Below are 55,897 nucleotides of genomic sequence, written 5' to 3' on the forward strand. Positions count from 1 at the left end.
GTCAGTGCGGGCGACGGATCAGAAGGCGCGGAAAGCAACGGATGAGAAGTCTGGGGCCGATTCGGCGGACGACGGGTCTCACGGCGGCGGCGACGGTGCTGTGCGTGACGGCGAGCGGGTGCGTGACGGTGCACGGCGAGCTGGAAGTGGTGCCGTCGGCAACCAGGGCTGAGGCCGCACAGGCCCTGAAGGACTTCACCGACGCGTACAACGCGGCGGACAAGGCGTACGACCCGGCCCTCGACGCGGACCGGGTCTCCGGCCCGCTCGGCGCGATCAACCAGGCCGGCCTGAAGGCACGCCGGAAGAACAACCCGGACGGCAACTCCCGTCACACGCCGCTGGAACTGACCGACGCCACCTACCTCATCCCGAAGAAGGCCGGCTGGCCGCGCTGGTTCGTCGCGGACACGGACTCCAACCGCGACGAGGACAACGGGAAGCTCGACACCCGCTGGCTGCTCGTCTTCGTCAAGTCCGGCCCCGACGCGGGGTGGCGGACCTCCTATCTGGCGGTGGTCGCGCCCTCGCGGCTGCCCCGGTTCGCGCAGGACGACGACGGCCTTGCCCGGCCGGTGGCCTCGGACGACGCCGGCCTTGCCGTGGCACCCGAGGACTTGAGCGCCCGGTACACGGAGTACCTCCAGAAGGGCACCCCGGACGTGTTCGCCCCCGGCGACTCCACCTCCGGCTGGCGCGAGGCGCGCCGCACCACCCGGCGTCCCGGCTTCTCGTACCAGTACGTCGACCAGCCGCTGGACACCGGCTCGTTCGCTCCCCTGGGCCTGGAGACGGACGACGGCGGGGCGCTGGTCTTCTTCAGCAGCAAGCACTTCGAACGGCAGACCGCCGCGAAGGGGCTGCGCCCGCCGCTCAACGCGGACGTGGAGGCGCTGCTGACGGGCGAGGTGAAGTCGACCCTCACCAAGGAGCGGGTGTCCGGTCAGTTGGTGTACGTGCCGAAGAAGGGCGCGGGCAACGGCAAGGTGGTCGTGCTGAACCGGTTGCCGGGTCTGACGTCGGCGAAGGGCTCCTGACGGGCCCCGGCGGTACCGAGTCCGGGGCCCGGGAGCCCGGCGGCCGGGCCCGGGAACGCTAACGGCTCAGTGGCCAGGCCACCGAGCCGTGATCGAGTTCGTTCTGGTCCGCCGTGTCCGCGTACTGGGCGCAGGCGTCCGTGAGCGTTCCCAGCAGCGTGAGCGGATCGGGCAGCGGATGCTCCGGCCCGCGCACCCATCGCACGTCCAGCTCCGCGGGGAGCATGGCCGGCGGCAGCAGGACGTAGCTGCCGCGGCAGTGCCAGCGCAGTCCCGGATGCTCGTCCATGGTCTCGGGGTGGCAGTCCAGCTCGCAGGGCCACCACTCGTCCTCGTCCTCGGGGGTGCCCCGGGTGGCGGTGAAGAACAGCATCCGGTCGTCGCCGGACCGGGCGACGGGGCCGACGTCGACGCCCGCGGCGAGCAGTCGCTCCAGGGCCTGCTCCCCCGCGGACAGCGGCACGTCGAGCACGTCGTGGATCATGCCGGTCGCGGTGATGAAGTTGGCCTGCGGCTGGTTGCGGGCCCAGCGCTCGATCTGGGCGCGGTCCGTGGTGGCCTGGGTCTGCCAGGCGAAGGAGACGGGGTGCCGGGCGGGCGTGGGACAGCCGATGCGTTCGCACGAACATCGGTAGCCGACCGGGTGGGCCGCGGGCGCGATCGGCATTCCGGCGTCGGCCACGGCCAGGAGCAGCTCCTCCCGGGCGGTGTCGTCGACCTCGCTCTGCTGCGGTTTGGGTCGGCGGCGGAGCCATTGGGAAATCTTGCTCGCTGAGCCGCGACTACGGCCGAAATCGGCGCCCATCTATCCCCTCACCTCAGTATTGCCTCTGCCCATCGTCCCACCATCCTGCGCCTCAGGTGGCCGGAGTTCCGAAGCGGGGTACGGGAGATGCCACGAGGAACCGGTCGCTACGGCACTTTTTGCTATGAAATGAGGAATATGTCTCAGGGCTCCTCCAGGCCGCGCAGGGCGTGGTCGACGACCGCGTCCACGTAGGCGTGGGTCAGCGGAAGGGTGCGCAGCAGCCAGCGGTGCGTGAGCGGACCGACGAGGAGTTCCAGGGCGATCCGCAGGTCGGCGTCGGCGCGCACCCGGCCGGCCTCCTGGGCGGCGCGCAGCCGCGCCTCGTACAGCCGGAGCCCCGGTTCGAGCAGCTTCTGGACGAACGCGGCACCGAGCTCGGGATCGACGATGCCCTCGGCGGCCAGTGCCCGGGTCGGCGCCTCGAAGGCGGGGTCGGTCAGCTCGTCGACGGTGGCCCGCATGACGGCCTTGAGGTCGGCCGCCAGATCTCCGGTGTCCGGAAAGCCCCGCTCCCCGGCCCCACCGGCCTCGTCGCCTCCGTGGCCCTCTCCGTGTCCCTCGCCCTGCCGCCCGGACCGTTCGCCGAGCGCCACGAACGCCTCCAGGAGCACGGCCGCCTTGGACGGCCACCACCGGTAGATCGTCTGCTTGCCGACGCCCGCCCGCGCGGCGATGGCCTCGATGGTGGTGGCCCGGTAGCCGGCCTCGCCGACCAGGGCGAGCGCCGCTTCGTGGATCGCGCGGCGCGAACGCTCGCTGCGACGGCTGGAGTCGGGGGAACGCTTGTCTGTCATGACGCCCGATCTGACGACGGTACGAGTCGATACGTATCGTCGCATCGCGTCCCCGGCCACCGTGCGGAACCACCCGATCGGATCACTGCGCACCGCCCGCGGAAGGCGGACCATGGGCTCACGCACGCACCCGTGCAACGTACCCGGCAGGCGACCCCTGCGTTTCGTGAGGAGCCTTCATTGCCCACGAACCACCCGGACACCACTCCCCTCCACCGGGGCGCCCCGCGCCACGCCCCCGGTCGTCGGGCCACGCCCCGCCGTTACCTGATGTGCCCTCCGGCGCACTTCCGGGTGACGTACTCCATCAACCCGTGGATGGATCCCGGCAAGCCCGTGGACCTCCGGCTGGCCCAGACCCAGTGGGAGGACCTGCGGGACCGCTACCGCGCTCTCGGGCACACGGTGGAGCTGCTCACGCCCCGCCCCGACCTGCCCGACATGGTCTTCGCCGCCAACGGCGCCACCGTCGTCGACGGCCGGGTGCTGGGGGCGCGGTTCGCGTACCGGGAGCGGTACGAGGAGGCCGCCGCCCACCGCGAGTGGTTCCGTGCGGCCGGCTTCACCGAGATCCACGAGCCGGCGCACGTGAACGAGGGCGAGGGCGACTTCGCGGTCACCGCGTCGTACCTGCTGGCCGGGCGGGGATTCCGGTCCAGTCCGCTGTCGCACGACGAGGCGCAGGAGTTCTTCGGCCGCCCGGTGATCGGTCTCGATCTGGTGGATCCGCGCTACTACCACCTGGACACGGCCCTGTCCGTGCTGGACGAGGCGGGCGACGAGATCATGTACTACCCGGACGCCTTCTCGCCCGGCAGCCGGGCGGTGCTGGCACGCCTCTTCCCCGACGCGCTGATCGCCGAGGAGGCGGACGCCGCGGCGCTCGGCCTGAACGCGGTGAGCGACGGGCTGCACGTGCTGCTGCCGCAGGCCGCGACGGGACTCTTCCAGCCGTTGAGGGAACGCGGCTTCGAGCCGGTGCCGATGGATCTGAGCGAGCTGCTGAAGGGCGGCGGCAGCGTGAAGTGCTGCACTCAGGAGCTGCGCGGATAGCCGCGGGAACCGCGCGGGAGGCGGATGACCGGGGATTCCGGCCGTCCGCCACCCGTCGTCCGCGCACCTCCCGGCCGCCCCTCCGCCGCCCACACTCCCCCGGCCGCCCCGTCCGCCGCCCGTCGTCCGCGCGGTTCTCAGTCGTCCTGTCCGTCGTCCGGTCCGTCCGGCGGCCACGCGTCGCCCCACGCCGCGTCCCGGGCGGCCCGGTACAGGCCGCCGTGCCGCTTGGTGACCGTGGCCCGGCGCAGCGCCTCGTCACGGGTGCACAGGTCCAGCAGCACCTGTCCTTTGCGGATCTGCGGCCTGCGCACGACGCGCGCCGGGGCGGGCGCCGTCTCGAACCGGGTCGCGACGACGTAGCTGAACTTCTCGTCCTCGTACGGCAATGAGCCGCCCTTGACCTGCCGGTGCAGCGAGGAGCGGCTGACCCGGGCCGAGAAGTGGCACCAGTCGGTGCCCGGCGCTATGGGGCAGGCGTCGCTGTGCGGGCAGGGTGCGGCGACCGTCAGCCCGGCGGCGGTCAGCCGGTCCCGGGCCTCGATGATCCGGGCGTACCCGTCGGGGGTGCCCGGCTCGACGACCACGACCGCCCGCGCCGCCGCGGCGGCGGAGTCGACGAGGGCGGCCCGGACCGGCGCCGTCAGCTCGTTGAGCACGTAGGAGACGGTGACGAGGTCGGTGGGGGCGAGTTCGAGGTCAGCGCCGATCCGCTCCCGGCGCCATTCGGCGGCGCGCAGGGCGGGGATGCCGGAGGCGGTGGCCAGCTCACGGCCGAGGTCGAGGGCGGGTTCCGCCCAGTCCAGCACGGTCGTCCGTGCGTCGTCCCAGGTCCCGGCCACCGCCCAGCTCGCCGCTCCGGTGCCGCCGCCGACGTCGGTGTGCGTGGCGGGCGCCCAGTCCGGGGCCGCCGCCCGGAGCGCGTCGAGGGCGGACCGTACCGCCTCGAAGGTGGCGGGCATCCGGTACGCGGCGTAGGCGGCCACATCGGAGCGGTCGCGGAGCACCGGGGCGTGGGTGGGGGTGTTTCCCCGGTAGTTGGCGATGAGCCGGTCGACGGCCTGGGCGGCCTGCTTGGGCGGCAGCCCGTCGAGCAGTCCGGCCAGTGCGGCGCGCAGGGCTTCCGCGGTGGAGAGGGTGGCGTTCACCGGCGAATTGTAGGCGGAGGTGACGAACCGGCCTGGCCCCGCCGTCGTTCGGCCGGGGGCTGGGCCGTGCGGCGTCCGGTGCGTGGGCTCGCGAGACGGAGGATCGTCCTCGTGCCGGACGTACGAGGACGGCTCCGACGACGCGCGAGCGATGGGGGCTCCCCGGCCCGAGCAAAGCCGAGAGCCCGGGGAGGTGCCGGGCGTCGCACGGTGGGCGGCAGTGTGACGGCAGGGCCTACGGTCCGGGAAGACAGGGCCTACGGCCCGGAAACGGCGGAGAACAGCGGTACTCGCGAACTGCCGCGAACGCTACGCGTGTTGCTAGTCTGACGGCCGCGAGGTCGGGATTGCCCATCGAGGGACACCATGAGACAGAAGATCGTGCGCCTGGTTCTGGTCGGCGGAGTGCTCGTGCTTGCCATGCTGCTTCTGCTGGCCACGTGCGGCAGCGGCGGGAAGAAACCCGACAAGGCGGAGAAACAGGTCAAGACGAGCGCGACACCGGTGACGCAGCTCACCGTCCCCTCCGCGTTCGAGACGGAGCACGGCTGGGAGCTGGTCGGTACCTCGCCCGACTACGCGATCTCCCGGGAGACGGGCCGTCTCGCCTACCTCGTGCGGGTCTCGGACACCAAGTTCCAGCTGCGGACCATCGACTCGAAGACCGGGCAGTCCGGCTGGCACGGGGAGAGCTGGCGTCCGCCGTCCCCGCAGCGCTTCCCGAGGCTCCTGACGGCCACCGTGGACGACCGGGAGTACTTCGTGACGTGGTCGTACGGAAAGGTCGGCGAGAACGCGCTGACCCCTGCCGACACGATCGTCTCGATGGACGTCTACGACGCGCAGGACGGCTCCCGGAGGCGCGTCGAGGTGCCGTGGAGCACCGTCCCGACGGTCTCCTCCACCGGCCCCGGCATCCTCATCAGCGACGGCCGGACGAACAGCGCGGTGGTCGACCCGGCGACCGGCCGGGTGTCGCAGGTCACCGCCGCGCGGCTGAAGTATCCGAAGGACTGCCCCACCTGCAAGCAGCTCACGGAGGTGCGCGGGCTGGCACAGAAGGGCCTGCTGGTCAGCGGCTCCAAGGAGTTCTGGGTTCAGGACGGCTGGTTCAGCCGCGATGTCGCGCCCAAGGGCACCGACCGCCGCAGCGGGATCCCCACGTCGGTGATCCGGGGTCTGCTGCTGGCGAAGTGGCAGCTCGCGAAGGGTGCGAAGCGCGCCGCCACGCACGACCTGTGGACGGTGCACGACCTGGAGACGGGCAAGGCGCTCGCCTCGGTGGAGTGCAGCAAGCCCGCGATCAAGCCGGGCCAGTACCCGCAGCTCGTCGCCGCGCCCTCGGCCGGTTCCGTGGTGGCGGGGCCGCTCGCTTTCGACCTGGTGACGCACCGGGGCTTCTGCTTCGAGGGCACGGACGGCTCGAAGCCGCTGACCCTGGTGTCGGTGAACGACGAGGGCATCGCGTACGGCGCGGCGAGCGCGCGCAACGCGGGGGACGTGCTGGCCGGTGGCGGCGCCCCCGTCGCGGTCGCGGTCAGGAGCGGCTCCACCGGCGCCCTGCCGTCGAACGTGCGGGTTCCGGGCGCGGTGACGTCGGACGGTGTGGGACTGTTCCGCTGGACCGACGAGAAGGACCGCCCGCATCTGATCGGCTACCCGGGCACGCGCTGAGCCGTACGGGCCTGCCCCGGCTCCGCCCCGCCCGGATGTCCGTAAGGCCCGTTCCGTACGGTTCCGGGCGGGGCGGAGCCGGTTCCGCGTACCACGTTGTTCGGACAGGTCCGTTCCACAGGAATCCGGGGGCCCGTCCCGGGCCGGGCCGTACGGGTCCGGGCGGGGCACTACGGCCCTGCGCGGGCCGGTGCGCGCCCCACGTGGCCCGGCCGGGTCGGGCTACGACGCCCGCTGCCAGGGGCGGCACATGCCCAGGAAGCAGGCCATCGCGCCCAGCCCGCACACCAGCTGCACGACGGCCATCGGAACGGCCGTGTCCTCGCCCGCGATCCCGACGAGCGGCGAGGCGACCGCGCCGACCAGGAACGACGACGTGCCGAGCAGCGCGGAGGCGGACCCGGCCGCGTGCTTCGTCCGCATCAGCGCCTGCGCGTTGGTGTTCGGCATCGCGAGCCCCATCGCCGACATCAGTACGAAGAGCGCGGTCGCGATCGGGACCAGGCCCACCTTCCCGACGATCCCGGACGTCATGATCAGCAGCGCGGTCGCGGCCAGCACGACGACCGAGAGGCCGAAGGCGAGCGCCTTGTCCAGGCTGACCCGTCCGACCAGCAGCTTGCCGTTGATCTGGCCGACCGCGACCAGGCCGACCGAGTTGATCCCGAAGAGCAGGCTGAACGTCTGCGGCGACGCCCCGTAGATCTCCTGCACGACGAACGGCGAGGCGCTCACGTACGAGAAGAGGGCGGCGAAGGCCAGACTGCCCGCGATCATGTACCCGGCGAAGACCCGGTCGGCGAGCAGCCCGCGCATGGTGCGCAGCGCGTCGCCGAAGCCACCGGTGTGCCGGTCGCCCGGCGGCAGCGTCTCGTGCAGCCACTTCCAGACGACCAGGGTGAGCAGCAGGCCGACGACGGCGAGGACGGCGAAGATGCCCCGCCAGTCGGTGAACCGCAGCACCTGCCCGCCGATCAGCGGGGCGACGACGGGGGCGACGCCCGAGATCAGCATCAGGGTGGAGAAGAACCTGGCCATCTCCACGCCGTCGTACAGGTCGCGCACCACGGCACGGGCGATGACGATGCCCGCCGCGCCGGCCAGCCCCTGGATGAGGCGGAAGCCGATGAGGAGTTCCGCGGTGGGGGCGAAGACGCAGATCACGGTCGCGACGACGTAGACCGTCATGCCGAGGAGCAGCGGCCCGCGCCTCCCCCAGCGGTCGCTCATCGGCCCGACGACGATCTGCCCCAGCGCCATGCCGGCGAGGCAGGCGGTGAGAGTGAGCTGGACGGTCGCGGCGGGGGCGTGCAGCGACTCGGTGACCGCGGGCAGCGCCGGCAGGTACATGTCCATGGAGAGCGGCGGCAGCGCGGTGAGACCGCCGAGCACCAGGGTGACGAGCAATCCGGTGCGGCGGACCGCCTCGGCCGCGACCGGTCTCCCGGAGTGCGCGCCGGGGGTCATGGTCTCGTCGTGGGACCGGCCTCGCCCCCCGACGGCCGGTATGTGCGCGTTGCCCTGCCGGGCTCCGCTCTCCGCCATTGTCATCTCCATGTCGTTGAATCTGCATCTATGCTCTCAGCTCGGCCACACTGGTCGAGACCTTTCAGGGGGAGAGCGGGCATGACGGGCATGGGCGAGGTCGTGCGCCGGGGCGTACTGGCGACGGGCGGTATCGCGGTCCGGGCCCTGTCCTCGAACCGCCTCCGGCCGGACGACGGCGGTACGAAGACAGCCCTCAGGCGGGCGTGAGCCCCTGGTTCCCGACCTCCGTGACGAAGGATCCGGCGGTCGTCACGGGCGCGCCGGGCGTGGTGACGGCCGACACCGTGCGGTAGTCGGCACGCGCCCGCTCGCGGCCCAGGGTGACGAGCGCGTATCCGCGCCTGCCGTTGAAGAACTTCAGATGCGGGTTGGCCCGCATCAGGTTGTCCCAACTGGCGGGTTTGTCCGAGCCGTTCTTGCCGCTGGTGACGGAGGTGGCGACGATCTCGGTGCCGAGGGTGCGGGACGACGGGTCGTCGAAGTCCCTCTTCAGGTCGAAGCCGTAGTTCACGTGCACGTCGCCGGTGAGCACCATCAGGTTCTCGATCCGCGCGGCCTCGGCCCCGTTCAGGATCCGCGCCCGGGAGGCGGGGTAGCCGTCCCACGCGTCCATCGACAGCTTGAAGGCGTCGGTGGGGACGTCCTTGCGCTGGGCCATGACGACCTGTTGCGGGAGGACGTTCCAGGTGGCCTCCGAGGCGCGCCAGCCGTCCAGCAGCCAGCGCTCCTGGGTGGCGCCGGTCATGGTCCGCGAGGGGTCCTCGGACTCGGGTCCGGGCTTCTGCCAGCCGTCGCCGTACGCCTGGTCGCTGCGGTACTGGCGGGTGTCGAGGATGTCGAACTGGGCGAGGGTGCCGAAGTGCAGGCGCCGGTAGAGCCTCATGTCCGGTCCGGTGGGGCGCTGCGGGAGGCGCAGCGGCTGGTTCTCCCAGTACGCGCGGTAGGCCGCGGCGCGGCGCAGCAGGAACTCCTCCGGCGGCACGTCGTTCTCGGGGGTGCCGCCCGCGTAGTTGTTCTCGGTCTCGTGGTCGTCCCAGGTGACGACGAAGGGGTGCGCGGCGTGCGCGGCGCGCAGGTCGGGGTCGGACTTGTAGAGGCCGTACCGCAGCCGGTAGTCCTCCAGCGTGATCGTCTCGCGGTTGAAGTGGGCGGGCAGCGTGCGGTCGGTGTAGTTGCGGGCGCCGCCGGTCGCGGTGACGGCGTACTCGTAGAGGTAGTCGCCGAGGTGGAAGACGGCCGAGACGTCCTCGTCGGCGAGGTGCCCGTACGCGGTGAAGTAGCCGTCGTGGTACGCCTGGCAGGAGACGGCGGCGAGGCGCAGCGAGCTGTTGCGGGCGCCCCGGGCGGGCGCGGTGCGGGTGCGGCCGACGGGACTGGTCCAGCTCCCGGCCCGGAAGCGGTAGTAGAGGACACGGTCGGATTCGAGGCCCTTGACCTCGACGTGGACGCTGTGGTCGAACTCCGGGTGGGCGGTGGCCCTGCCGCGCCGGACGATGCGCGAGAAGCGGGCGTCGCGGGCGAGCTCCCAGCCCACCTGGACCCGGGCCCGGGGCAGTCCGCTGCCGGCCTCGTACGGTCGGGGGGCGAGCCGCGTCCACAGCAGGACCGAGGCGGGCAGCGGGTCGCCGGAGGCGACGCCGAGGGTGAACGGATCCTCCTTGAGCTTCCGCGCGTCCAGTTCGGCGGCGCTCGCGGTGCCCGCGGCCGGCAGGTTGACCGAGAACGCGAGCGCGGCGGCGGCACCCGTGACGGTGAGGAAGCGGCGGCGGCCGAAGTGCCGGGCGGCGTCCCGCATTTCCTGTGGGTGCGATGAGTGCGTCATCTGTCCCTCCCCTGGCTGGTGGTGTGCTCGGCACAGTGCACCGGCCCAGCCCGTCGAGCTGTTGTCGTGCTCGCGTCGTTGGGACGTCCGGCGGATGAGGAACGCGGCGGGAATGGATTCACGGGGCAAAGTGCGCATACGCATCGAGGGGCATGATCTACGCTCAAGCGGCCGCCTGTACGGCTAACCCGTCGCCCCATAGCCGTTCTTGACCAGTCGCGGGATCCCGCGGGCCCGTACGGCGACGGGTTCGCCGTACCGGCCGCACCAGGCGTCGACCCGACCGGTCGGCGGTGAGGCGCGGCCCCCGGGGCGCGAGGGCGTACGCTGCGGCGCCATGGACAACAGCACGCCGAATTCCACGCCTCGCGCCCCGAGGACGGCGGTGGTGACCGGCGCCGGTTCCGGGATCGGCCGCGCGGTGGCCCTCGCGCTGACCGGCGCGGGCTGGTCGGTGGCGCTCGCGGGCCGGCGACCGGACCCGCTCGCCGGGACCGCCGCGCTGGCCGGGGAGGACGCCCGGGTGATCACCGTTCCCGCCGACGTGTCGTGCCCCGAGGACGTGGACGCCCTCTTCTCCTCGGTACGGGAGTGCTTCGGCCGCCTGGATCTGCTCTTCAACAACGCCGGAACCTTCGGGCCGGGAGCGGTCCCGGTCGAGGACCTCTCGGTGGCGGACTGGCGCGCGGTGGTGGACGTGAACGTGACGGGCGCGTTCCTGTGCGCGCAGGCGGCGTACCGGCAGATGAAGGACCAGGACCCGCAGGGCGGCCGGATCATCAACAACGGCTCGGTCTCCGCGCACGTGCCGCGCCCGCACTCGATCGCCTACACCACGACCAAGCACGCCATGACGGGTCTGACGAAGTCGCTCTCGCTGGACGGCCGTCCGTACCGGATCGCGTGCGGGCAGATCGACATCGGCAACGCGGCCACGGACATGACGGAACGGATGCGGAGGGGCACCCTCCAGGCGAACGGCGAACTCGCGGTGGAACCGGTGATGGCGGCCCGGGACGCGGCACGGACGGTGCTCCACATGGCGGAGCTGCCGCTGGAGGCGAACGTGCAGTTCGCGACGGTCATGGCGACCGCGATGCCGTACGTCGGACGCGGCTGACGGAGCGACCGGGCGAGCGCGGCCGACGACGTGGCGGATGGTGATGCCGTCGCGAGCGGCTCCCCGTGCGACCGTGCACCCGGGAAGGCAAGGAGCACCCCAACCACCGGCCGGCTCCGGAGGGTTGTCGCACAAATGTCCTGCCCCCGGGGGAATTCCGGCTTTCCGCCCCGGACGGCCGCCGCGCCGCACTATGATCACAGTTCTTCACCGGAAGCACACATAAGGATCATGGGATGCGCATACGTACCGCGGCACCGCTCGCCCTCGCCGCCGCCACCGCCCTGGCCGGCTCGCTGCTCGCCACGGCCCCGGCCACGGCCGCTTCGCACCAGGGCGGGCTGCACCTCGGGAAGATCCAGTACGACAGCCCCGGCAAGGACACCCGCAGCAACGCCTCACTGAACGCCGAGTGGGTGGACATCCACAACAATGGCAAGTCGAAGCTTCAGCTCAAGGGATACAAGCTGAAGGACAACACCGGGTACACGTACACCTTCGGCAGCTACACCATCGGCGCGGGCAAGACCGTCAAGGTCCACACCGGCAAGGGCAAGAACGGCTCCGGCCACGTCTACTGGAACCGCGGCTCGTACGTCTGGAACAACACCGGCGACAAGGCGCGGCTGATCAAGCCGAACGGCAAGCTCCAGGACTCCTGCTCCTGGTCGAAGACCGGCAAGGGCGTCAAGAACTGCCACTGAGCCGGACGACCGCTGCCCGGGGCCGCCCCGCCGTCGCGCCGGCGGGGAATGCCCCGGGCAGCGGCGCGGTTGATCTGCGGCATGAGCCAGAATTCAGGTGCCGGGGTCCTGCGCTACACCGCTTTCTCCGCCGATCCGGCGGGCGGCAATCCGGCGGGGGTGGTCCTGGACGCATCCGGTCTCGACGACGCGGCGATGCTCGCCCTCGCGGCCGAGTTGGGCTACAGCGAATCCGCCTTCCTCACGGGCACGGGCTCACCGGACGCGCGGCCGTCGGCCGCCCGGGAGTACACGATCCGCTACTTCAGCCCGAAGGCCGAGATCCCGTTCTGCGGCCATGCCACCGTCGCGACGGCCCTCGCACTGGCCGAGCGCGACGGCCCCGGAGATCTGGTGTTCCACACCGTCGCGGGGGCGGTCCCGGTCACCGTCGCCCGGGAAGGCACCGAGCTCCGCGCCACGCTCACCAGCGTCGAGCCGTACATCACGGACATCACACCGGACGACCTGACGGAAGCGCTCGCCGCCCTGCGCTGGCCGGCCGCCGACCTCGACCCGGCCCTGCCGCCCCGGATCTCCTACGCGGGCGCCCGTCATCTGGTGCTGGCCGCCGCGACCCGGGAGCGCCTCTCCGACCTCGACTACGACTTCGCGCGCCTCGAAACCCTGATGCACCGGCTCGACCTGGCCACCCTGCAACTGGTGTGGCGGGCATCGCCCACCGTCTTCCACGTCCGCGACCCGTTCCCGGTCGGAGGCGTGGTCGAGGACCCCGCCACGGGCGCGGCGGCGGCCGCGTTCGGCGCCTATGCCCGCACGCTGGGCCTCGTCCCGGACACCGCCACCCTGACGCTCCACCAGGGGGAGGACATGGGCCGCCCCGGCACGCTCACCGTGGAACTCCGCGCGGGCGACGCCCGGGTCAGGGTCGGCGGGACGGGCACCCGCATCACGGCCTGACGACGCTCCACGAGCCACGACGCCACCACCGTCCGGCCCCGGGCATCGGCCCACGGGCTCGGACACCACGGCCCCAAAGTCCCCGCCTCCGGGCCCCTCCGGTCGTCGACCCCCGCCCTCACCGTCCGGGGGCCGACCGCCGCACGGTTTCCAGGTGCCGCCGGTACCAGGGGGCATGCCGGGCGAACCCGGCCGTGAAGCCCTCTCCGGGCTCCCAGTCGAAGTCCCGGCCGACCCGCTCGTCGACGAACCAGTGGTCCACGACGAGCATGCCGAGATGGTGCAGCGCGTACGGGACGCCGGCGAGCCGCTCTCGGGCCTCCGCCACGTCGATCCCCTCGGCCCCCCAGGGCAGCCGCAGTTCGTCCACGACCGTGGACAGCAGCCGTGAACAGCTCACCGGCTCGGGGTGGTTGACGTGATAGATCCCGGCCGGTTCGTTCGAGGACAGGGCCGCTCCCAGCAGCGCCCGCCCCAGATCCCCCGCCTCGATCATCGAGTGCCGCGCCCCGCATCCGGCCGGAACGGCGGAGAGTCGCCCGAGCAGCGCGACCAGTCCGGGCACGGCCCACCGGTCCCCGGTCCCGTAGACGATGTGCGGGCGCACGACGACGCCGCCGGCCGCGAGGACGTGCCGCTCGGCGGCAGCGCGGGTCAGACTGGTCGCGGACGCGGGGGCTGGCTCGGCGCCACCGGGCCGGAGCCGGGTGAACGGACCCCGCCCGTAGACGGACGCCGTGCTCAGCTGGACGATGCGGGGGACCCCGCAGCGGACGGCCTCGTCGACCAGAGCCCGAGTTCCTTGATCATTAACAGACCGGGCGGTCGGTTCGTTACCACTGATCGCGGAGGCGCAGTGGATCACCGCGTCGACCCCCTCGCAGCTGCCGCGCAGCGTCTTTGGGGCGCCGAGATCCCCGTGCACCGTCTCCACCCCGGTCCCGGGTCCGGTGTCCACGCCGATGGACGGGGCCAGACCGGTCCGGTGGGTCATCAGCCGCAGCCGGAGGCCGGGAACCGCGCGGGCGGCGGCCACCACATGACCTCCGACGAACCCGGTGGCACCGGTGACGAGCACGCGAACAGTCCCGGATCCGCGAGGTGTCACGACTGCCTGCCCCGGGGCACGGTGGCGCGGTACCGCGAGCCCTGGACGGGTGATTCGAGGGTGCAGGCGAAGGCTCCGCGGTCGTCCTGGGTCGCCGTGACGTGCACCCGGGTCACCGCCGGGTCGTCGACCGGGAGGCGCCGCGCCTCGATCCAGCAGGGGCGGTCGAGCTCCACGTACCGGAGGAAGTCGGTCCGCACCGACAGCGGGAGGAAGTCATGTCCGGGAGTGGCGGCGACGGCCGCCTGACGGGCCGCCTCCAACAGCACAATGCCCGGCACATGGTCGTTGGGCCGGGCGAACAGGGTGGGATGCCCGGTGTCGAGCCGCAGCCGCCAAACGTTTCTCCGCGCCGCGGGCGCCAGGACGACATCGCGCTCGTCCACCCTGCCCACCTCGGCCGGGGAGACGGCGGGAAGCAGGGGTATCAGGGCGCCCACGACATGTCTGCGGTCGCCCCGCAGCTTGCCGTACGCCTTGGCGGAGGTGCAGCTGATGCGCCCGCCGCCCCGGGCGAGGACCGTGCCCAAGCGATGCAGGAGCAGTTCGACGTGCATGGATCCGATGCTCTGGCGCAGACGCCTGACGCGGGAGCAGGTGACGTCCACGGTGATGTCCCAGGGTTCGTCCCCCAACAGCAGCCTGCCGGGCTCGGAGACGTACGACAGCTCCCACATCACGAACTGGTCCCCGTCCGGGACCCCGAACTCCGCGTGTCCCAGGAGCATCGTCGTCTGGCGCATGGTCTCCGCGATCAGCAGCGGGTCCTGGTGACGGCCCCCCACGGGTGCGAAGAACCGGTGCGCGCGCGGCCAGCGGGCCGATACCGAGAACTGGGTTCGGGTCTGCGGGGTCCAGCCGGTGGGGAAGATGTCCTGCGGGTCGTACCGGTGGACGAGGCGCCCCAGCAGGTCCGCGTCCACCTGCCTGCGCCCGGGTGCCGCCCCGTCGGCGCCCGGGACTCCAGTGGTTTCGCGGGCCCCGACGCCCTCGGGGCGGACCGAGGCGCTGTGCGAGGTGAGCTGAACCATGAATCTTCCTCCCAGAGGATCCATACCGGGAGGGCCGACGGCCTCCGCAGTAAGATACTGACAGTCCGGTTTTCCTATCCAGCCATACTTGGTGCTGACCACGCCACGGCGGAGAGAGACTTGTAGCTGATGGCACAGCAGGCGCGCGCGATCCAGACTCGACGGTCGATCCTGGTGGCGGCCGCCGCCGTATTTGATGAACGCGGCTACAGCAGCGCCACCATCAGTGAGATCCTCGCCCGGGCCGGAGTCACCAAAGGCGCACTTTACTTCCACTTCTCCTCGAAGGAAGACCTGGCACTCGGGGTAATGGACGTGCAGCTGGACAGCAATCCGCTGCCCCAGCTGACAAAACTTCAGGAGCTCGTCGACCAGGGCATGTTGCTCGCCTACCGGCTCCGCCACGAGCCTTTGGTGCGCGCCAGCGTGGGGCTGGCCATGGACCAGGCGGTGGAGGGGCTCGACCGGGGCACCCCGTTCCGCGCCTGGATAGACAGGCTGGAACACCTGCTGAACGCGGCGAAGGATCAGGGCGAACTACTGCCGCACGTGGACCCCCGCGAGACCGCGGAAATGCTCGCCGGTTCGTTCTCCGGTATTCAAGTGATGTCCCAAGCCCTTTGCAGGCGGGAGGATTTGGGGCATCGAATCTCGGTGCTTCTGCACTTCGTACTGCCGAGCATTTCGACACCGGCGGTACTGACCACGCTCGACATGGCCGAGGACCGCGGCGAGCGGCTTTCCGAGGCCCTCGAAGCGGTTCCCAGCCAGGCCGGCGCGACCGACTGAGGGACGCACCCCTCCGGGCCGCCAGGACCCGGCCGACGCGACCGGCCCGCCCGGCCCATGGCGTGAAATTCCATACACCACGGGGGCGATGTCGGCCTGTTCGGTGGCAGACGGGGCGCCGGCGGGCAAGACTGGAGCGGCTGACCGACCGACCGGTCCGGTATCCGGACCGGTCCACGCCGCCCGTCCGCACCCGCCCGCCGACCCGTCGGTCCGACGGTTTGCCGATCCGACGCTCCGTCGATCCGTCGGATCCGCGGGAAGGTGCGGATCCCGAGACGGGCCCCAGACGGGCCCGGGACAGGAGCCGCCGATGTCCATCCGCCGGATCGTCCCCAACATCCGGACGACCGCCGTCGCCCCGGGGCCCGCGATGGAGCGGAACGCCGAGTTCTACGGCCGGTTGGGCCTCCAGGAGGTCATGAACCACGGCTGGATCATGACGCTCGCCTCCCCCGCCCACCCGTCGGCCCAGATCAGCATCGTCGCGGCCGACGCGACCGCTCCGGTCACACCGGATCTGAGCGTGGAGGTGGACGACGTGGACGCGGCGTACACGGCCATGAAGGAGAACGGCGCGGAGATCGTGTACCCGTTGCGCGACGAGGACTGGGGCGTGCGCCGCTTCTTCGTCCGCGACCCCAACGGCCGTGTGGTCAACGTGCTGGGCCACCGCTGAGCGGGGGCCGTGCCACCGGGGCACCGTCGTACGGGAGGACCCGCCGCAGCAGTCCCTTGGGGTGACCGCGCTCGCGCCATTCCCTCGGGTATCCGATGGACACCTCCTCGAAGCGGACCCCGTCGTACCAGGTCGTGCGCGGGATGTGCAGATGGCCGTAGACCACGGCCGCCACGTTGAACCGCCGGTGCCAGTCGGCGGTGAGCTCGGTGCCGCACCACTGCGCGAACTCGGGGTACCTCAGTACGTTCATGGGATCCCGCACCAGCGGCCAGTGACCGGCGATGACCAGCGGGATCGCCGGATCGTGCGCGGCGAGCCGCCGTTCCGTCTCCGCCACCCGGGCCCGGCACCAGTCGTCCCGGCCCGGGTACGGGTCGGGGTGGAGCAGGTACTCGTCGGTGCACACCACGCCGGTCTCGTGCGCGTACGCCAACGACTCCTCCTTCGTCGCGGTTCCCGGCGCCCGGAAGCTGTAGTCGTACAGCAGGAACACGGGCGCCACGGCCACCGGTCCCCCGGGGCCCGGCCACAGCGGGTAGGGGTCCTGCGGCGTCGACACCCCGATGCTCCGGCACACCTCGACCAGGTGCTCGTACCGCTCCCGCCCCCGCAACTGGAGCGGGTCGCGGTTGACCGTCCACAGTTCGTGGTTGCCGGGGGTCCACAGCACCCGGGAGAACCGTCCGGCGAGCAGCCGCAGCGCCCACTCCACGTCCTCGGCCCGTTCCGCGACATCACCGGCGACGATGAGCCAGTCCTCGTCCGATTCCGGCCGCAGGGACTCGGTGAGGGGGCGGTTGTCCGCGATCCCGATGTGCAGGTCGCTGACCGCGAATAGGGAACCGCGGCTTCCGGAGGCGTGATCGGACACGTGCGAACCTTTCCCGAGGAGTCAGCTCGACACGATCGTGCCTCACGACCGGCTCTCCGCCCAGCAGTTCCCGCGGACCGGCCCGCCCGGAGCCGTCCCCCGGACGCGCCGCGGGGCACCCCGGCCGACCGGGCCCCGGGGAGCCGAGGCCGGTGCCCCTTCAGAGACCGGCCCGACGGTGCACGGCCGTCCGGCCCGACCGCGCACGGTCATCCGGCCGGGTGCGTCCGGGCGGACCAGTGCAGACCGTGGCCGTGCGCCGGGTCCGAACCGATGGTGACGGACCATGCCGAGGCGCGTCCCGGCGGTCATCGCCCGGATCTCCTCGCCCCGGCGAGGCCCCGTCCGGCCCGGCGGTCCCGTTCCCGACGGGCACGGCGGCGCCCGTGCGCTCGCACGACGTGGTGCGCCCACAAGTCCCGGATGTGGACGGAAAGGTAAGGGCGGCAGACGAGTCGGGCTGTACGCCGGGTTCTGTCACCCGGTCGCCTCGCGGCGGCCGGGGAGACGGCCATCCATCTAGGACCGGCATTGCTGTCGGCCTCGTGCGGTCTACCCGCGAACTCGGGCGGGCCGCCCTCGATCATTCGCGCAGGGCCGTCTCGCGACGGCCCCTCTTGACCTTGCTCCGGGTGGGGTTTACCTAGCCGCCTGGGTCACCCCAGGCGCTGGTGGTCTCTTACACCACCGTTTCACCCTTACCGAGGACCGAGGTCCCCGGCGGTTTGTTTTCTGTGGCACTGTCCCGCGGGTCGCCCCGGGTGGCCGTTAGCCATCACCCTGCCCTGTGGAGCCCGGACGTTCCTCGGGGAGATCCGAAGATCACCACGCGGCCGTCCGCCCGGCTCGTCTGCCGTGCCGACCATGCTACCCGCCCGCCGGGAGCCCTCGACGCGGCAGGGCCCGGGGCAGGCGGGGGCGGCCGACGCTTGACCTTGTCGTTGCGTCAACGTTTCTACTGGTCTCATGCGAATAGGAGAGATCGCCGCGCTCGTCGGGGTCACCTCGCGGACGGTCCGGCACTACCACCACATCGGACTGCTGCCCGAGCCCGGCCGTCACGCCAACGGCTACCGGGTCTACGGCGTGCGTGACGCGGTGAAACTGGCCCGGATACGTCGGCTGACCGAGCTGGGGCTCTCGCTGGACGAGGTCCGTGACGCCCTGGCCGACGACGACGGCCGTGAACTCCTCGACATACTCGCCGAGTTGGACGCGGATCTGGCCCGACAGGAGCGTGCGATCCGGGAACGGCGGCTGCGGCTGGCCCGGCTGCTGGACGGGCCGGTCGGCGACGGCGGGGCCATGCCGCCCGCGCTGGCGGAGCTGTTGGGTACGGCGCCCGGCATCACCTCCCCCATGGCCGCGAGGGACCGTGAGCACGTCGTGCTGCTGGAGACGGTGACCGGCGGCGACCTCTCCGACGTGCTGCGGCCCATGGCCGAGGATCCGGGTCTGCGGGCCATGTACGAGCGGCTGGACGCGCTGGCCGAGGCCCCCGTGGACGATCCTCGCATCGCCCCGCTGGCCGCGGATCTGGCCGCCGCCGTACCGGACGAGGTGCTGGACGGGGTACTGGCGGCGGCCTCGTCCAGCGGTGCTCCGGCCTCGGCGGCCGGCTTCGGCGAGGCACTGCTGGACGAGTGCGCGCCCGCACAGGCCGAGGTGGTGCGCCGGGTGATGGCCGCGCTGGCCGCGCGCGTGGCGGAACGTGCGGCGGGGCGGTGAACGGGGTGAGCAGGCGGGTGGTGCGGGGTGTCGCGGGAGCCGCCCTGGCCGTGGAGGCGGTGCTGGTGGGCTGCCGGGCGGCCGGGGTCCGGACACCGGGCCCGGTCCTGGCAGGGGCGGCGGTGCTGGTGGCGTGCGCCATGGCGGTGGAGTGCGTCGTGCTGGGGCGGCTGTGGCTCGTGGCGCGGCGCGCGGGTGCCGGTCGGCGGGCGGCGGTGGGCGCGGTGGTGCGCACCGCCGTGCCGGGGCCGGTACGCCTCCTCGTCGCGCACGAGGCACGGGCACTGCGCAGCCTCGGGCTGTGGGTGCTGCGGCGGCGCCACGGCGTGCCGGGAGACGCCCTCGCCGTGCCGTACACCGGTCCGCAGACGGCGATGGTGTACGGCCTGCTGTTCGTCGCGCTCGTCGAGACGCTGGTGCTGGCGCTGCTGATCCCGTGGCCGGTCGTGCACGCGGTGGTGCTGGTGCTGGACGCGTACGGAGTGCTCTTCGTCCTCGCGTTCCATGCCTCGTGCGTGACCCGGCCGCACGTGGTGGGGGCCGACGGGGCGCTGCGGATCCGTTACGGCGCCCTGTTCGACGTGCGGGTTCCGGCGGGGACGGTGGCGTCCGCGCGGGTCGAACGGCGCTGCCCCGAGGGCGGATCGACGCGGGTGGGCGCCGACGGGGTGCTCGATCTCGCCGTGGGCGGCCAGACGACGGTGACGGTGGAGCTGACCGGTCCGGTGGCGTTCGTGCGACCGCTGGGGAAGCGCGGCTCGGCGCGGACGGTGCGGTTCCACGCGGACGATCCGGCGGCCGTCGTGACCGCTCTCGTACAGCGGCCGCGGAGGTCCCCGTAGGCTGGTGCGAGGCCCTTCGCGGGCCGTTCACCTGTGCGTACGTACGAAGGGAAACGCCGTGCTGGTGCTGTTGCCGCCGTCGGAGGGCAAGGCCGCGTCGGGGCGGGGCGCGCCGCTGAAACCGGAGTCGCTGTCGCTCCCCGGGCTGGCCGCGGCGCGGGCGGCGGTCCTCGACGAACTGGTCGAGCTGTGCGTGGCGGACGAGGGCAAGGCCCGTGCGGTCCTGGGGCTGAGCGAGGGGCTGCGCGGCGAGGTCGCGAAGAACGCGGAACTGCGCACGGCGGGAACGCGGCCGGCCGGGGAGATCTACACCGGGGTGCTGTACGACGCCCTGGACCTGGCCTCGCTGGACGCGGCGGCCAAGCGGCGGGCCGGGAAGTCGTTGCTGGTCTTCTCCGGGCTGTGGGGCGCCGTGCGGGTGGGCGACCGGATTCCGTCGTACCGCTGCTCGATGGGGGTGAAGCTGCCCGGCCTGGGCGCCCTCGGGGCGTACTGGCGCGGCCCGCTGGCCGAGGTCATGCCGGAGGCGGCCGGGGACGGGCTCGTCCTGGACCTGCGGTCCTCCGCCTACGCCGCCGCATGGAAGCCGAAGGGGGAGGTGGCGGAGCGCACGGCGAGCGTGCGGGTGCTGCACTCCCAGAGGGTGGACGGGGTCGAGAAGCGGTCCGTGGTCAGCCACTTCAACAAGGCGACGAAGGGCCGTCTGGTACGCGACCTGCTGGTGTCGGGCGCACGGCCGAAGGGGCCCGCGGAGCTGGTCGGGACGTTGCGGGACCTCGGGTACGTGGTGGAGGCCGAGGCCCCGGCACGGTCCGGGCGGGCGTGGTCGCTGGACGTCGTGGTGACGGAGATCCACTGACGCGGAACCGGCCGAGCCGCCGGGGATGCGTTGCAGCATGCGCAACGCGCGTTGTGCATGCTGTGTGTGCCCGGCAGGATGTGCCGCATGACCTCCTCCGTGCTGGACCTTGCCCCCGTCCTCCCCGTAGTCGTCCTGACGGACGCCGCCGATGCGGTGCCGCTCGCCCGGGCCCTGGTCGCCGGGGGGCTCCCGGCCATCGAGGTCACGTTGCGGACGCCCGCGGCCCTGGACGCGATCGGCGCGATCGCCGAGGGGGTGCCGGACGCGGTGGTCGGCGCCGGCACGGTGGTCTCGCCCCGGAACGTCGCCGACGCGGTCGCCGCGGGGGCCCGCTTCCTGGTCAGCCCCGGCTGGACGGACCCGCTGCTGGACGCGATGCGGGCGTCGGGGACGCCGTTCCTGCCGGGGGTCTCGACGACGTCCGAGGTGGTCGCGCTGCTGGAGCGCGGGGTCACGGAGATGAAGTTCTTCCCGGCCGAGGCGGCGGGCGGCACCGCCTATCTCAAGGCACTGTCCTCGCCGCTGCCGCAGGCCCGGTTCTGCCCGACGGGCGGCATCTCGGCGGCGTCCGCCCCCACCTATCTGGCGCTCCCCAACGTCGGTTGCGTGGGCGGCAGTTGGATGGTCCCGGCGGATGCCGTGACGGCGAAGGACTGGGCGCGGGTGGAACGGCTCGCGCGCGAGGCCGCGGCGCTGCGCGGCTGACCGGGCCCTATCCGGGCCCGGGGACGAGGACGGGAGACCCCTTGCCCCGGGACCGGGACGGCCACGGGCAGCCCGGGGCGGGAACCGGACCACGGGGCCCCGGACCGGGGCGGGCATCCGCCGTCCGGGGCGAGTGCCCGCCGTCCGTCGCGGCACGGCGCGGGACCGGTGTCCCGGGCGGATGTGCCGCGAGCGCGGCCTACCTCAGGTGCGAGGTGTCGTTCAGCAGCCGGAGCGAGGCGTTCCCGTCCGCGTAGTACGCCACCGCGGACACCGACGCCGCCGAGAGTTCCATGCGGAACAGGGCTTCCGGCGGGGCACCGAGGGCGAGCCGGACCAGGACCTTGATCGGCGTCACATGGGTGACGAGGAGGACCGTACGGCCCGCGTGGCGGGCGACGAGACGGTCCCGGGCGGCCGCCACCCGACGGGTGACCTCGGCGAAGCTCTCGCCTCCCCCGGTGGGAGCGGCCTCCTCGGACGCGAGCCAGGCGTCCAGGTCGGAGCCGTGGCGCTCACGCACCTCGGCGAACGTCAGCCCCTCCCAGGCGCCGAAGTCCGTCTCGCGCAGCCCCTCGTCGATGCGGACCTCCAGGCCGAGCCGGGCCGCCACCGCGCCGGCCGTCTCGCGGCAGCGCCGCAGCGGTGAGCTGACGATCTCCTGGATGGTGCCCCGGGCGGCCAACGACCGGGCGATGGCCTCGGCCTGACGGCGGCCCGCCGCGGAGAGTTCGGGGTCGGTGCCGCCGCTGCCCGAGAACCGTTTCTCGGGGGTGAGGGCCGTCTCGCCGTGCCGGAGCAGGACGAAGGTGGCGGGCGCGCCGAGGTCGGGGGCCGCGCCCCAGCCCACCTGGGGCGCTGTCGTCGCCGGGACGGCCGCCCGCTCCGGGACCGTACCCGCCGTGGGAGCCGCGCCGGTGACCGCGGCCGTGTCCGTCACCGGGGCCGCCGTCGCCGTACCCGCCGACGGCCGGGAGGCGAGGGCCGCGCGTGCCCTCGCCGCGCCCGCCGTCGCGTCACCGGGCGGGCCGGAGACCGGGGGCAGGGCGTCGGCGACCGGCGGCCGGGCGGTGTCGAGGGCGGCCGTCGACGCCGACGGGTCCCACTGCTCACCGCGTCGGCCCGCGTCCATCGCCTCGTTGGCGAGCCGGTCGGCGTGCTTGTTCTGCTCGCGGGGGATCCACTCGTACGTGACGGCGGAGGGCGACAGGACGCGCGCCGCCTCGGCCGCGAGCGGCTTCATGTCCGGGTGCTTGATCTTCCAGCGGCCCGACATCTGTTCCACGACCAGCTTGGAGTCCATCCGGACCCGCACCCGGAGCACGTCGTCCGCCGACGCGTCCGGTGCCAGCGCCCTCGCCGCCTTCAGGCCCGCGATCAGGCCCTTGTACTCGGCGACGTTGTTCGTCGCGATGCCGATGTACTCCGCCGCCTCGGCGAGGGTCTCCCCCGTCGCCGGGTCGATGACGACGGCCCCGTAACCGGCGGGCCCGGGGTTGCCCCGGGATCCTCCGTCGGCCTCGACGACGAGTTGGCGCGGCGGGGTCATTACAGGCCCGACTCCGCCGTGCGGACCAGGATGCGACGGCAGTTCTCGCAGCGCAGCACGGTGTCCGGGGAGGCCGCCTTCACCTCGTTGATCTCCGTGATGTTCAGTTCGAGGCGGCAGCCCTCGCAGCGGCGCTGGTAGAGGCGGGCGGCGCCGATCCCGCCCTGCTGCTCGCGGAGCTTGTCGTACAGCTTCAGCAGGTCGGCGGGGACGGAGGCGGCGACGACCTCGCGCTCCTTGGTGACCGACGCGGCCTCCTCGTCGAGTTCCTCGATCGCGGCGTCACGGCGGGCGGTGGCGTCGTCCGCCTTGGCCTGGACGGCGGAGACCCGGCCGGACAGCTCGGTGACGCGCTCCTGGGCGGCCTCGCGGCGCTCCATCACTTCCAGGACGACGTCCTCCAGGTCGCCCTGGCGCTTGGCCAGCGAGGTGATCTCGCGCTGGAGGCTCTCCAGATCCTTGGGCGAGGTGACCGCGCCCGAGTCGAGGCGCTGCTGGTCGCGGGCGGCCCGCTGGCGCACCTGGTCGACGTCCTGCTCCGCCTTGGTCTGCTCGCGGGCGGTGTCGCTCTCCTCGGTCTGCGAGGCGATCAGCAGATCGCGCAGCTGCGCGAGATCGCTGGTGAGCGACTCGATCTCGGCGTGCTCGGGCAGCGACTTGCGCCGGTGGGCGAGCTGCGACAGGCGGACGTCGAGGGCCTGGACGTCGAGGAGTCGGATCTGGTCGGCGGGCGCGGCGTTCAGTTGGGGGCTCCAGAAGAGTGGTGGGTGGTGGTGGTCCAGGGGTCGGTGACCCGCTTCGAGACGTGGACCCGCAGGTCCCATCCGTGGCGGTCGGAAATCGCGTCGAGCTGTGCTGCGGCCTGTTCGCACCAGGGCCACTCGGTGGCCCAGTGCGCGGCGTCGACCAGGCCGAGCGGGGAGTGCTGGACGGCCTCGGACGCCGGGTGGTGGCGCAGGTCGGCGGTGAGGAACGCGTCGACGCCCGCGGCGCGCACCGCGTCGAAGAGGCTGTCGCCGGACCCCCCGCTGACCGCTACGGTGCGCACCGTGGCCGCCGGGTCCCCGGCGAGCCGGATGCCCTGGGCGGTGGCGGGCAGCCGGGCGGCGGCGCGGGCCGCGAAGTCGGCCAGGCTCTCGGGGTGGTCGAGCACACAGATCCGGCCGAGGCCGCGACGGCCCGCGGGGTCGGTGGGATCCGGCACGAGGGGCCGTTCGACGCGCAGGTCGAGGGCACCGGCGAGGGCGTCCGAGACGCCCGGGTCGGCGGTGTCGGCGTTGGTGTGGGCGACGTGCAGCGCGATGTCGTGCTTGATCAGGGTGTGCACGACCCGGCCCTTGAAGGTGGAGGCGGCGACCGTCGTCGTACCCCGCAGATAGAGCGGGTGGTGGGTGACGATCAGCTGGGCACCGAGCCGGAGCGCCTCGTCGACGATCTCCTGGACGGGATCGACGGCGAAGAGGACCCGGTCCACGTGCGACTCGGGGTCGCCGCAGACGGTGCCGACCGCGTCCCAGCTCTCGGCCCGCTCGGGCGGCCAGAGCGCGTCGATCTCGGCGAGGACTTCAGACAGACGGGGCACAAGGAAAAGGCTACCTGCCCGCCGCGCGCCGTCGACCAGGGCCGCCGGTCGTCGCCGCCGGCCCCGCGGCCGGTCGCCGCCGCCGGCCTCCGGCCGGCCGTGGCCACCGGTCCGTCGCAGCCGGCCGACGGCGCCGCGGAACGGGCCCGCGGCGCCGCGAGGCCGGTCGCCCCGCGGGCGGGGCCACCACGCCGTGAGGCCGCCCCGCGCCCCGGGCCGCGTCGGCTACTTCACGAGGTCGGCGCGGAGGTCGTCGAGGACCAGGTCGGCGGCCGTGACGCCGAGGCCGAGGTACCAGGTCTCGTCGGGAACGTCCTTGGCCCGGCCCTCCTTGACCGCCTTGAGGTTCTTCCACAGCGGGTTGGACTGGGTGGTGTCGCGCTTGGTGGCCTTCACGTCCCCGTAGACGCCGGTGAAGATCCAGTCGGCGTCGGCCTCGTCGATCTTCTCCGTGCTGATCTCCGCGGCGAGGTCGTCGATCTGCTGGTTCTTGGGCCGGGGCAGGCCGACGTCCTCGAGGATGGTGCCGATGAAGGACGCCTTGGCGTAGAGGCGGATCCGGTCCGGCATGTAGCGGACCATGGAGATGGTCGGCTTGTCCGCGCCGATGTCGTCGCCGAGCTTCTTCGCCTTCGCCTCGTAGGCGTCGAGTTCGGTCTTCGCCTTGGCGGTCCTGTCCAGCGCCGCGGCGTTGAGGAGGTAGTTCTCCTTCCAGGTGAAGCCCGGGCGGATGGAGAACACGGTCGGCGCGATCTTGGAGAGCGCGTCGTACTTGTCGGCGGCGCGCAGCTGACTGCCGAGGATCAGGTCGGGCTTGAGGTTGGCGATCGCCTCGAGGTTGAGGTTGTTGATGGTGCCGACGTTCTTCGGGTCGCCCGCGTCCTTCTTCAGGTACGAGGGGATGGCCGCGTCGCCCTCGGAGGGGGCGTAGCCGACCGGCTTCACGCCCAGCGAGACGACGTTGTCCAACTCGCCGACGTCCAGCACGACGACGCGCTCGGGGGCCGCCTTGATCTCGGTCTTGCCCATGGCGTGGGTGACCGTCCGGGGGAACTCGCCCGCCTCGGCGTTCGTCCCGTACCCGGCCGTCTTCTTCGCGGCGTCTGCGAAGTCCTTGCCGCCCACCGCGACGGCCGCCTTCTTGTCGCCGCCGTTGTCCGACTTGGCGGAGTCCTCGGAGCCCCCGTCGCCGCTCCCGCAGGCAGAGAGGGAGAGGGCGGCGGCCACCGCAAGGCCGACTGCGGCGGTGCCGCGGCGACGAAGGGACATGTCTTGCTCCAGTTGTCGATCAAGCCGTAGGTCAAGCAGGTATCGCTTAGGAATGCCTAACCTTAGACAGCCCCTCAGGGGCAACCACAGCCACCCCCCATCCGTCAGGGAATTACGGACATCACCACCCTTATGCGTGAAGTGCCGAGGCTCGCATTGTTCGGCTGGCAGTGCGATAACTACCGTCTGTCGCTGGAGGTGATCAGACCGTGACTGTCTGTGCCATCGAGGGCGGGCCCGCTGGGGCCACTGGGACGGCCGGAGACCCCGGGGACGCGGTACCGCAGGACGACGACCCGCCGCACACACCGGCGGCGCGGCCCGCGTTCACGATCGCGGCGGACGGCTCGTACGCGGCCCGGCTCGCCGCGCGCGAGGTCCCCGCAGATCCGTGCCACGGGACCGGGGAGCCCCTGGGGGCCGCCGCGCGGGCGTGGTTCGTGGAGCGCTGGACGCTCGACGGGCACGAGCCGTACGCGGTGCCGCTCCCCCTCGACCAGCCGGAGGAACCCGACTCGGACGTACTGCCGTTGGCCGACGGGCGGGTGCTGATCCGGCGCCGGGTCGCGGACCGGCACGCGTTCTCGCTGCTCTACCCGACCGGACCCGGCACCGGTGAACTGTCGCTCGGCACCGTCGGATGCGAGGAGCTGACGCTGCTGCCGCCGTGCCCGGACGGCACCAGCGCGTACGCCCTGTCGCCCGGCGAGCGGTCCACCACCGTCTGGCTGGTCACGGGTGGCGTCCTCGGCCCCGATCCGGTCGCACAGGTGCCGGGACGCTGCACCGGAGGGGTCTGGCTGGACCGGGCCGGGCGGATGCTCGCCCTGGACCGGGAGTTGCCGGGCGGCGGGCCGGTCAAGGCGGTGGCCGTGGACCTGGGGCGGGGCGGCGCGGTGACGCCGCTGCTCCAGATCGGACCGGACAGCGACGACCGGCTGCTGCTCGCCGACCCGGACAGCGGGCTGCTGCTGATCCGCTCGAACGCGCCGGGCCATGACCGGCTCGGCTGGGGGGTGTTGGGGAGTCGTCTGCCGGTGCGCTTACCGGAGTGCCTGTGTCCGGCGGACGTGGCGGTGACGCCGTTCGCCGTGCAGCCGGGGCAGATGCTGACGCCGGAGGACTGCGCGGTGGCGCTGCGCGTGGACGGGGCGGCGGGCAGCTGGCTCGGGCTGTGGCGCCCGGCGGACCGTCGACTGTTCCAGGTGGCCGCTCCCGAGGGCTGGCACGCCGGGCACGGGGTGTGGACCCGGGACGGCGTGCTGAGGCTGCCGTACACCCACGCGAACGTGGCGTGCGGGGTGGCGCAGCTGGACGCGTCGGTGGAGCTTCCCGCGGATGCGGCGGCGGACGCGCGGGCGGGCATCGGCCCCTGGGCGGGGACGGGTGCCGTGGCGGGTACGGAAAGCGGTACGCAACCGTCCGCCGCCGCCGTGCCTCTTCCTGTGTGCAGGCCGGTTCCACTGGGACAGGCACCACTCGTGGGACGCGTGGTACCTGGTTAAGATTTCGGGCCTGGGCCACGCAGCCGGGTCGGCGGTCGCCGGAGGCGACCTTGTCGTGCCGCGGTGGCGTGTTCGGCCCTGGTGACACTCACACGCAAGCACATAAGCACGTAAGCGATCACAACGGGGTGACTTCCCACATGTCTGAAGCCCGAACCGACACGACCCAGACGCGCCCGCAGGGGGCGGACGCGGAACGGGCCGAAGCCGGCGGCTCCGGAAAGCACCGAGGGGGTGTGTCGACGGACGACACGGCAGTACAGCCGCACGGCCGCCACCGCCGCCCCTCCGAGGGGGACAGCCGGGCGGCCTGACCGCGCGCAACATCGACAGCGACGAGGGACGGGTGGGCCCCGGAAGCCGTTCTCGACTTCCGGGGCCCACCCGTCTCCGACTTGCGGGGCCCACCCGCCTCCGACTTCCTGGGGCCATCTGCTTCGGGCTTCCGGTACGCGGGGGCGGTCGTTCCCGGTGCGCCGGTACGCGGCCCCGTACCGGCGCACGGCCGGCCGTTCCCGTGCCGGTGCGTGCGCGCCCCGCTCAGCCCCGTTTCAGGCCGAGCACCTCCGCCGCCGCGAAGGTCTCGTTCGGCGGGCGGTCGGCGTAGTACGGCGAGAGCAGTTCGTCCAGCTCGTCGAAGGTGAACGCCTCCTTCGACGAGTCGAACTTCGCGGCCACCTTGGGGCGTTCGGCGATCGCGACCATTCCGCCGTGCACGACGAGCAGTTGTCCGTTGACCCCGGCCGCGGCCGGGGAGGCCAGGTAGCCGACCAGCGGCGAGACGTGCTCGGGGGCGAGCGGATCGAGCCTGCCGTCCTCCGGTTCCTGGAAGCCGGCGAAGACGTCCTCGGTCATCCGGGTGCGGGCGCGCGGACAGATGGCGTTGGTGGTGACGCCGTACTTGGCCAGGGCGAGGGCCGTGGAGGTGGTCAGGCCGACGATGCCGCCCTTGGCCGCCGCGTAGTTCGGCTGCCCCGCCGAACCGGCCAGGAACGCCTCCGAGGACGTGTTGACGATCCGTCCGTACACCGGGCCGCCGGACTCCTTGGAACGGGCACGCCAGTGCACCGCCGCGAAGTGCGTGGTGTTGAAGTGGCCCTTGAGGTGGACCCTGATGACGGAGTCCCATTCGTCCTCGGTCATCGAGAAGATCATCCGGTCGCGCAGGATGCCCGCGTTGTTGACCAGGATGTCGAGCTTTCCGTAGGTGTCGACGGCCAGTTCCACCAGGGAGCGGGCCTGCTCGTGGTCGGAGACGTCGCCGAGGTGCGCGACCGCCCGGCCGCCCGCCGCGCGGATCTCCTCGACGACCTCCTGCGCCGGGGCCGCCGACGCCTCGCCGGAGCCGTCGCGTCCGGCCTGCCCGTAGTCGTTGACGACGACGGACGCGCCGAGCCGGGCGAGTTCCAGCGCCTCGGCGCGTCCGAGGCCGCGGCCCGCGCCCGTGACGATCGCGCTCAGGCCGTCCAGAGGAAGTGACAGGGGATGTGACATCGGGTTCTCGGAACCTCTCAGAAGGGAGCGGGGGTACGGGAACGGAGCCACGGCCGGACGGGGCCGGGGCCCAGGCATGGGCCCGGTCCCGGACCTCGGGCCGTCCCGGTTCCGGGGCGGACCGCGGCAGCGGCGGCGAGGGGTTCAGAGCTCGACGCAGGTGCGCAGCGACGTCCCGGTCCGCATCTGGTCGAGGGCGTCGTTGATGCCGTCCAGCCGCACCCGGTGGGTGATCATCGATTCGAGGTCGATCCGGCCTGCCCGCCACAGTTCGACGGCGCGTCCGTAGGAGCGGAGCACGTCGCCCCCGCCGTACATGGAGGGCAGGATCCGCTTCTCGTCGAAGAACAGCTCGAACATGTTGACCTGGAAGTGGTCGTCCAGCGCGCCCGCGCCGACGATGCAGAGGGTGCCACCGCGCCGGGTGTTCTCGTACGCGGTGCGCGCGGTGGCCGACTTGCCGACGACCTCGAAGACGTAGTCGAAGCCCTCGCCCGCGGTGATCCGCTGCCTGGCGTCGGCGAACTCGTCGGGGGACACGGCCTCGGTCGCGCCGAACCGCAGCGCCGCCTCGCGCCGGGACGCGACCGGGTCCACCGCGACGATCTGGGCGGCGCCCTGCACCCTGGCCCCTTGGACCGCCGAGATCCCGACGCCGCCGCAGCCGATCACGGCGACCGACGAACCGGCCTCCACCTGTGCGGTGTTGATCGCCGCGCCCAGCCCCGTGGTCACCCCGCAGCCGATCAGCGCGGCGATCTCGAACGGGACGTCGTCGGGGATGGGGACCGCGCAGCCGGCGCCGACGACGACCTCCTCGGTGAAGGTGCCGGTGCCCGCGAATCCGAACACGTCCCCGCCGGGGCGCTTGAAGTTGGGGGTGCCCGCGTTCATGAAGCCTGCCAGGCAGAGATGGGTCTGACCACGCCTGCAGGACGGGCACGCCCCGCACGCGGGCAGCCAGCAGACCAGCACCCGGTCCCCCGCCTTCAGTCCGGTGACGCCGTCGCCGACGTCGACGACCTCGCCCGCGCCCTCGTGGCCGGGGATGAAGGGGGCCGGCTGGGGCAGCACGCCGTTCATCGCGGAGAGGTCGGAGTGGCACAGCCCGGTGGCGCGGACCCGGATCCGGACCTTCCCCGGGCCGAAGCCCACCGCCTCGACGTCGTCGAGGACCTCCAGTTTGTCCTGGCCTATCTCGTGCAGTACGGCTGCGCGCATGGTGCGGCTCCCCTCATGGGCCCGGGTCGGGTACACGTCCCGCCGACCCGTGCCGCGGGCCGGCGGACCTCTCGGAATCGGATCAGGAGTGACGAACAGGCACGGCGGAGGTGCCAGAGGTACTGGGAGTGCCCGGAAGCGCCGGTGGTGCCGGAGGCGCCGAAGGCGACGGGAACGGCAGGAGTGGCACGGGTGTCGGGTGACGGGAACGACAGGAGCGGAAGCGGGCTCCCGGGAAGGTCCGCGGAAGTCTCAGGAGCCCCCGGAGCGCTCGACGCATTCGACGACGGTGTCGCCGAGCACCGGGGCATCGTCCCGTTCGACGGCGCTCACCTCGGCCCGGACGTGGTCCTCACCGGTCCACATCCGGATGCGGAGGGTCTCGCCGGGGAAGACGATCCCGGCGAACCGGGTGCGGTAGGAGCGGATACGGGTCACGTCGCCGCCGAGCACCGTGTCGGTGACGGCCTTGAGCGTCATGCCGTAGGTGCACAGTCCGTGCAGGATCGGCCGGTCGAAGCCGGCCCGCCGGGCGAACTCGGGGTCGGCGTGCAGCGGGTTCCAGTCGCCGGAGAGACGGTAGAGCAGGGCCTGGTCCGGGCGGATCGGCCGCTCCACGACGTGGTCGGGGTCGCCGGTGGGCGGGTCCGACCGTCCGGACGGGCCGCGCTCACCGCCGAAACCGCCCTCGCCCCGGACGAAGATCTGCGCGTCGTTCGTCCACAGCGGACCCTCGTCGTCGGCGGCCTCGGTACGCAGTACCAGGACGGCCGCCTTGCCCTTGTCGTACACCGCGGCGACCTTCGAGGTCTGCACGGCGCCGCCCTTCACGGGGATCGGCCGGTGCACCCGGACGCTCTGCCCGCCGTGCAGGACGGCGGCGAGGTCGATGTCGATGCCGGGCGAGGAGAGCCCGCCGACGACGCCCATGCCCGCACCCGCCACCGTGGCGAAGGAGGGCAGCACCTGGAGCCGTGACTCCAGGGTGTAGCGCAGTTCGCCGGGGTCGGTGGCGGCGTCGGCCCCGGCGGGACCGGTGCCCGCGCCGATGCCCAGGTGGTAGAGCTGGATGTCCTTGTGGTCCCAGCTGATCCGGGTGGAACGGGGTTCGGCGGCAACAGCCTTTTCGGCATCAATCGGCATGGGAAAGCTGCTCCTTGACGGTGGGAGACCTCGGCGCGGCCGTCCGCACCGTCGACCGCACCGAGGCCGTGCGGGACCGGCCGTCACACTCGTTCTAGAACGTGTTCCAGCCGATGACTCCCATGTATAACGCAGCCCCCAGTCGTTGTGAAGGCTATTGCTGACGACGCGTCAGTTTCATGTCGTCGGCCGCCGCCCGGACCCATGATGCGTATGTCATGGCGAAGTCCGTACGCACGCCCCTGCCGGCCCCCGGGCCCCTCCGTAGCCCGCCCATCGGTTGGCCGACCTGGGCTGGGCGGCCACCGAGGGACACGCGCCCGACGCGGGCACGATCGTTCGCCGCCGTACGCCCCGGTGCGCCCCTCGGTCTGGGACGCATGCCGTATGACCGACATGCCCGGTGGGCGGCCCGCGAAGTGTGTACGAGTCCTGCTCGCCGAGGACCGGGGCATGATGCGCGGCGCGCTCGCCCTGCTGCTCGGGCTGGAGCCGGACATCGCGGCAACGGTGCACCTGTCCGAGTCGACGGTACGGAACCATCTGTCCTCGGCCATCGGCAAGACCGGAACGCGCAATCGGATGGAGGCGGTCCGGGAGGCCCGGCGGCAGGGGTGGCTCTGACGGGGAACGACCGGGTCACCGCTTGGCGGGCCGGTGGCGCGGCAGCCAGAGGGCCATCAGCAGCAGCCCGCCCAGCAGGACGGCGGCGGCCGTGCGGAACGCGAGCGCGTAACCGGCGGTGAGTTCCTCGGGCCCGGTGCCGCCCGCGGTGCGGGCGGCGGCGACGGTGGAGAGCACGGCGAGACCGAGCGCGCCGCCCATCGTGCGGGAGGTGTTGACCAGGCCCGAGACGAGACCGGCCTCGCCGGGGGCGGCGCCCGAGATGGCGAGCGAGGCGAGCGGGGTGGACGCCAGACCGGCCCCGGCCATCATCAGGATGCCGGGCAGGCAGACCGAGGTGAGGTATGTGCCGTCGGCGCTCATCGTGGACTGCCAGCCGAAGCCCGCGGCGGCCACGGCCGTACCGATGAGCGCCAGGCCCTTCGCACCGGTCCTGGCCATGATCCGGGGCGCGCACTTCGAGCCGAGGACCACGGCCAGCGACGTGGGCAGCAGGGCGAATCCGGCCTTCATCGGGGTGTAGCCGAGCACGGTCTGGGCGTACACCGTCATGAAGTACCACATCGAGAACGTGGCGGAGCCGACCAGGAGCATCGCCGCGTTCGCCGAGGTCACCGACCTCGCCCGCAAGACCCCGAGCGGCATCAGCGGCTCGGCCGACCGAGCCTCCACCACGACGAACACGACGAGCACGGCCACCCCGCCGAGGAGCGGCACCAGGGTCCGCGCCGCCGTCCAGCCCGCTTCCTCGGTCTGCACGATGCCGTAGGCGACGGCCGCGAGGCCCACCGTGACCAGGACCGCGCCCAGGTAGTCGATCCGCCGCCGTTCGCCCGCGCGGCCCTCGGCGAGCAGGAGCGCGGAGCCGACCAGGACGAGCGCCCCGATCGGCACATTGACCAGCAGGACCCAGCGCCAGGAGAGCAGGTCGGTCAGCACCCCGCCGATCAGCCCACCGGCCGCGCCGCCGCCCGCGCCGACGGCCATCCAGGTGCCAATGGCCTTCGTCCTGGCCGGGCCCTCGGGGAACACGGCGGTGAGCAGGGTCAGGGTGGCGGGAGCGAGCACGGCGGCGCCGAGCCCCTGCGCGGCGCGCGCGGCCAGCAGCTGCCAGCCCTCCTGGGCGAGGCCACCGGCCAGGGAGGCGGCGGTGAACAGGCCGAGGCCGGTGAGGAACATCCGCTTGCGGCCGTAGATGTCGGCGGCGCGCCCGCCGAGCAGCATGAACCCGGCGAACGCGATGGAGTAGGCGTTGAGCACCCACTGCAGTCCCGCGGGGCTCATTCCGAGGTCGGTGCGCATGGACGGCAGGGCGACGTTGACGACGGACACGTCCAGCACGACGAGGAACTGACCGACGCAGGCGGCGAGCGCCGCCGCCCAGGTACGGGTGTCCGGTCCGGTTCGCGGGGGCGTGGATGTTGTGACGTCAACCATGGCCGCCATCCTCGCAGCAGTCCCGCACCTCGTACATCGTCGTACGGACCGGCTGGGTCCGGACCGGTCACGCACGCACCGGCCTTCTGCCTCCGCTGCCGCCGCTACCTCCGCTACCTCCGCTACCTCCGCTACCTCCGCAACAGCGTCACCACCGCCGCCCCGCCGAGCCCGATGTTGTGGGCGAGGCCGGTGCGGGCGCCCTCCACCTGTCGCTCCCCCGCCTCGCCCCTGAGCTGCCAGGTGAGTTCGGCGGCCTGGGCGAGTCCGGTGGCACCCAGCGGGTGCCCCTTGGAGATCAGCCCGCCGGACGGGTTGACCACCCAACGGCCGCCGTACGTGGTGGCCCCGGACTCGACGAGCTTCCCGGACTCGCCCTCGCCGCACAGCCCCAGCGCCTCGTAGGTGAGGAGTTCGTTGATGGAGAAGCAGTCGTGCAGCTCGATCACGTCGAGGTCGGCGGCCGACAGCCCGGACGCCTCGTACACCTGCTGTGCGGCGGCCCGGGACATCGGCTGTCCCACCGCGTCGACGCACGTGCCGGAGGCGAAGGACTCCTCGGTGTCGGTGGTCATGGCCTGGGCGACGATCTCGACCGCCCGGTCGCCGAGACCGTGGCTCTCGACGAAGCGTTCCGAGACGACGACGGCGGCGGCCGACCCGTCGGAGGTGGGTGAGCACTGGAGCTTGGTGAGCGGGCGGTGGATGGTCTTCGCGGCGAGGACCTCCTCGACCGTGTACGGGTCCTGGAACTGGGCGTATGGGTTGTTCACCGAGTGCCGGTGGTTCTTGGCGCCGACCGCGGCGAGCTGTGCCTCGGTCGTCCCGTACCGGTTCATGTGCTCGCGGGCCGCGTTGCCGAAGATCTGGGCGGTGGGCGGGCTCATCTCGAAGCCGTGTGCGGCGGCCATCACCCCGTAGTGGCGGGCGACCGGCGACGTCCTGAAGTCCGCGGCGCCACCGTCCGCCCCGCCCCCGCCGAGCGCGCCCCGGGACATCTTCTCGAAGCCCAGCGCGAGAACGCAGTCGGCGGCGCCGCCCTCGACGAACTGCCGGGCCATCATGAGCGCGGTGGAGCCGGTGGCGCAGTTGTTGTTGACGTTGTAGACGGGCACTCCGGTCAGCCCCAGCTCGTACACGGCCCGCTGCCCGGCGGTGGACGGCTGGAAGCAGTAGCCGACGGGCACCTGTTGCACCTGCGCGTAGTCGATCCCGGCGTCGGCGAGGGCCGCCGTCCCGGCTTCCTTCGCCATGTCCCAGTACTGCCAGTCGCGGGTCTCGGGCTTCTCGAACCTCGTCATCCCGACCCCGACGACGTACGCCTTGGACGCCCTGTGTGTTGCGTGCGGCTTCATGGACGAACCCCTTCCGTTCCTTCGGTCGCCTTCGGTTTCTTCGTCGCGTTCGGTTTCTTCGTCGCGTTCGGTTCCTGCGGTCGCGTTCGGTTCCTTCAGTCGCGCGGGAGGCCGAGGATGCGTTCGGCGACGACGTTGAGCTGGACCTGGGTGGTGCCGCCCGCGATGGTCAGGCAGCGGGACATCAGGAAGCCGTGCACGGCCCGCTCGGCCGCTCCCTCGGCGGTCGCCCCGGCCGGGCCGAGGAGTTCGAGGGCCAGCTCGGCGACCTTCTGCTGGTGGGTGGTCTGGACGAGCTTGCGTACGGAGGCGCCCGCGCCGGGTTCGAGGCCGGACACCTGGCGCAGGGTGGTGCGCAGGGAGACGCAGGCGAGCGCGTGGGCCTCGGCGGCGAGGGCGCCGATCCGGGCGCGGTAGCTGCCGTCGAGTTCGCCGGAGCGGGCGATCAGCGCTTCCAGCCCGGTGTCGAAGGTCAACTGATCGGCCATGTGGACGCGTTCGTTGCCGAGGGTGTTGCGGGCGACCCGCCAGCCGTCGTCCGGCGCGCCGACGACGGCGTCGGCGGGCAGCAGGACGTCGTCGAAGTACACCTCGTTGAAGAGGGAGTCGCCGGTGATCTCCTTCAGCGGGCGGATGTCGATGCCCTCGGTGTTCTTCATGTCGACGAGGAAGTAGCCGATCCCCCGGTGCTTGGGGGCGTCCGGGTCGGTCCGTGCCAGCAGGATCCCGTGGTCGGCCGAGCGGGCGGCGCTCGTCCACACCTTCTGTCCGTTGATCCGCCAGCCCTCGTCGGTCCGTTCCGCCCTCGTGCGGAGCGAGGCGAGGTCGGAACCCGCGCCGGGCTCGGAGAACAGCTGGCACCACTGGAGTTCGCCGCGCAGGGTGGGCAGCAGATAGCGCTCCTGCTGCTCGGGCGTGCCATGGGCGATGAGTGAGGGAATGACCCAGGTGGCAATGCCGAGATCGCTGAGCCGTACCCCCTGCTCCTTCAACTCCTTCTGTACGGCGAGCTGTTGCACGGGGCTCGCGCCCAGTCCGTACGGGGCGGGGAGGTGCGGGGCGGCGTAGCCGGTGGGGGCGAGGGCGCGGCGGGCGGCCTTCGGGGCGAGGCCGCGGACGGCGGCGACGGCCTCACGGGCCTCGGCGCGGTGGCCGGCGGCCTCGGCGGGGAGTTCGAGCACGAGTTCGCGGCGCGCCCCGCCCTCGGCGAGCCGCAGTGCCCGCAGCCGGTGGGCGTCCCCGGGGCCCAGCAGTTGCCGGGCGACCACGGCCCGGCGCAGATACAGGTGGGCGTCGTGTTCCCAGGTGAAGCCGATGCCGCCGAGGATCTGGATGCAGTCCTTGGCGCAGCCGTGGGCGGCGTCGAGGGCTTCGGAGGCCGCGAGGGCGGCGGCCAGGGAGCGCACGTCCGGGTCCGTGCCCGGTTCCTCGGCGGCGCGGGCCGCGTCCCACACCAGGGCGCGGGCCCGCTCGACCCGGACGAGCATGTCGGCGCAGAGGTGCTTGATGGCCTGGAACCGCCCGATGGGGTGGCCGAACTGTTCGCGGACCTTGGCGTATTCGGTGGCGGTGTCCAGCGCCCGGGACGCGATGCCGCATGCCTCGGCGCTCAGGAGGACGGCGGCGAGGTCGCGGACCTGCGCGGTGTCGGTCCGTACCAGGCGCTCCGCCGGGACGAGTACACCGTCCGCGTGGACCTCGGCCGTGGGGCGGGTGGGGTCGACGCCGCGGTGCGTGCGGACGGTCAGCCCGTCGGATGTGGCGTCGACGGCGAACCAGAGGGTGCCGCCGGCCGATTCGGCGGGGAGCAGGAGGAGGTCGGCGTCGGCGCCGGACAGGACGGGCGGGGCCGCGCCGTCGAGCAGGTGGCCGTCCCCGTGCTCCACGGCGGTCAGGGTGCCGGCCCCGAGGGCGACGGCGCCGATGCGCCGACCGGACGCGAGGTCGCGCAGCACCGGATCACCGGCGTCCGCCGCGCGCAGTACGGCGGCGGCGAGTGTGGTCGCCAGGTGCGGGCCGGGAAGCACGCCCCGCCCCGTCTCCTCCAGGACGACGGCCAGATCGAGGAGCTGGCCGCCCCCGCCGCCGCACTTCTCGGGCAGGTGGACGGAGAGCAGCCCCTGTTCCGCGAGCGCGCCCCAGTACCCGGGGCGCGCTCCGGGGACGGCCGGAGCCTCCGCGCCGAGAAGCTCGCGCACCTTCTCCGGTGGTACGGCGCGGGCCAGCCACCCCCGTACGGCTTGCGCCAACTCCCTCTGTTCTTCGGTGATTCCGATGCCCATGCGGATCCTCGCCGGTCGCAGCCACTGGAACGGGCGGCCAGAGTAGAACACGTTCCATTCTGACGGAAGGTCAGAATGCGGTTGGTCCGGACGGCCGCGGAGTGGCGAAGGGCGGATGGCTCCTCGTCACCCGCGCCGCGCGACGGCGATCCGACGGCCGGACCACGCCCCACCGGCGCTCGCTTCGGGCCGAGTGCGCTGCCGTGCCCCGTTCGCGCCGCGTTCACCGGAATACCGGGCATCCATGGCAAGTTGCACCGTGCACGTACGTGGCGGCCGGCGCCTTCCGCCGCCGCGCCCGGACGCCTGCCCTCGATCACCGCCCCCGACCATGCCGCCCGGAGGCCGCACGCATGCCGAAGACGTCCCACGGACAGCACCCCCGTACCGACACCGAGGAACTCCCCGATCCGCGGACGCGCGGCGCGAACGGCGGGGTCGTCCCCGTGCTCGCCTTCGCGGGCATCACCGTCGCCGTGATGCAGACCCTGCTCGTCCCCGTCATCAAGGACCTGCCCGCCTTCCTTCGCACCACCCCGTCCAACGCCACCTGGGTGATGACCGCGACCCTGCTCGCGGGGGCCGTGGCCACCCCGATCATGGGGCGGCTCGGCGACCTGTACGGCAAGCGCAGGATGCTGCTCGCCAGCCTCGCCGTGATGGTGACCGGCTCCCTGATATGCGGCTTCACCGACGCTCTCGTGGTGATGATCGTGGGGCGCGCGCTTCAGGGCTTCGCGATGGGGGTCATACCGCTGGGCATCGGCATCATGCGCGACGAACTGCCCCGCGAGCGGCTCGGGTCGGCGCTGGCACTGATGAGTTCCTCGATCGGAGTGGGCGGTGGACTCGCGCTGCCCGCCGCCGCGCTGATCGCCCAGCACTTCGACTGGCACACCCTGTTCTTCGCCGCGGCCGGCCTCGGCGTGCTGGCGATGGTGCTCACCGTCCTCGCCGTACCGGAGTCGACGCTGCGCGCCCCCGGGCGGTTCGACCTGGTCGGCGCGCTCGGGCTCTCGCTCGGCCTGGTCTGTCTGCTGCTGCCGGTCACCAAGGGCAGCGACTGGGGCTGGACCTCGGGCACCACGCTCGGTCTGATCGGCGCCGCGCTGCTGGTTCTCGGGCTGTGGGGCGTCTTCGAACTGCGCATCGCGGCACCGCTCGTCGATCTGCGGACCACCGCGCGGCGCGAGGTGCTGCTGACCAACCTCGCCTCGATCATGGTCGGGGTCGCCTTCTACGCGGTGTCGCTGGTCCTGCCGCAGCTGCTCCAGCTGCCGACGGCCACGGGCTACGGCCTCGGGCAGTCGCTCGTGGTCGCCGGGCTGTGCGTGGCACCGCTCGGCCTGACGATGATGTTCGTGACCCCGCTGTACGCCCGGCTGTCCGCCCGCCGCGGCCCCAAGGCGTCGCTGATGCTCGGGATGCTGGTCATCGGGGTCGGTTACGGGGCCGGGCTCGGGCTGATGGACGCCGCCTGGCAGACGGTGGTGATCACGGTGGTGATCGGGGCCGGCATCGGGCTCGCGTACTCCTCGCTGCCCGCACTGATCAACGGGGCCGTCGACCCGTCCGAGACGGGCGCGGCCAACGGCCTGAACAGCCTGATGCGGTCGATCGGTACGTCGGCGTCGAGCGCCGTGATCGGGATGGTGCTCGCGAACACCTCGGTGCGGACGGGCGGGGTGGCGGTGCCGTCGATGGAAGGGTTCCGGACCTCGTTCCTGATCGCGGCGGGGGCGGTGGCGGCCGGGCTGGTGCTGGCCGCGTTCCTGCCGTCGCAGCGTGACGCGATGCGAGCGGTGCCGCCGGCCACGGCAGGTCCCGGCAGCGCGGACGACGCGGCGTCGGCCCCGGTCGCGGCGCCCACCGGGTCCCGGACCGTCGCGGGCTCGGCCGGATTCCGGGGCCGGGTGCTGGATGAGGACGGGACCCCTGTGGCCCGCGCCAATGTCACTCTGATCGACCACCACGGGCATCAGGCCGGTCTCACCGTGACGGACGAGGACGGCCGCTACGCGCTGCCCGCCCCGTCCGGCGGCACCTACGTCCTGGCCGGCTCGGCCACCGGGTACGGGCCGCGCGCCCGCTCCGTCACCCGCCCCGGCAACGGGCTTCCGGTCGACGCCGATCTGGTGCTGGAGGCCAGGACCCCGCACGGGAGCCGCGCGGAGCTCGCGGGCCCCGGCGCCTGACCGGCCCCCACCGGACGACCGGGCCGACCCGTTCCCCGCGCGCCCCGGCCCGGACGCTCGAAGCGGCGGCTGGTCGCGGAGCCCTCCTCCGGCGCCGTCCTCACCTCCCCGACGGCCCCGGCAGCGGGCTCGGCAACGGGCCGGGCAGCTGGCTCGGCAACGGGCCGGGCAGCCGGCTCGGCAACGGGCCGGGCAGCCGGCTCGGCAACGGGCCCGGCGGCATCGAGGAATCCCGAAGCGCCGGGCCCGTCGGCACACGTGTCGCGGTCGTCAGCGCACCGGCGCGTCGAACCGCGGTGTCGTCGCGAGCAGATGGGAGACGTCCGTCCCGGCGGGCAGCTCCTGCGGCTCCGCGCCGCGGACGAACAGCCGGGCGGGACGGGCGCCCTGCACCCGGGCCTGAGGCCCGTCGACCCGCAACCACGAGCCCTCGCGCAGACCGAGCACCGGCACGTCGTTCTCCTCCAGGAACTCGGTGAGCCGCTCCTCGCGCGTCTCGCCCTTGTGGGTGCTCTCCGGGTCCGGGTCGAGGTAGTGCGGGTTGATCTGGAACGGGATCAGCCCGAGCGTCTCGAAGGACGGCGGCTCCACGATGGGCATGTCGTTGGTGGTGCGCAGGGTGGGCGCCGCCATGTTCGTACCGGCGCTGGCGCCCATGTACGGCAGTCCGTCGCGCACCGCCTCGGTCACGGCGTCCCGCAAACCGGTCCGGTACAGGGCGCTCAGCAGCCGGAACGAGTTGCCGCCGCCTATGAACACGGCGTCGCACGCGGCGAGTTCGGCGACCGGGTCGGCGTTCTCGTGCACGCCGGTAACGGTGATGCCGGACGGCGCGAGGGCGTCGCGGACGCGCGCGGTGTACGCGGTGTAGTCGGCGAGCGCGTACGGCACGAAGGCCAGCCGGGCGCCGGAGGGCAGGAACGCGGTGACGGTGTCGAGGGCGTGTTCCAGGTAACCGCGGCCGTACTGCGTGGAGTTGGAGAGCAGGAGCAGATTCACAAGGGGTCCTCTCGGTTCTCTTCGGTGTTGTCCGGGCCTCGTACGGGCCACGGGCTCCCGGCCGCGCACGGGTCTTTTCCGGATCTCATCAGGCGGTACGCGGGCGCCGGGCGCGCGGCTTGGGACGCTGCGGGGGCTGGGTGAGGCGCTTCTCCAGCAGCTGGGCGGCATGGCGCAGGGGTTCGAGCCGGTCCTCGGGCGCCCCTCGGAAGATTTCCTCGGCGCCGCCGAGGCTGAGGCTCCCGTACGGTTCGCGCCCCAGGAAGACGGGCACGGCGACGGTCGCGATGCCGGTGTCGTACTCGCCGACCGTCCAGGCGTACCCCTGGGAGCGGATCTTGATGAACTCCTCCTCCAGCCGGTCCGGGTCGGTGACCGTCCGGTCGGTGAAGCGGGCCATGGGGCGGCCCCGGAACAGCCGGTGGCGCTGCTCGTCGGGCAGGTACGCGTAGTACGACTTGCTCGTCGCGCCGGCGTGCGCCGGGTAGAGCTCACCGACCAGCGGGTAGTAGCGCAGCGGTCCGGCCTCCCCCTCCTCGGCGGCGACGCACCGCATGTGGAAGCTGTCGGGCAGACAGAACAGCACGGTGTCGCCGGTGACCCGGCGCAGCTCCTCAAGGACGGGCCCGGCCAGCAGCTCCAGTGATCCGGAACGCTCCCAGAGCCGGCCCAGCCGCAGCACGGCGGGGCCGATGCGGTAGCGGCGGGTGACGGGGTCGGAGACGAGGAAGCCGCGCCCGGCGAGGGTGGCGAGCAGCCGCTGGGCGACGGAGGTGTCCCAGCCGAACTCCGCGGCGACCTCCGTGACGCCCCAGTCGGGCCGGGTCCGTTCGAAGGCGAGCAGCACGAGGAGCGCCCGGTCGACGGTCTGCAGTGCCCCGGCGGGGGTGCGCCGGTCGAGATCGAAGTCCGCCATGGTCATCTCACCATTCAGACGTGAATTGCAAATAACGGGAAACTGTTGCGTTCAACGCTATCCGATCCCGAATGTTGCCTCAGCACCCCGCCCCGTCTTCCTGCCCCGCCGGGCGCGGGCCCGGGTGCCCGGACCGCACCTGCCGGTGTCCGGACGAGTGGGACCCGAATGCCCGGTTGCGTGAAGCCCGGGTGTCCGGACGAGTGAGAAAGGCCCCCCATGTTGAAGTACGTGCTGGACATCGTCGATCTGCTGGACGATCCCCAGGTCGATGGCAAGGCGGTAGCCGGGTACCTCGACTCCGTCAGCGGGGCCGAGGGCGCGTCCGCACAGGTCACCACGGTGACCGGCGAGCGCGGCTCGACGGACTTCGTGCTGGTCCGCATCCCGGGTGCGCGAGGGCGCGCGTCCGGCGGCGACGCCCGCACGCTGGGCGTGGTGGGCCGGCTCGGCGGCATCGGCGCCCGGCCCGAGGTGACCGGCATGGTCTCCGACGCCGACGGGGCGGTCGCCGCGCTGGCCACCGCCGCCAAGCTGCTGGACATGCGCCGCCGCGGCGACGTGCTGCCCGGCGACGTGGTCGTCGCCACCCACATCTGCCCGAGCGCGCCGACCGAGCCGCACGACCCGGTGCCGTTCATGGGCTCGCCCGTGGACATCGCGACCATGAACCGCCACGAGGTGACCGAGGAGATGGAGGCCGTGCTCTCCATCGACACCACCAAGGGCAACCGCATCATCAACCACAAGGGCCTCGCCCTGTCACCCACCGTCAAGGAGGGCTGGGTGCTGCGGGTCAGCGAGTCGCTGGGCGAACTGCTGGCCGTGGTGACCGGTGAGCCGTTGGTCACGTATCCCGTGACCACGCAGGACATCACGCCGTACGGTAACGGTGCACACCACATCAATTCGATCCTTCAGCCCGCCACCGCGACGGCCGCCCCGGTCGTCGGCCTGGCCGTCACCTCGGCCGCCGCGGTGCCGGGCTGTGCCACGGGTGCGAGCCACGAGACGGACATCGCCTCCGCCGCCCGCTACGCCGTGGAGGTCGCCAAGTCCTACGGCGGCGGCCACCTGGACTTCCACGACGCGGTGGAGTTCGACAACCTCGTCAGCCGCTACGGGTCCCTGGCTCACCTCCAGACCCTCGGCCGTACCTCCCAGGAGTCCTGATGGCAGCCAACCCGAAGGCCGGTGCCGCGACCCGCGCGGCGAGAGCGGGCGACGCCCGCGGGACGGACGGCGCCCTCGAGGCGAAGAGCATCGGCAGCGACGACTACTCGCTCTCGCGCGTCCCGCGCGACAAGCGGTTCGGTTTCTGGTCGATGCTGCTCCAGTGGCTGGCCCAGTCCGGTTCGATCTCGCAGTTCACCCTCGGCGCCACCATCGGCGTCGGCATGACGTTCGGGGACGCCTTCCTCGCCTTCACGCTCGGGGCGGTGATCCTGGAGATCGTGATCTTCGCCATCGGGATGGCCGGGATGCGCGAGGGCCTGGCGACCCCGATGCTGACCCGCTGGGTGGGCTTCGGCCGCAACGGTTCCGCGCTGGTCAGCTTCGTCATCGCGGTCAGCCTGGTCGGCTGGTTCGGCGTCCAGAACACGATCTTCGGCAACAGCGTCTCGGCGCTGATCGGCGGACCGTCCTGGATGTGGTGCGCGCTGGCGGGCGCCGCCATCACCGCCCTGGTGATCTTCGGCTTCCGTTATATGGCCGTCTTCGCCAAGATCGTGACTCCGCTCTTCTTCGCGATGGTCGCCTGGTCGGTCGTCTCGACGCTGAAGGACCACTCCATCGGCGACCTGATCGACTCCCCGGCCCCGGGCCAGACGATCCCGCTCGCCGTCGCCGCCACCGCCATCGCGGGCGGCTACATGACGGGCGCGATCGTGGCCCCGGAGATGACCCGCTACAACCGCAAGGGCTCGCACGTCTTCCTGCAGAGCGCCGCGTCGATGATCCTCTCCGAGTACATCGTCGGTATGACCGGCGTGCTCCTCGGCCACCTGGTCAAGAGCAGCGAGGTGTCGCACATCGTGCTCTCCACCTCCGGCGCCTTCGGCGTGATCGTCGTCCTGATGTCGACCGCGAAGATCAACGACTGGAACCTGTACGGCTCGTCGCTCGGCGTCGTCAACTTCTTCCAGGTCGTTTTCGGCAAGCGGCTGCACCGCGGTGTCATCACGATCGTCCTGGGTGTCGCGGGCACCGTCCTGTCGGCCGTCGGGATCATGACCCACTTCACCGACTTCCTGTCCGTGCTCGGCGTCGCGATCCCGCCGATCGGCGGCATCATCGTGGCCGAGTACTGGGTCGTGAAGCGGATGCGCAAGCCGCTGGACGACACGCGGGAGTCCGAGACCCTGCCGAAGACCTCGCCGACCTGGGTGCCGATGTCCCTCGTCATCTGGATCGCGGCGTTCTGCGTCGGCAAGTTCTACGACGGAGGCATCCCGGCCCTGAACTCGCTGGCCACCGCCTTCGTCCTGTACAGCGTCCTCGGCCTGCTGGGCTGGGTGAAGCCGTACGGCACCTCCACCCTGGACGACGCGGACGCCGACACCCCGGCCGCCCGTGACACGACCCCGGTGGGAGCAGCATGACCACCAGCGACCGTGGGAGCGACATGACAACCCCCGACACCAGCACCCCGCTCGTCCCGGCATCCGATCTGTCCCAGGACGAGGTCATCACCCTCTGCGCCGAGCTGATCAGGTTCGACACCTCGAACCCCACCAGCGACGAGCGCGCCTGCGCCGACTGGGTGGTGGGCCGCCTCGCCGAGGTGGGCATCGAATCCCAACTGGTCGAATCGGCCCCGGGCCGCGCCAATGTGATCGCCCGGATCGCGGGCGCCGACCCGGAGCGCGGCGCCCTGCTGGTCCACGGCCACCTGGACGTCGTACCCGCCGACGCCTCCGAGTGGCAGGTCCCGCCCTTCTCCGGCGAGATCCGCGACGGATACCTCTGGGGGCGCGGCGCGATCGACATGAAGGACACGGTGGCCGTCATGATCGCCACCGCCCGCCACTTCGCCCGCACCGGCACCCGGCCCTCCCGCGATCTGGTCCTCGCCTTCCTCGCCGACGAGGAGGCGGGCGGGCAATTCGGCGCCCACTGGCTGGTCGAGCACCGCCCGGACCTGTTCGCCGGGGTCACCGAGGCGATCGGCGAGGGCGGGGGCTTCTCCTTCGCGATCGACGACACCCGCCGCCTCTACCCGATCGAGAACGCCCAGCGCGGCATGGCCTGGATGGAGCTCACCGCGAACGGCCGGGCCGGCCACGGCTCCTCCCCCAACGACGAGAACGCGGTCACCGACCTCGCCGAGTCGCTGGCCCGCATCGGCCGCGAGACCTTCCCGATCCGCCTGATCGAACCGGTCCGCGCCCTCCTCGAAGAGGCCGCCCGCCTCTACGGGGTCGAGTTCGACGAGGACGACATCGAGGGCAGCCTCGAACGGCTGGGCCCGGTCTCCGACTTCATGCAGGTGGTGCTCCGCAACTCCGCGAACCCCACCATGTTCAACGCCGGTTACCAGACCAACGTCATCCCCGGAAAGGCGACGGCCCGGGTGGACGGCCGCTTTCTGCCCGGCCACGAGCAGGAGCTGATCGACACCATCGACCGGCTCCTCCTGCCCTCGGTCACCCGCGAGTGGGTCAACCACGACATCGCGATGGAGACGACGTTCGACGGCCCACTGGTCGACGCCATGTGCGCGGCGGTACGCGCCGAGGACCCGGACGGCCACCCCGTCCCGTACTGCAACCCGGGCGGCACCGACGCCAAGGCGTTCACCCGCCTCGACATCCGCTGCTTCGGTTTCAAGGGCCTCAAGCTCCCGCACGACCTGGACTACGGCCGGCTCTTCCACGGCGTGGACGAGCGCGTCCCGCTGGAGGGCCTGCGCTTCGGCGTCCGGGTCATGACCCGACTCTGGCAGAGCTGCTGACGCCCGCGTTGCCCCGCCGGACCGCCCCGACCCGGGCCGGCTCCTCGTACACACCCCCGCCGACGCCGTGCCACCGTCGGTGAACCGCGGAGCCGAATGCGATGTCGGCCTTCATGACCCGCTGTGGTCGTGGAGGCCGACGTCGTGTTCGGGCCCGTCGTCCCAGCCTGGCCCCGCCCGGGGCACATCCTCGCCGTATCACCGGGCGATAGGGTGCCCGCCATGGGTGAATCTCCTGCTCGGACTGCCGGTCGGCCCGCTTCGTGGTGGCGCGAGCGGTGCCTCGAACTGCTCGACGCGGGTGATTGGTACGGGCTGTATCGCACGGCGATGGCGTGGCGGGTCAGCGGTGGAGGGGCGTTCACCCCGGACGCCTGGCTGATGGATGTGTGCTCGGCCCTTCTGCACGACCGGCCGAAGACCGCGCTCCACTGCTGCGACATGGCTCTGAGCACCTGGGTCGAGCGGCCCGGCGACCGCGCCGTGCTCCGCTTCGTCCGCGGTCTGCTGATCGCCGACCACGTCAAGGACCCGCTGCGCGCCCTGGACGACCTGGAGTCCGCACTTCACGGCCCGGACTGGCTGGCGAAGCGGGCCGCGCACGAGCTGGAACGGGTGACGGAAGAAGCGAATCGTTCGCGAGTGAGGAAACCCCGGGCGACTCCCGCTCCCAAGTTGGACGCGGCCTATCGGGACCTGCTCTTCTCGCAATCCTCGGACCCCGTCCCGTCACCAACGGAACCACTACCGGCCGATGGAACGGTCCCCTCGCTCTGGGACCCGGCCATGAACCGCCTTCAGCGGGCCTGACGCCCCGGAAACGAGGGCCCCTCCGGCTTCCGGCGGTTTCCAGGGGCCCTCGTTCCACGGGTCATCGGACGACGGTGCCGCCGCCCTTGACCTCGTCGACGAACGCGCGCCAGGCGACGGCCGGGAAGAGACAGACCCCCGACTCCGGAGCCTTCGAGTCCCGTACAGCCATCCGCGCCCCGTCCAGCCGGGCACCCTCGACGCATTCACCGCCCTGGTCGTTGCTGTAGCTCGACCTGAACCAGCGGGCACCGGCCAGCACGTGAGTCGTCATGTGAATCAATGCTCCTTGATCGCTTCTCTGATCATGCCGAGAGACTCCTGTGGCCCCAGGGCAAGAATCTGGAGGTCGTTGAACGCCTCTTCGTACAGGCCCACATCGGCGCGCTTCCGGGTGACCGAAGCCCCGCCGAGGTTCTCCAGATAGACGATGGATTCCGCGTCGTCGAACCGGAGCAGCGTGAAGGCGCCGTTCATCCCGGGATGCGCGCCCGCCCTGAAGGGGATGACCTGCACCCGCACCGAGGGCTGCTCGGCCACCTCAGCCAGATGCTCTATCTGCGCCCGCATGACGGCCACACCGCCGACGCGGCGGTAAAGCACCGCCTCATTGATGACCGCCGCGAACTTGAGCGGCGCCGACTCGCGGCGAAGCGCCTCCTGCCGCGTCATCCGTACGTCGACGAGTCGGTCGATCTCTTCGGCGGGAAGCCTCTCGTGCGCGCGCCGGTGGATGGTTCGCACGTAGTCCTCGGTCTGGAGGAGGCCGGGGACGAACTCACCCTCGTACTTGTGCAGAGCCGTGGCCGTGGCCTCCAGCCCCAAGTACGCCTTGAACGTGGGCGCATGGCCGGCCGGTACTCGGGCGACTGCCACCAGTCCTTCTTGGTCTTGGTGACGGCCGCGTACCCGAGCAGCAGGGCCCGCTTTTCGGGGGACGCCCGGTAGATCTCGCAGAGCGCCATCACGTCCGCGGTCTCCACCACCGCGTTCTCCCCCGTCTCCAGCCTGGTCAGCTTCGACGGGCTGCAGATCAGGGTGCGGACGACCTGGGTCGATGTGAGTCCGGCTTCCTGCCGCAGCCGACGGAGCTCGCGGCCTAACTGGAGGCGGCAGAGGGCTGGCGTCGCCGACTCCACATCCGTGATCATCTTCTGCCTCCCAGGGAGTGTTACCCAGTGTGACGGAGAATGTCCCGCTGCCGCAAGGAGCTTTCTGCGTCACGGCAGAAGGCATCGCGCGGGGCGTGAACGGGCCGCCGCAGCACGGAACTTCACACGGAAAACCGCTCGCAGAAAACCGCCGCAGCGCTTCCACGCTACCGCCTGCACTGCCACGATTACTAAAAGTCGCCGAAATCGGTGCGCAGAACAGCACCAAGGCGCGACCCCGTCCACCTGCACCACACCTCATGCCCCCGGCCAGGAATCCCATGACAGACCCCTCCACGAATCGGCCGTCGGAACCGACCGCGAACGGCGTCGACTTCCGCGTGACCGAACTCCCCCTGGACATCGAGACCGCGGCCCGAGCCGCCGATGCCGCCCTCGAACTCCGACTCGGCACCACCACACGTCGGGAGATCAACGCCTGGACGGTCGAACTGCGGGGACGCGTCAGCCTCTTCGCCGAAGAAGTCCTCGACCACCAGCACAGCACCGCGACACGAGCCGCCCGATGGGAGGTCGACCAGCTCCTCGCGTCCACGCCGGGCGACGGCGTTCTCGTCTTCAGCGCCTACCAGCACCTGCGCGACCTCGCCCGGCTGCTGCGGTGGCTGGTCGCCGAGTACCGGAAAGAGACGGAGGCGGCCGTGACCTCACCCCTCCCCACTCGGCCGTCGCCGGGCGCTCTCGCCGAGAACAACGGCCACTGCCTTCCGGAGCACGAGGCCGTACCTTCGGAGGACGGGACGTGAGCGAACTCCGTCGGCAGATCGCGTACATCCTCTGCCTCACCGCCCTCGGCGGCTCACTGGCCGTAGCGGTGCTCCATTGACGAGGCGACGACTCCTCGACTGTCGCAAGTCAGGACAAGGGCCCCCGGGTAAAGGGCCATCCAGCACCGCAGAAATGCCAGAGACGAGGCTTACGACTTGGTGGGCGTCCTGCGCACCACTGTCGAGCGTGTGGCTGACAAAATCTCCTGCCCGACAGCCGTCCGAATGTGTGACGGCTGGCAAGCCGGCAGGCCCCACAAGTCCTCGTCGAGCGGCCGGCCGGCACCTGGTCTTGGGTCGAGAACCGCACCGGATTACCCATCGCGGCGGCGCACGCTGACTATCTGCAAGGGACCACATGAGCGCACCGAACAACAACACAGCGGCCGAGCTGCGCGCGAAGTTCGCTGCCTCCCTCTGCGAGGGACACTCGAGCGGATGGCTGGCTGCGTTCGCCGACGTGCCACGGGAGCAATTCATCCCCGTCTTTCTCAGGCAGGACGAGCAGGGCGAATGGAATGAAGTGTCTGCTGCCGATCCCTGCTACCTGGAGACCGTTTATTCGGACACGGCCTTGACAACGCAACTCGACGAACACGGTGTCCCGACCTCGTCGTCGAGTGAACCCGGGTTGATGCTGACCATGCTGGACGCGCTGGATGCACAGGTCGGCAACACGGTGTACGAGCTGGGCACTGGTACCGGGTACAACGCTGCTCTGCTCGCGTCGCGCCTGGGCAGCGACAGTGTGGTGAGTGTGGACGTCGATCCCGAACTGGTGCGCCTCGCCCGCGAACGGCTGGCCCAACGCCGACTCCGGCCCCTCACGTTCGCCGGGGACGGCGCCAAGGGCTACCCGGCCCGCGCGCCGTACGACCGCGTCATCGCCACGGCCGGACTCCGGTGCATCCCACCCCCGCTCCTGTCCCAGGTACGTGAAGGCGGGGTGATCGTAGCTCCTGTCGGTTTCGGTGTGGCAAGGGTTGTTGTCCCGGACGGCGGCGAGGCCGCTGGACAGTTCCTCCCGACGCCCGCGTACTTCATGCCGCGCCGCACGGCGGGAAGGAGTCCCGACTTCGCGGGGCTGGGATTCCGACCGGTGGAGAGGACTTCGGTTCCGGTCCAGGACGTGCTCGACCGGTTGAGGTTTCCGCTGTCGCTCGCACTCCCCGGATACCACTCGTGTTCCTGGCGTGATGACGAGGGCGACCTGACCGGTGTGGGACTATGGGTGGACGACGGTTCCACGGCCACGGCCCACGTCGGGGGAAAGGTCCGGCAAATCGGCGCTCGTCGACTCTGGGACACCGTTGAGGAACTGGCCTCGATCTTCCCGGAGGGCACCCCCGCCCGTGAGGACTTCGGGCTCGCGATCACTCCGGACAGCCAGCGCGCCTGGTACCGCGAGCCGGACGGCCCTTCCTGGACGCTGCTTTGACGGCCGTGGAAATCAGGCGGGACGGACATCACATCGACGAGTTGCCCCCGCCGCGCCGACGCGGACGATTCGGCCCTCGCGGTCAAGTCATCGCGAGGCCCGGCACCGCCCCTGACATCTCGCTGGACGCCTTCCGGACAGGCCAGGATGCCACCGCGGAGCAGAGGCCGGACGACGTCTGCGCCCGCTGACTGCGCCCAAAGACCATTCGGTACCGGCCTGCGCCGCGATCACGCCGAAGTGGACGCCCCCGCCCGCGCCCCCGCCCGGCGCGTACGGCACGATGGGGCGCCGTCGAACGCGTACCCGCATCACCGCGCCCACCAGGAGGAACCCGTGACCGCCGAGTCCGTCGCCGAGCCGTCGCCGGAGATTCTCGCCGCCTTCCAGGCCGCCAAGGGCTTCATGCCGGTGGTGGAGGGGCTCGCGCTGTACCGGGCCGCCGTGGAGGGCGCCGCGCTGGGGCTGCCGCTTCTCGAAGTGGGGACGTACTGCGGGCGCTCCACCATCCTGCTCGCCGATGTCGCCCGCGCCGCCGGGGTGACGGCGCTGACCGTGGACCACCACCGGGGCAGCGAGGAGCAGCAGCCGGGCTGGGAATACCACGACCCGACCGTGGTGGACCCGGAGGTGGGGCGGATGGACACCCTGCCGACGTTCCGCCGGACACTGCACGCGGCAGGCCTGGAGGACCACGTCGTGGCCATGGTCGGACGGTCCCCGCAGGTGGCGGCCGTCTGGAACGGGGAGCTGGGCTTCGTCTTCATCGACGGCGGGCACACCGACGAGCACGCGAACGGCGACTACGAGGGCTGGGCGCCGCATGTCGCCGACGGCGGGCTGCTGGTGATCCACGACGTGTTCCCGGATCCGGCGCACGGCGGGCAGGCCCCGTACCGGATCTACCTGCGGGCGCTGGCCTCCGGCGCGTTCACCGAGGTGTCGGTCACGGACTCGCTGCGGGTGCTGCGGCGCACGGGCCCGGGGATCTGAGCCCGACGTTCCGAGGCCGGGGATCCGGGCCGGGGACGGCGGCGGCAGCCGTCGACTGCGGTACGGGCAGCCCGCGTACAGGCCGGTGCGGACCCGGGCGTCGGGCCCGGTACGCACGCGCGGGGCGTCGGGCGCGGGGCGTGCACGACGGGCGGCCGGGGGCACCCCCCGATAGCATCGCGTGGTGCCGTACGACGAGAGCGTTCCCCCCACCCCGCGCCGCCGGCCCCCGCGTGCCGCCGCCGCGCTCGCCGCCGTGTCCCTGTGCCTGACCGCCGCCGGTTGCGGCGCGGCCTCCGACGACGGGCTTTCCGGCCGGTCGGCCGATCCCCGGCCGGGCGGTGACGGCACCTCCGCCGCCGCGCCCTCGGGCCCGGCACCGGACCGGACGTCCGCCGCCCCGTCCGGTCCGTCCTCGAAGGCCGCGGACCGCCCGGGGGCCGGGCCGCTGTCCGGGAAGACCGTCGTCATCGACCCCGGCCACAACCCCGACAACCGCCTGCACACCCGGGAGATCAACCGTCAGGTGGACGTCGGCACCGGGCGCAAGGAATGCGACACCACCGGCACGTCGACCGACGCCGGTTACGCGGAGGCCCGGTTCACCCTGGACGTCTCGCACCGGGTGCGCGATCTCCTGCGGGCGCAGGGGGCGAAGGTCGTGCTGACGCAGGACGGCGACCGCCCGTACGGGCCGTGCGTGGACGAGCGGGCCCGGATCGGCAACGCGGCGGGGGCCGACGCGGTGGTGTCGGTGCACGCGGACGGTTCCGCGGTCGGCAACCGGGGATTCCACGTGATCCTCCCCGGGCTGGTGCGTGCCGGAAAGGCGGACACCTCGAAGATCGTCGAACCGTCCCGCGACCTCGGCGCGCGAATCGCCGGTCTCTTCCTCCGCGCCACCGGAAGTGCGCCCTCCAATTACATCGGCGACAAAACCGGGTTGGACGTTCGTAAGGATCTGGGCGGACTGAATTTGTCGACCGTGCCCAAAGTGTTCATCGAATGCGGCAATATGCGTGACCCGAAGGACGCCGTCCTGCTCACCAGTGCGGGATGGCGCCAGAAGGCGGCGCAGGGCATCGCCGACGGCATCAGCGGCTACTTGAAGGGGTAGCAAGAGGACGTTCCGAGGCGAAACTGGGGGAAGTGCGTCACGGTTCCCTGCCGACGCACAACCCGGCCGGGCAGACGATAGATTCATCCGTACGATGGGGAGCCACCCCCGAGCTTCGCGCCGCGACCGCCCGCCGGCGGCGACGGCGACCACCCCGACGAGACGACCGACGAAGGACCTTCACGTGAATATGCGCTCCCTCACTAGAGGCGACGGCGTGGTGATCGGAGCAGCGGTGGTGCTGTTCATCGCCTCTTTCCTCCACCTCAGCAGTTACGAGTGCCCGCCGGGCATCAACTGCTCCAATTACTCGGCCCCGAACGCCTGGGACGCGCTTTCGCTGCTCATGAGCGTCTTCCTGGGCGGCATCATCGCGGCGGCGCTCGTCATCGTGGGCCGCACCATGCCGAGCCGCAAGGTGCTCGGCTTCGAACTCGGCCAGCTCGGTACCGCGTTCAGCGTATTCGTGCTGTGGACGGCGTTCTGGACGCTGATCGACTCCAGCAACGCGGGCGCCGGTCTGATCCTCGGTCTGCTGGGTGCGGTCGTGCTCGCGGTCGGCGCGGTCGGCACGCCGCTGATCCCCGCTCTCAAGGCGCCGCTGATGGGTGCGCCGGGCCCGACCCCGCAGGCCGTGCAGTCGCCGTACGGCGGCCAGCCGCAGGCCGCCGGCCAGGGGTACGGCTACCCCGGTGCCCAGCAGCAGCCGTACGGGGCGCAGCCGGGTCAGCAGCAGGCGTACGGCGCGCAGCCGCACGCCGGTCAGCCCCAGGCGGGCCAGTCGCAGGGCGGTCAGCCCCAGGCCGGTCAGGCGCACGCGCAGGCGGGGCAGTCTCAGGCGGGGCAGCCGCAGGACGGTGCACCGGCCGGTGACTTCGCGCCGTTCTGGTTCGCGGTGCCGGTGGCGCGTCCGCTGTACGGCGAGGACGGTTCGCCGTCGCCGATCGCCGAACTGGCGCCGGGCACCTGGTACCTCGCGGTCGAGCAGCGCGGTTCGGCGCTCGTCGCGCAGACCCAGGACGGCCGTCGCGGCGTGCTCCAGGACACCACGGGCATCCAGCGCGGCTGAGAGCCTGTCGGGTAACCCCTGACCCGGACGGCCACGCCCCGGCACGCACGTTTCCGGCGTTGCCGCGATGTCCTGGTAGCGGCGCTACCAGGACATCGCGGCGCCTTGGAACCGCACGCACCATGCCGCGTCCGCTTTCCGATCGCAGGTCACCCGACAAGCTCTGAGCCCTCGTGCCGAGCGGTGGCCCCTCGCCCTTCCGGGCGGGGGGCCACTGTCGTACCCTCCGTCCTGCACCAGAGATCTGATACACCGTCAGAATCAGGGGAGGCGACGGGATGCGGCTCGGACTCGCGCTCGGCTACTGGGGCCGCGGACCGGACCCCGGCCATCTGGAGCTCGCCCGGGAGGCGGAGCGGCTGGGGTACGCCTCGGTGTGGACGGCGGAGGCCTGGGGTTCCGACGCGTTCACCCCCCTGGCCTGGATCGCCGCGCACACCTCCCGCATCCGGCTGGGCACCGCCGTCGCGCAGATGGCGGCGCGCACCCCGACCGCCACCGCCATGCAGGCGCTCACTCTCGACCATCTCTCCGGCGGCCGGATGACGCTGGGGCTGGGGCTGTCCGGGCCGCAGGTGGTGGAGGGCTGGTACGGACGGCCCTTCCCCCGCAGCCCGTTGACCGCGACCCGCGAGTACGTCGATGTGATCCGGCAGGTCCTCGCCCGCGAGGCTCCCGTCCAGCTGGCCGGGCGCTTCCACTCCCACCCGTACGGCGGCCCGGACGGCACCGGTCTGGGCAAGCCGCTGAAGTCCATCACCCACCCGCTGCGCGCCGGGCTCCCCGTACTGCTCGGGGCGGAGGGGCCGAAGAACATCGCGCAGACCACCCGGATCGCCGACGGCTGGCTGCCGTTGTACTGGTCGCCGCTGCGTCCCGAGGTGTACGAGGCATCGCTCACCGACCTGCCCGAGGGGTTCGTGATCGCGCCGATGGCCCGCGCGCGGGTCTGCGACGACGTCGCCGAGGGGCTGTTGCCGGTGAAGGCGATGCTCGGCTTCTACATCGGCGGGATGGGGCACGCGGCCCGCAACTTCCACGCCGATCTGATGGCGAGGATGGGGTTCGAGGAGGAGGCCCGGCACGTCCAGCGGCTCTTTCTCGAAGGGCGCAGGGAGGAGGCGGTGCTGGCCGTGCCGGACGCGTTCGCCGACGAGATCTCGCTGGTCGGCCCGCGGGAGCGCATCGCGGAACGGCTGGAGCTGTGGCGTGCGGGGCCGGTGACCGACCTGCTGGTGACGGCACCGGACCCGCACACACTGCGGGTGCTCGCGGATCTCAACTGACGCTTCCGGGCGGCCGGTCCGGGTCCCTGGGCCAGGAGGCGGCGGGCTCGGCCGGTACGGGGACCCGGCGCGCGGCACCCGTGGGCCCCGGGCGGTCCGGATCCGTGGGCCAGGCGCCGGGGGTGTCCGTCGGTACGGGCCCCACGGGTGGTGCGAGTGGTGCGGGCCGGGAGCGCGGCCGGGCCGTGGTGCGCTCCCAGGGCTGCGGATCCGGGTACGTCACGAGCTCCAGGGTGCTCCCCCAGGGGGTGCGCAGATACGCGAACCGGTTGCGCTCCCCCGCCTCCGGGCCGGGCAGCGGCTGGGGCGGGGCGAGGAGTGTGGCTCCGGCGGCGACGCAGTCCCGTACGGCCGCGTCCAGGTCGTCCGCGTACAACGACACGTGCTGCCAGCCGAAGTCGCAGGGCAGCACCGGGGGTTCGCGGCGCGGGCCCTGGAACTCGAACAGCTCGATGCCCGGGCCCTCGCCGGGAAGGGCCAGCATCCTGACCGCCAGCTGCTGGGTGCCCGCCGGGACACCGAGCCGCCGCTCGACGTCCGGCCCGCCCCGTGGTCCCTCGTGGCGCCGCAGGGTGTCGTACCGCACCACGGCTCCGAACGCCCTGGTCAGGAAGAGGGTGGCGGTCTCCAGATCGGGGACCGTGACCCCGATGTGGTCGATGCCTCGCACGCTCGTGCCCGTCATGGCTTCACCGTCCCTGTCCCGGCGCCGCGCGCACCGCGCCGCCCGTCCCGTCGCTCCCGGCGCGGATGCCCTCCGGGAGGGTGCCGTCGCGCGACCAGGCCAGCAGTTCCCCGACCGGCCATGTGGTGACGACCCGGTCCGCCGGGACACCGCACTCCTCGGCGCGGGCGCAGCCGTGGATCTGCCAGTCCAGCTGGCCGGGGGCGTGGGCGTCGGTGTCGACGGCGAACAGGACACCGGCGTCGACGGCGCGGCGCAGCAGGCGGCGCGGCGGGTCGAGCCGCTCGGGCCTGCTGTTGATCTCCACGGCCGTTCCCGCCTCCGCGCACGCGGCGAAGACCCGGTCCGCGTCGAACCGCGACTCCGGACGGCCGCGGCCGGTGAGCAGGCGGCCGGTGCAGTGGCCGAGGATGTTCGCGTGCGGGTGGCGGACGGCGGCGATCAGGCGCCTGGTCATCGGCTCGGCGTCCATCCGCAGCTGGGAGTGCGCGGAGACCACCACGACGTCCAGTCGCTCCAGCAGGTCGACGTCCTGGTCGAGGGAGCCGTCGGAGAGGATGTCGCACTCGATGCCGGTGAGCAGCCGGAACGGCGCCCACCGGGCGTTCAGCTCGGCGATCTCGTCCAGCTGTCTGCGCAGCCGCTGCGGGGAGAGTCCGTTCGCGACGGTCAGCCGGGGCGAGTGGTCGGTGAGGACCGCCCACTCGTGACCCAGTTCCGCGGCGGTGCGGCCCATCTCCTCGATGGGGCTGCCGCCGTCCGACCAGTCGGAGTGCAGATGGCAGTCGCCGCGCTGGAGGGCCAGCAGATCGGTGCCGCCCTCGGGGCGCGGCCCGGCTGCGGCCGACTCCTCCAGCCGCGCCAGGTAGCCGGGCACCTTCCCGGCCAGCGCCTCGCGGATCACCTCGGCGGTCCTCGGCCCGATGCCCCTGACCGACTCCAGCGAGCCGTCCTCGGCACGCCGTGCCGCCTCCCCGTCCGCCATGCCGGCCACCACCGCTGCGGCCGTGCGGAACGCCTGTACGCGGTAGGTGTCGGCGCCGCCGCGTTCGAGCAGGAAGGCGATCCGTTTCAGGGCGCGGACAGGCTCCATCGCCGCCTCCACAGGGCCGCCGGGCACGAGGCCCCGGGTGCCGCGGCACCCGGCACCGCGGGCTGTCCCTTCCAGCTTGGCCCAGCGCGGCCCCGCCCGCACAGCAGCGGACGGGGCCCCGTGCCCCCGTGCCCGTGCCTCGGGCCCACGTGCCCGGGGCCGCGTCCGCCCCGTGGACCGACGCGGCATCGTCCCGCCGGGCCCCCGGGGGCCGCTCCGGCGTGTCCGGGGCTCAGCCGAACGTGGTGCGCTCCAGCCAGAAGTCCAGCAGCTCGGCGTCCCCCAGCACCTCGACCCGGTCGCTGTCGGCCGGGAGGCGTCGGTTGAAGACCAGCATCACGTCGGTGAGCGGGCCGCGCAGCGAGACGGACGCCTTCTCGTGGCCGCGCCGCCAGGCGAAGCCGTCCTCACCGAACTCGATCAGCCACTCGGCGTCCGGGGCGTCCGTGGCGTGCAGATGGATCGAACGCCCGGGACCGGTCAGTTCCAGGGCTTCCTTCCTGTATCCCGTGGAACGTACGAAGGTGATGATCTCCAGCCACTCGTCGATCGTGTCGGCGGCGAGTTCGGGGGCCACCGCGTAGTCGGCCCCCGCGGCGAGCGCCGCATCGGCCTGGTGGACGATGGTCTCGTGCGCCATGCGGCGCGCCCAGAA

The 55,897-nt window shown here is 72.3% G+C and carries 50 protein-coding genes, 1 other RNA gene and 2 pseudogenes (2 of these 53 only partly in view); 27 read left to right on the forward strand and 26 right to left on the reverse strand.

The window, feature by feature from the left end; genetic code table 11:
• Both efeU and ACFYY6_RS09600 read left to right on the forward strand, forming a co-directional pair.
• Positions 1 to 172 carry the 3' end of an iron uptake transporter permease EfeU gene (gene efeU, locus ACFYY6_RS09595; RefSeq protein WP_351523697.1) on the forward strand. Its footprint begins 803 nt before the window's first position, so only the last 172 of its 975 coding nucleotides appear in the window; its start codon lies off the left edge, out of view; its stop codon occupies positions 170 to 172.
• Entirely contained in the window at positions 105 to 1,037 is a 933-nt protein-coding gene (locus ACFYY6_RS09600; RefSeq protein ID WP_388649615.1) for a hypothetical protein, read from the forward strand. Before efeU ends, ACFYY6_RS09600 begins: the two co-directional genes overlap by 68 nt.
• 58 nt (positions 1,038 to 1,095) lie before the next feature.
• On the opposite strand, the gene ACFYY6_RS09605 is transcribed toward ACFYY6_RS09600, so the two are convergent.
• The gene (locus ACFYY6_RS09605; RefSeq protein WP_351628634.1) at positions 1,096 to 1,842 is read right to left on the reverse strand and encodes a bifunctional DNA primase/polymerase; all 747 of its coding nucleotides are present in this window, start codon (positions 1,840 to 1,842) and stop codon (positions 1,096 to 1,098) included.
• A gap of 143 nt (positions 1,843 to 1,985) precedes the next feature.
• Positions 1,986 to 2,639, reverse strand: a complete 654-nt coding sequence (locus ACFYY6_RS09610; RefSeq protein WP_386607214.1) for a TetR/AcrR family transcriptional regulator — start codon at positions 2,637 to 2,639, stop codon at positions 1,986 to 1,988.
• Positions 2,640 to 2,819: 180 nt separating this feature from the next.
• Between ACFYY6_RS09610 and ddaH the strand changes: the two genes are divergently transcribed.
• A complete protein-coding gene (ddaH, locus tag ACFYY6_RS09615) occupies positions 2,820 to 3,692 on the forward strand; it encodes a dimethylargininase (RefSeq protein ID WP_338014137.1) in 873 nt (290 codons plus the stop codon).
• Positions 3,693 to 3,829: 137 nt separating this feature from the next.
• On the opposite strand, the gene ACFYY6_RS09620 is transcribed toward ddaH, so the two are convergent.
• Entirely contained in the window at positions 3,830 to 4,840 is a 1,011-nt protein-coding gene (locus ACFYY6_RS09620; protein WP_389192424.1) for a small ribosomal subunit Rsm22 family protein, read from the reverse strand.
• A 366-nt stretch (positions 4,841 to 5,206) separates the two neighbouring features.
• On the opposite strand from ACFYY6_RS09620, the gene ACFYY6_RS09625 reads away from it, so the two are divergent.
• Entirely contained in the window at positions 5,207 to 6,514 is a 1,308-nt protein-coding gene (locus ACFYY6_RS09625; RefSeq protein ID WP_351523708.1) for a hypothetical protein, read from the forward strand.
• A gap of 222 nt (positions 6,515 to 6,736) precedes the next feature.
• Here ACFYY6_RS09625 and ACFYY6_RS09630 read toward each other — a convergent pair whose 3' ends face one another.
• Positions 6,737 to 7,981, reverse strand: coding sequence for a multidrug effflux MFS transporter (locus tag ACFYY6_RS09630; RefSeq protein WP_351523735.1), 1,245 nt, complete (start codon positions 7,979 to 7,981; stop codon positions 6,737 to 6,739).
• Between the two features lie 159 nt (positions 7,982 to 8,140).
• Here ACFYY6_RS09630 and ACFYY6_RS09635 point away from each other — a divergent pair, with 159 nt between their 5' ends.
• Entirely contained in the window at positions 8,141 to 8,269 is a 129-nt protein-coding gene (locus tag ACFYY6_RS09635; RefSeq protein WP_351523709.1) for a hypothetical protein, read from the forward strand.
• Here the strand turns inward: ACFYY6_RS09635 and ACFYY6_RS09640 are convergent.
• Complete coding sequence (locus tag ACFYY6_RS09640) at positions 8,256 to 9,884, reverse strand: alkaline phosphatase D family protein (protein WP_351523711.1); 1,629 nt, start codon at positions 9,882 to 9,884, stop codon at positions 8,256 to 8,258. The genes ACFYY6_RS09635 and ACFYY6_RS09640 overlap by 14 nt on opposite strands.
• A gap of 337 nt (positions 9,885 to 10,221) precedes the next feature.
• Here ACFYY6_RS09640 and ACFYY6_RS09645 point away from each other — a divergent pair, with 337 nt between their 5' ends.
• The 3 genes from ACFYY6_RS09645 to ACFYY6_RS09655 all read left to right on the forward strand — a co-directional run bounded on the left by ACFYY6_RS09645 (position 10,222) and on the right by ACFYY6_RS09655 (position 12,668).
• Complete coding sequence (locus tag ACFYY6_RS09645) at positions 10,222 to 11,004, forward strand: SDR family oxidoreductase (protein ID WP_351523713.1); 783 nt, start codon at positions 10,222 to 10,224, stop codon at positions 11,002 to 11,004.
• Positions 11,005 to 11,240: 236 nt separating this feature from the next.
• On the forward strand, positions 11,241 to 11,708 hold the full coding sequence (locus tag ACFYY6_RS09650) for a lamin tail domain-containing protein (RefSeq protein WP_073782147.1): 468 nt from the start codon (positions 11,241 to 11,243) through the stop codon (positions 11,706 to 11,708).
• Between the two features lie 81 nt (positions 11,709 to 11,789).
• The gene (locus tag ACFYY6_RS09655; RefSeq protein ID WP_389192427.1) at positions 11,790 to 12,668 is read left to right on the forward strand and encodes a PhzF family phenazine biosynthesis protein; all 879 of its coding nucleotides are present in this window, start codon (positions 11,790 to 11,792) and stop codon (positions 12,666 to 12,668) included.
• Between the two features lie 118 nt (positions 12,669 to 12,786).
• Here the strand turns inward: ACFYY6_RS09655 and ACFYY6_RS09660 are convergent, their stop codons facing one another.
• Together ACFYY6_RS09660 and ACFYY6_RS09665 are read right to left on the reverse strand one after the other, a co-directional pair.
• Positions 12,787 to 13,746, reverse strand: a complete 960-nt coding sequence (locus ACFYY6_RS09660; RefSeq protein ID WP_351628645.1) for an NAD-dependent epimerase/dehydratase family protein — start codon at positions 13,744 to 13,746, stop codon at positions 12,787 to 12,789.
• Between the two features lie 26 nt (positions 13,747 to 13,772).
• Positions 13,773 to 14,807 (reverse strand): ScbA/BarX family gamma-butyrolactone biosynthesis protein, encoded by a 1,035-nt coding sequence (locus ACFYY6_RS09665; protein WP_386607219.1) that lies wholly within the window; start codon positions 14,805 to 14,807, stop codon positions 13,773 to 13,775.
• Positions 14,808 to 14,936: 129 nt separating this feature from the next.
• On the opposite strand from ACFYY6_RS09665, the gene ACFYY6_RS09670 reads away from it, so the two are divergent.
• Together ACFYY6_RS09670 and ACFYY6_RS09675 are read left to right on the forward strand one after the other, a co-directional pair.
• On the forward strand, positions 14,937 to 15,596 hold the full coding sequence (locus ACFYY6_RS09670; protein ID WP_351523721.1) for a ScbR family autoregulator-binding transcription factor: 660 nt from the start codon (positions 14,937 to 14,939) through the stop codon (positions 15,594 to 15,596).
• Between the two features lie 313 nt (positions 15,597 to 15,909).
• Complete coding sequence (locus ACFYY6_RS09675; protein ID WP_351628652.1) at positions 15,910 to 16,275, forward strand: VOC family protein; 366 nt, start codon at positions 15,910 to 15,912, stop codon at positions 16,273 to 16,275.
• Here the strand turns inward: ACFYY6_RS09675 and ACFYY6_RS09680 are convergent.
• Together ACFYY6_RS09680 and rnpB are read right to left on the reverse strand one after the other, a co-directional pair.
• Entirely contained in the window at positions 16,253 to 17,149 is an 897-nt protein-coding gene (locus ACFYY6_RS09680; RefSeq protein ID WP_351523725.1) for a metallophosphoesterase, read from the reverse strand. The two genes, ACFYY6_RS09675 and ACFYY6_RS09680, sit on opposite strands and share 23 nt — an antisense overlap.
• A gap of 447 nt (positions 17,150 to 17,596) precedes the next feature.
• An RNA gene (gene rnpB / locus ACFYY6_RS09685) (RNase P RNA component class A) lies at positions 17,597 to 17,998 on the reverse strand.
• Positions 17,999 to 18,115: 117 nt separating this feature from the next.
• Between rnpB and ACFYY6_RS09690 the strand changes: the two genes are divergently transcribed.
• The 4 genes from ACFYY6_RS09690 to eda all read left to right on the forward strand — a co-directional run bounded on the left by ACFYY6_RS09690 (position 18,116) and on the right by eda (position 21,286).
• Positions 18,116 to 18,877 carry a MerR family transcriptional regulator gene (locus ACFYY6_RS09690; RefSeq protein WP_351523726.1) on the forward strand — a complete coding sequence of 254 codons (762 nt, stop codon included), beginning with the start codon at positions 18,116 to 18,118 and terminating at the stop codon, positions 18,875 to 18,877.
• Positions 18,878 to 18,882: 5 nt separating this feature from the next.
• Positions 18,883 to 19,719 carry a hypothetical protein gene (locus ACFYY6_RS09695; RefSeq protein WP_351628657.1) on the forward strand — a complete coding sequence of 279 codons (837 nt, stop codon included), beginning with the start codon at positions 18,883 to 18,885 and terminating at the stop codon, positions 19,717 to 19,719.
• A gap of 58 nt (positions 19,720 to 19,777) precedes the next feature.
• Positions 19,778 to 20,578, forward strand: coding sequence for a peroxide stress protein YaaA (gene yaaA / locus ACFYY6_RS09700; RefSeq protein WP_389192432.1), 801 nt, complete (start codon positions 19,778 to 19,780; stop codon positions 20,576 to 20,578).
• Between the two features lie 87 nt (positions 20,579 to 20,665).
• A complete protein-coding gene (eda, locus tag ACFYY6_RS09705; RefSeq protein ID WP_351523730.1) occupies positions 20,666 to 21,286 on the forward strand; it encodes a bifunctional 4-hydroxy-2-oxoglutarate aldolase/2-dehydro-3-deoxy-phosphogluconate aldolase in 621 nt (206 codons plus the stop codon).
• Between the two features lie 199 nt (positions 21,287 to 21,485).
• Here eda and ACFYY6_RS09710 read toward each other — a convergent pair whose 3' ends face one another.
• From ACFYY6_RS09710 to ACFYY6_RS09725, 4 genes are all read right to left on the reverse strand, one after another.
• A complete protein-coding gene (locus tag ACFYY6_RS09710) occupies positions 21,486 to 22,835 on the reverse strand; it encodes a bifunctional RNase H/acid phosphatase (RefSeq protein WP_389192435.1) in 1,350 nt (449 codons plus the stop codon).
• Entirely contained in the window at positions 22,835 to 23,578 is a 744-nt protein-coding gene (locus tag ACFYY6_RS09715) for a C4-type zinc ribbon domain-containing protein (RefSeq protein WP_351523737.1), read from the reverse strand. Before ACFYY6_RS09715 ends, ACFYY6_RS09710 begins: the two co-directional genes overlap by 1 nt.
• Positions 23,575 to 24,417 carry a Nif3-like dinuclear metal center hexameric protein gene (locus tag ACFYY6_RS09720; RefSeq protein ID WP_351523733.1) on the reverse strand — a complete coding sequence of 281 codons (843 nt, stop codon included), beginning with the start codon at positions 24,415 to 24,417 and terminating at the stop codon, positions 23,575 to 23,577. The genes ACFYY6_RS09715 and ACFYY6_RS09720 overlap by 4 nt, the downstream gene beginning before the upstream one ends.
• Before the next feature lie 225 nt (positions 24,418 to 24,642).
• Positions 24,643 to 25,686: an iron-siderophore ABC transporter substrate-binding protein gene (locus ACFYY6_RS09725; protein ID WP_351520214.1), complete on the reverse strand. Its 1,044-nt coding sequence runs from the start codon at positions 25,684 to 25,686 to the stop codon at positions 24,643 to 24,645.
• A gap of 209 nt (positions 25,687 to 25,895) precedes the next feature.
• Here ACFYY6_RS09725 and ACFYY6_RS09730 point away from each other — a divergent pair, with 209 nt between their 5' ends.
• Positions 25,896 to 27,191: a hypothetical protein gene (locus tag ACFYY6_RS09730; protein WP_389192439.1), complete on the forward strand. Its 1,296-nt coding sequence runs from the start codon at positions 25,896 to 25,898 to the stop codon at positions 27,189 to 27,191.
• Between the two features lie 540 nt (positions 27,192 to 27,731).
• On the opposite strand, the gene ACFYY6_RS09735 is transcribed toward ACFYY6_RS09730, so the two are convergent.
• The 3 genes from ACFYY6_RS09735 to ACFYY6_RS09745 form a co-directional block, all read right to left on the reverse strand.
• The gene (locus ACFYY6_RS09735) at positions 27,732 to 28,685 is read right to left on the reverse strand and encodes a 3-oxoacyl-ACP reductase (protein WP_389192442.1); all 954 of its coding nucleotides are present in this window, start codon (positions 28,683 to 28,685) and stop codon (positions 27,732 to 27,734) included.
• 144 nt (positions 28,686 to 28,829) lie between these two features.
• On the reverse strand, positions 28,830 to 29,906 hold the full coding sequence (locus ACFYY6_RS09740) for a Zn-dependent alcohol dehydrogenase (RefSeq protein ID WP_351520219.1): 1,077 nt from the start codon (positions 29,904 to 29,906) through the stop codon (positions 28,830 to 28,832).
• A gap of 252 nt (positions 29,907 to 30,158) precedes the next feature.
• A complete protein-coding gene (locus ACFYY6_RS09745; RefSeq protein ID WP_351520221.1) occupies positions 30,159 to 31,049 on the reverse strand; it encodes a MaoC/PaaZ C-terminal domain-containing protein in 891 nt (296 codons plus the stop codon).
• A 495-nt stretch (positions 31,050 to 31,544) separates the two neighbouring features.
• Here ACFYY6_RS09745 and ACFYY6_RS09750 point away from each other — a divergent pair.
• Positions 31,545 to 31,673: pseudogene (locus ACFYY6_RS09750) on the forward strand (response regulator transcription factor); the annotation flags it as partial.
• A gap of 15 nt (positions 31,674 to 31,688) precedes the next feature.
• On the opposite strand, the gene ACFYY6_RS09755 reads toward ACFYY6_RS09750, so the two are convergent.
• The 3 genes from ACFYY6_RS09755 to ACFYY6_RS09765 form a co-directional block, all read right to left on the reverse strand.
• Positions 31,689 to 33,119: an MFS transporter gene (locus ACFYY6_RS09755; RefSeq protein WP_389192445.1), complete on the reverse strand. Its 1,431-nt coding sequence runs from the start codon at positions 33,117 to 33,119 to the stop codon at positions 31,689 to 31,691.
• Between the two features lie 122 nt (positions 33,120 to 33,241).
• The gene (locus ACFYY6_RS09760; RefSeq protein ID WP_389192448.1) at positions 33,242 to 34,465 is read right to left on the reverse strand and encodes a lipid-transfer protein; all 1,224 of its coding nucleotides are present in this window, start codon (positions 34,463 to 34,465) and stop codon (positions 33,242 to 33,244) included.
• Between the two features lie 95 nt (positions 34,466 to 34,560).
• Positions 34,561 to 36,747: an acyl-CoA dehydrogenase gene (locus ACFYY6_RS09765; protein ID WP_389192451.1), complete on the reverse strand. Its 2,187-nt coding sequence runs from the start codon at positions 36,745 to 36,747 to the stop codon at positions 34,561 to 34,563.
• Between the two features lie 353 nt (positions 36,748 to 37,100).
• Between ACFYY6_RS09765 and ACFYY6_RS09770 the strand changes: the two genes are divergently transcribed.
• Positions 37,101 to 38,942: an MFS transporter gene (locus tag ACFYY6_RS09770; RefSeq protein WP_386607232.1), complete on the forward strand. Its 1,842-nt coding sequence runs from the start codon at positions 37,101 to 37,103 to the stop codon at positions 38,940 to 38,942.
• 270 nt (positions 38,943 to 39,212) lie between these two features.
• Here ACFYY6_RS09770 and pepE read toward each other — a convergent pair whose 3' ends face one another.
• Positions 39,213 to 39,941, reverse strand: coding sequence for a dipeptidase PepE (gene pepE / locus ACFYY6_RS09775; RefSeq protein ID WP_389192455.1), 729 nt, complete (start codon positions 39,939 to 39,941; stop codon positions 39,213 to 39,215).
• 88 nt (positions 39,942 to 40,029) lie between these two features.
• On the reverse strand, positions 40,030 to 40,863 hold the full coding sequence (locus ACFYY6_RS09780) for an IclR family transcriptional regulator (protein WP_351520230.1): 834 nt from the start codon (positions 40,861 to 40,863) through the stop codon (positions 40,030 to 40,032).
• 213 nt (positions 40,864 to 41,076) lie between these two features.
• On the opposite strand from ACFYY6_RS09780, the gene ACFYY6_RS09785 reads away from it, so the two are divergent.
• From ACFYY6_RS09785 to ACFYY6_RS09800, 4 genes are all read left to right on the forward strand, one after another.
• Entirely contained in the window at positions 41,077 to 42,030 is a 954-nt protein-coding gene (locus ACFYY6_RS09785; protein WP_351520231.1) for a DUF1177 domain-containing protein, read from the forward strand.
• Positions 42,030 to 43,460 (forward strand): cytosine permease, encoded by a 1,431-nt coding sequence (locus ACFYY6_RS09790; RefSeq protein ID WP_351520232.1) that lies wholly within the window; start codon positions 42,030 to 42,032, stop codon positions 43,458 to 43,460. The genes ACFYY6_RS09785 and ACFYY6_RS09790 overlap by 1 nt, the downstream gene beginning before the upstream one ends.
• Complete coding sequence (locus ACFYY6_RS09795) at positions 43,457 to 44,812, forward strand: M20/M25/M40 family metallo-hydrolase (RefSeq protein WP_388650825.1); 1,356 nt, start codon at positions 43,457 to 43,459, stop codon at positions 44,810 to 44,812. Before ACFYY6_RS09790 ends, ACFYY6_RS09795 begins: the two co-directional genes overlap by 4 nt.
• Positions 44,813 to 45,034: 222 nt before the next feature.
• The gene (locus tag ACFYY6_RS09800) at positions 45,035 to 45,622 is read left to right on the forward strand and encodes a hypothetical protein (RefSeq protein WP_351520234.1); all 588 of its coding nucleotides are present in this window, start codon (positions 45,035 to 45,037) and stop codon (positions 45,620 to 45,622) included.
• A 61-nt stretch (positions 45,623 to 45,683) separates the two neighbouring features.
• Here ACFYY6_RS09800 and ACFYY6_RS09805 read toward each other — a convergent pair whose 3' ends face one another.
• Both ACFYY6_RS09805 and ACFYY6_RS09810 read right to left on the reverse strand, forming a co-directional pair.
• Complete coding sequence (locus ACFYY6_RS09805; RefSeq protein WP_351520235.1) at positions 45,684 to 45,896, reverse strand: DUF397 domain-containing protein; 213 nt, start codon at positions 45,894 to 45,896, stop codon at positions 45,684 to 45,686.
• 5 nt (positions 45,897 to 45,901) lie between these two features.
• Positions 45,902 to 46,773: pseudogene (locus ACFYY6_RS09810) on the reverse strand (helix-turn-helix domain-containing protein).
• 281 nt (positions 46,774 to 47,054) lie between these two features.
• Between ACFYY6_RS09810 and ACFYY6_RS09815 the strand changes: the two are divergent.
• The 6 genes from ACFYY6_RS09815 (at position 47,055) to ACFYY6_RS09840 (ending at position 53,464) form a co-directional block, all read left to right on the forward strand.
• On the forward strand, positions 47,055 to 47,540 hold the full coding sequence (locus ACFYY6_RS09815; RefSeq protein ID WP_389192459.1) for a hypothetical protein: 486 nt from the start codon (positions 47,055 to 47,057) through the stop codon (positions 47,538 to 47,540).
• Positions 47,541 to 47,919: 379 nt separating this feature from the next.
• The gene (locus ACFYY6_RS09820) at positions 47,920 to 48,999 is read left to right on the forward strand and encodes a methyltransferase domain-containing protein (protein ID WP_389192462.1); all 1,080 of its coding nucleotides are present in this window, start codon (positions 47,920 to 47,922) and stop codon (positions 48,997 to 48,999) included.
• A 336-nt stretch (positions 49,000 to 49,335) separates the two neighbouring features.
• Positions 49,336 to 49,992, forward strand: coding sequence for a class I SAM-dependent methyltransferase (locus ACFYY6_RS09825; RefSeq protein ID WP_388650830.1), 657 nt, complete (start codon positions 49,336 to 49,338; stop codon positions 49,990 to 49,992).
• A gap of 184 nt (positions 49,993 to 50,176) precedes the next feature.
• Entirely contained in the window at positions 50,177 to 51,109 is a 933-nt protein-coding gene (locus tag ACFYY6_RS09830) for an N-acetylmuramoyl-L-alanine amidase (protein WP_351520244.1), read from the forward strand.
• Between the two features lie 184 nt (positions 51,110 to 51,293).
• Positions 51,294 to 52,178, forward strand: a complete 885-nt coding sequence (locus tag ACFYY6_RS09835) for a hypothetical protein (RefSeq protein ID WP_389192465.1) — start codon at positions 51,294 to 51,296, stop codon at positions 52,176 to 52,178.
• 278 nt (positions 52,179 to 52,456) lie between these two features.
• A complete protein-coding gene (locus tag ACFYY6_RS09840; RefSeq protein WP_351520247.1) occupies positions 52,457 to 53,464 on the forward strand; it encodes an LLM class F420-dependent oxidoreductase in 1,008 nt (335 codons plus the stop codon).
• Here ACFYY6_RS09840 and ACFYY6_RS09845 read toward each other — a convergent pair.
• From ACFYY6_RS09845 to ACFYY6_RS09855, 3 genes are all read right to left on the reverse strand, one after another.
• Positions 53,457 to 54,149 (reverse strand): VOC family protein, encoded by a 693-nt coding sequence (locus tag ACFYY6_RS09845; protein ID WP_351520249.1) that lies wholly within the window; start codon positions 54,147 to 54,149, stop codon positions 53,457 to 53,459. The two genes, ACFYY6_RS09840 and ACFYY6_RS09845, sit on opposite strands and share 8 nt — an antisense overlap.
• 4 nt (positions 54,150 to 54,153) lie before the next feature.
• Positions 54,154 to 55,242, reverse strand: coding sequence for a PHP domain-containing protein (locus tag ACFYY6_RS09850; RefSeq protein ID WP_351520251.1), 1,089 nt, complete (start codon positions 55,240 to 55,242; stop codon positions 54,154 to 54,156).
• A 232-nt stretch (positions 55,243 to 55,474) separates the two neighbouring features.
• Positions 55,475 to 55,897: the 3' portion of a maleylpyruvate isomerase family mycothiol-dependent enzyme gene (locus tag ACFYY6_RS09855; RefSeq protein WP_351520252.1), read on the reverse strand. The gene runs 357 nt beyond the window's last position; the window shows 423 of its 780 coding nt (coding positions 358-780); its start codon lies beyond the right edge, outside the window; the stop codon is at positions 55,475 to 55,477.

The sequence above is a fragment of the Streptomyces sp. NPDC001750 genome, from assembly GCF_042892615.1.
Classification (GTDB): domain Bacteria; phylum Actinomycetota; class Actinomycetes; order Streptomycetales; family Streptomycetaceae; genus Streptomyces.

Bases quoted from the DNA above. Each gene is read 5' to 3' on its own strand.
- ACFYY6_RS09605 (WP_351628634.1), bottom strand. From the start codon at position 1,842: ATGGGCGCCGATTTCGGCCGTAGTCGCGGCTCAGCGAGCAAGATTTCC.
- ACFYY6_RS09610 (WP_386607214.1), bottom strand. From the start codon at position 2,639: ATGACAGACAAGCGTTCCCCCGACTCCAGCCGTCGCAGCGAGCGTTCG.
- ACFYY6_RS09625 (WP_351523708.1), top strand. From the start codon at position 5,207: ATGAGACAGAAGATCGTGCGCCTGGTTCTGGTCGGCGGAGTGCTCGTG.
- ACFYY6_RS09630 (WP_351523735.1), bottom strand. From the start codon at position 7,981: ATGACCCCCGGCGCGCACTCCGGGAGACCGGTCGCGGCCGAGGCGGTC.
- ACFYY6_RS09635 (WP_351523709.1), top strand. From the start codon at position 8,141: ATGACGGGCATGGGCGAGGTCGTGCGCCGGGGCGTACTGGCGACGGGC.
- ACFYY6_RS09640 (WP_351523711.1), bottom strand. From the start codon at position 9,884: ATGACGCACTCATCGCACCCACAGGAAATGCGGGACGCCGCCCGGCAC.
- ACFYY6_RS09645 (WP_351523713.1), top strand. From the start codon at position 10,222: ATGGACAACAGCACGCCGAATTCCACGCCTCGCGCCCCGAGGACGGCG.
- ACFYY6_RS09650 (WP_073782147.1), top strand. From the start codon at position 11,241: ATGCGCATACGTACCGCGGCACCGCTCGCCCTCGCCGCCGCCACCGCC.
- ACFYY6_RS09655 (WP_389192427.1), top strand. From the start codon at position 11,790: ATGAGCCAGAATTCAGGTGCCGGGGTCCTGCGCTACACCGCTTTCTCC.
- ACFYY6_RS09665 (WP_386607219.1), bottom strand. From the start codon at position 14,807: ATGGTTCAGCTCACCTCGCACAGCGCCTCGGTCCGCCCCGAGGGCGTC.
- ACFYY6_RS09670 (WP_351523721.1), top strand. From the start codon at position 14,937: ATGGCACAGCAGGCGCGCGCGATCCAGACTCGACGGTCGATCCTGGTG.
- ACFYY6_RS09675 (WP_351628652.1), top strand. From the start codon at position 15,910: ATGTCCATCCGCCGGATCGTCCCCAACATCCGGACGACCGCCGTCGCC.
- ACFYY6_RS09690 (WP_351523726.1), top strand. From the start codon at position 18,116: ATGCGAATAGGAGAGATCGCCGCGCTCGTCGGGGTCACCTCGCGGACG.
- eda (WP_351523730.1), top strand. From the start codon at position 20,666: ATGACCTCCTCCGTGCTGGACCTTGCCCCCGTCCTCCCCGTAGTCGTC.
- ACFYY6_RS09710 (WP_389192435.1), bottom strand. From the start codon at position 22,835: ATGACCCCGCCGCGCCAACTCGTCGTCGAGGCCGACGGAGGATCCCGG.
- ACFYY6_RS09725 (WP_351520214.1), bottom strand. From the start codon at position 25,686: ATGTCCCTTCGTCGCCGCGGCACCGCCGCAGTCGGCCTTGCGGTGGCC.
- ACFYY6_RS09735 (WP_389192442.1), bottom strand. From the start codon at position 28,685: ATGTCACATCCCCTGTCACTTCCTCTGGACGGCCTGAGCGCGATCGTC.
- ACFYY6_RS09740 (WP_351520219.1), bottom strand. From the start codon at position 29,906: ATGCGCGCAGCCGTACTGCACGAGATAGGCCAGGACAAACTGGAGGTC.
- ACFYY6_RS09745 (WP_351520221.1), bottom strand. From the start codon at position 31,049: ATGCCGATTGATGCCGAAAAGGCTGTTGCCGCCGAACCCCGTTCCACC.
- ACFYY6_RS09755 (WP_389192445.1), bottom strand. From the start codon at position 33,119: ATGGCGGCCATGGTTGACGTCACAACATCCACGCCCCCGCGAACCGGA.
- ACFYY6_RS09760 (WP_389192448.1), bottom strand. From the start codon at position 34,465: ATGAAGCCGCACGCAACACACAGGGCGTCCAAGGCGTACGTCGTCGGG.
- ACFYY6_RS09765 (WP_389192451.1), bottom strand. From the start codon at position 36,747: ATGGGCATCGGAATCACCGAAGAACAGAGGGAGTTGGCGCAAGCCGTA.
- ACFYY6_RS09770 (WP_386607232.1), top strand. From the start codon at position 37,101: ATGCCGAAGACGTCCCACGGACAGCACCCCCGTACCGACACCGAGGAA.
- ACFYY6_RS09780 (WP_351520230.1), bottom strand. From the start codon at position 40,863: ATGACCATGGCGGACTTCGATCTCGACCGGCGCACCCCCGCCGGGGCA.
- ACFYY6_RS09785 (WP_351520231.1), top strand. From the start codon at position 41,077: ATGTTGAAGTACGTGCTGGACATCGTCGATCTGCTGGACGATCCCCAG.
- ACFYY6_RS09790 (WP_351520232.1), top strand. From the start codon at position 42,030: ATGGCAGCCAACCCGAAGGCCGGTGCCGCGACCCGCGCGGCGAGAGCG.
- ACFYY6_RS09795 (WP_388650825.1), top strand. From the start codon at position 43,457: ATGACCACCAGCGACCGTGGGAGCGACATGACAACCCCCGACACCAGC.
- ACFYY6_RS09800 (WP_351520234.1), top strand. From the start codon at position 45,035: ATGGGTGAATCTCCTGCTCGGACTGCCGGTCGGCCCGCTTCGTGGTGG.
- ACFYY6_RS09805 (WP_351520235.1), bottom strand. From the start codon at position 45,896: ATGACGACTCACGTGCTGGCCGGTGCCCGCTGGTTCAGGTCGAGCTAC.
- ACFYY6_RS09815 (WP_389192459.1), top strand. From the start codon at position 47,055: ATGACAGACCCCTCCACGAATCGGCCGTCGGAACCGACCGCGAACGGC.
- ACFYY6_RS09820 (WP_389192462.1), top strand. From the start codon at position 47,920: ATGAGCGCACCGAACAACAACACAGCGGCCGAGCTGCGCGCGAAGTTC.
- ACFYY6_RS09840 (WP_351520247.1), top strand. From the start codon at position 52,457: ATGCGGCTCGGACTCGCGCTCGGCTACTGGGGCCGCGGACCGGACCCC.
- ACFYY6_RS09845 (WP_351520249.1), bottom strand. From the start codon at position 54,149: ATGACGGGCACGAGCGTGCGAGGCATCGACCACATCGGGGTCACGGTC.
- ACFYY6_RS09850 (WP_351520251.1), bottom strand. From the start codon at position 55,242: ATGGAGCCTGTCCGCGCCCTGAAACGGATCGCCTTCCTGCTCGAACGC.